Raw genomic sequence first — 56,746 nt, 5'->3', positions numbered from 1 at the left:
GGCCGCGCCCGGGGCGGTCTGCTCGCCCTCCTGCTGCTGGGCGTAGAGCAGCGAGCCGGCCTGCTGGGAGACCTGGGCCAGCTTCTCGTGGGCCGACTTGATCTTCTCGATGTCCTGGCCGCCGAGAGCGCTGCGCAGCTCGCCGAGCGCCTCGTTGAGCTGGTCCCGGTTCTCGCTGGGCAGCTTGTCGCCGCTCTCGGCGAGGAACTTCTCGGTCTGCCACTGGAGCGCCTCGGCCACGTTGCGGGTCTCGGCCTCCTCGCGGCGACGCTTGTCCTCGTCGGCGTGCTCCTCGGCGTCCCGGCGCATCCGCTCGATGTCGTCCTTCGGCAGCGAGGAGCCGCCGGTGATCGTCATCTTCTGCTCCTTGCCGGTGCCCAGGTCCTTGGCGTGCACGTTGACGATGCCGTTGGCGTCGATGTCGAACGTGACCTCGATCTGCGGCACGCCGCGCGGCGCCGGCGGGAGGCCGGTCAGCTCGAAGGTGCCGAGCTTCTTGTTGTAGGCCGCGATCTCCCGCTCGCCCTGGAACACCTGGATCAGCACCGACGGCTGGTTGTCGTCCGCCGTGGTGAAGACCTCGGAGCGCTTGGTCGGGATGGTGGTGTTGCGCTCGATGAGCTTGGTGAAGATGCCGCCCTTGGTCTCGATACCCAGGCTCAGCGGGGTCACGTCGAGCAGCAGGACGTCCTTGACCTCGCCCTTGAGCACGCCGGCCTGCAGGGCGGCGCCGACGGCGACGACCTCGTCCGGGTTGACGCCCTTGTTCGGGTCACGGCCGGTGAGCTGCTTGACCAGGTCGGTCACGGCCGGCATCCGGGTGGAGCCGCCGACCAGGATGACGTGGTCGACGTCGGAGATCTTGATCCCGGCGTCCTTGACGGCCTGCTCGAACGGGCCCTTGCAGCGGTCCAGCAGGTCCTGCGTCATGCGCTGGAACTCGGCGCGGCTCAGCGTCACGTCGAGGTGCAGCGGGCCGGCCGAACCGGCGGTGATGTAGGGCAGGTTGATGTTGCTGGTGGTGGCGGCGGACAGCTCGATCTTGGCCTTCTCGGCGGCCTCCTTGAGACGCTGCATGGCCATCTTGTCCTGCGACAGGTCGATGCCGTGCTCGCCGCGGAACGTCTTCACCAGGTGGTCGATGATGCGCTGGTCCCAGTCGTCGCCGCCCAGCTGGTTGTCACCGCTGGTGGACTTGACCTCCACCACGCCCTCGGCCAGCTCCAGCAGCGACACGTCGAAGGTGCCGCCACCGAGGTCGAAGACCAGGACGGTCTGCTCCTTGGAGCCCTTGTCCAGGCCGTACGCCAGCGCCGCCGCGGTCGGCTCGTTCACGATCCGCAGCACGTTGAAGCCGGCGATCTCGCCGGCCTCCTTGGTGGCCTGACGCTGGCCGTCGTTGAAGTAGGCCGGGACGGTGATCACGGCGTCGGTGATCTGCTCGCCCAGGTAGGCCTCGGCGTCCCGCTTGAGCTTCATCAGCGTGCGGGCCGAGATCTCCTGCGGGGTGTACTTCTTGCCGTCGATGTCGACGGTCCAGTTGGTGCCGATCTCCCGCTTGACCGAGCGGATGGTCCGGTCGGGGTTGGTCACCGCCTGGCGCTTGGCGACCTCACCGACGAGCACCTCGCCGTTGCGGGCGAACGCGACGATCGAGGGAGTCGTACGCGAGCCCTCGGCGTTGGCGATGACGGTGGGCTCACCGCCCTCGAGAACGCTGACGCAGGAGTTCGTCGTGCCGAGGTCGATGCCGACCGCACGTGCCATGTTCGCTTCCTCGCTTCGTAACGGGTGAGCAGGTCAGGTGGCCTGCCCGGCGGGTCGCCCGGAAGCGACCGCACCACAAGTTGAGTGAACTTGACTCAATAGTGCCACGCGATCGCCAATCCGCAAGTCGGGGTTGAGCCGACCCGGCGCAACCTGACCGTTATTACCGTCCGGTTGTCTTACCTTGCGTCGGTCGGGCACGCTTTAGCGGTGACGACGCATGGCGATTCCGCCACCCGTGCCGGCGCGCCCGCCGTCGCAGCCCGCACCGGACCTCCCCACGGCGAGGACCAGCCCGCCGACGCCGCCGCGGGCCTGCCCGCCGCGCTCACCGGCCTGCGGGCCGCGATCGACGCGGCTCGCTTCCCGCTCGCGCTCCCGTCGGCCGAGCCGGCCCGGCACGCCGCCCGCAGCCTCACCGACCAGCTCGACGACTACCTGCTTCCCCGGCTGGCCCGGCTCGACGCCCCGCTGCTGGTGGTCGTCGGCGGCTCGACCGGCGCCGGCAAGTCGACGCTGGTCAACAGCCTGGTCCAGGCACGGGTCAGCGCGGCCGGCGTGCTCCGCCCGACGACCCGGTCGCCGGTGCTGGTCTGCAGCCCGAGCGACGCCGCCTGGTTCCGCCAGGGCGACCTGCTGCCCGGCCTGACCCGCACCACCGAGCCGAGCGAGCAGCCCGGCACCCTCCAGCTGGTCACCGCCCCGGCGCTCCCGCCCGGCCTGGCCTTCCTCGACGCGCCCGACATCGACTCGGTGGTCGACGCCAACCGCGCGCTGGCCGGGCAACTGCTGGCCGCCGCCGACCTGTGGCTGTTCGTCACCACCGCCGCCCGCTATGCCGACGCCGTCCCCTGGGAGCTGCTGCGCAGCGCCCGGGCCCGGGGCACCGCCGTCGCCATGGTGCTCGACCGGGTCCCGCCGGAGGCCGCCGACGAGATCGCCGCCCACCTGTCGGAGATGCTCGCATCGCAGGACCTGGGCGCCGCGCCGCTGTTCGTGCTGCCGGAGACGTGGGTCGACGGGCAGGGGCTGCTGCCCGACCGGATGACCGCCCCGCTGAGCGGTTGGTTCGCCCGGCTCGCCGCCGACGCCGACGCCCGCGCGGCGGTGGTCCGGCAGACGCTCGACGGCGCACTGGCCGCCCTGCACCCGGTGGTGGAGGCGCTGGCCGACGCCGCCGACGAGCAGGCGAGCTCGGCCGACGCGCTGGACGAGCGGGTCCGGGCCGCCTACCGGGGCGCCGAGCGGACCGTCGACCAGGGGCTCAAGGACGGCCGGCTGCTCCGCGGCGAGGTGCTCGCCCGCTGGCAGGAGTTCGTCGGCACCGGAGAGTTCTTCCGCAGCCTGGAGGCGCGGATCGGCAGGCTTCGCGACCGGGTCGTCGCGGCGGTCACCGGACGGCCCGCGCCGGCGGCCGAGCTGCGCACGGCGATCGAGTCCCAACTGGTCACGCTGCTGCGCGGGGTGGCCGCGGAGGCGGCCGAGAACGCGTACACCGGGTGGAAGGCGCACCCGGCCGGCGCGGCGCTGCTGGAGCCGGACCTGGCGCACGCCTCGGCCGACCTGCCCGCCCGCGCCGAGCAACTCGTCCGCGACTGGCAGCGCGGGGTGCTCGAACTGGTCCGGGTCGAGGGCGCGGACCGGCGGTTCGTGGCCCGCACGGCCGCGTACGCGGTCAACGCCACCGGCCTGGCCGTCATGATCGGCGTCTTCGCCTCCACCGCGTTCATCCCGACCGGGCTGGAGGTGGCCGCCGGCACCGGCACGGCGGTCGCCGGGCAGACCGTGCTCCAGGCCATCTTCGGCGACCAGGCGGTGCGCAACCTGGCCCGCACGGCGCGGGTGGACCTGCTCGACCGGGTCGGCGCGCTGCTGGCCGAGGAGGCCGGCCGCTTCCTCGCCCGCACCGAGGCGGCCCGCCCGGCCGCCGACGCCGGCGGGACGCTGCGGCGGGCCGCGGCCGAGGTCGAGCGGGCCCGGCACCGCAGCGGCCTGACCCGCGCCGACCGGGCCGCGCTGCCCACCACCGAGCAGGACGGTCGCCCGTGAGCGCGAGGAGTGAGCCGGGTTTGCGAGCCCCGCAGTCGCGAGCAAGGACGGCATCGTGAGCGCGAGGAGTGAGCCGGGTTTGCGAGCCCCGCAGTCGCGAGCAAGGACGGCACAGTGACCAACATCGTGGGGCGGATGCGCGAGGCGCTCCGGGGTGACCAGCGGGTCGACCCGGACGTCCTGATCGCGCGCCTGCAGGCGGTCCAGCGTTTCCTCGGCGCGGTCGACGGTCAGGTGCCCGACGCCCAGCTCGTCGCCGCGCACACCGTGGTCGAGCGGGCCGGCGACCGGCTCGCCCTCTCCGGCCGCCACACCGTGGTCGCCCTCGCCGGCGCCACCGGCAGCGGCAAGTCCAGCCTGTTCAACGCGCTGGCCCGGATGGACCTCTCCCCGGTCGGCGTCCGCCGCCCGACCACCGGCGTGACCCACGCCTGCGTCTGGGGCCCGCTCGACGGCGCGGTCCGGCTGCTCGACTGGGTCGGGGTGCTGCCCCGACACCGGTTCGTCCGGGAGAGCCCGCTCGACGGCGACGACGAGTCGACCCTGCACGGGCTGGTCCTGCTGGACCTGCCCGACTTCGACTCGGTCCAGCACTCCCACCGGCTGGAGGTCGACCGGCTGCTCGGCCTGGTCGACCTCGTGGTCTGGGTGGTCGACCCGCAGAAGTACGCCGACCGCGTGATCCACACCAGCTACCTGCGCGAGTTCCACCGGCACAAGGACGTCACCGTCGTGGTGCTCAACCAGGCCGACCGGTTGCCCCCGACCGAGCTGCCCCGGGTCCTCGACGACCTGCGCAAGCTGCTCGACGCCGACGGGCTGGGCGGCGTGCCGCTGTTGCCCACCGTGGCGGTGGATCCGGCCGGGCTGGACGGGCTGCGGGGCGAGTTGGAGCGTACGGTCGCCGAACGGCAGGCCGCCCTGCGCCGGCTCTCCGGCGACGTGGACGCCGTGGTGGCCGATCTCGAACCGCTGGTCGGGCCGGAACCACCGGCCACCCGGCCCGGTGACGCCTCGGCCCAGGAACTCACCCGGGCGCTGGCCGGCGCGGCCGGGGTGGCGACCGTCGCGCACGCGGTCGAGGGGGCCTACCGGCACCGGGCCGTCGCCAGCACCGGCTGGCCGCTGGTGCGGGGGTGGCGGAAGCTGCGGCCGGACCCGTTGCGCCGGCTGCACCTGCCCGGGCGGGACCCGGACGCGCCGGCGGAGAGCCTGGTCGCGGCCACCTCCGTACCCGATCCGACGGCCGCGCAGCGGTCGGCGCTGAACCTGGCCATCCGGGCGGTGGCCGACCGGTCCAGCGCCGAGCTGCCGGCGCCGTGGCCGACCGCGGTGACCAGCGCGGCCCGGTCCCGCCTGGGCGAGCTGCCGGGCGCGCTCGACCACGCGGTGGCCGCCACCGACCTCGGCATGGACCGCCGCCCGGGCTGGTGGCGGGTGGTCGGCGGGCTCCAGTGGCTGGTCACCCTCGCGGCGCTGGGCGGGCTGCTCTGGCTGGTCTTCGGATACGCGCTGCGCCTGCTCGGCCTGCCGCCGCTGGAGCACCCGAAGCTCGGCGAGGTGCCCTGGCCCACCGTGCTGCTGCTCGGCGGCCTGCTGGCCGGGCTGCTGGTCGCGGCGCTGACCCGCCCGGTGGTCGGCTGGGCGGCCCGGCGGGCCCGGCGTCGGGCCGAGCAGCGCCTGCTCACCTCGGTCGGCAGCGTCGGCGAGAAGTACGTGCTGGACCCGGTCTGGGCGGTGCTGGCGCGCTACGGCACGGCGCGCGACGCGGTGCGGGACGCCGGGCGACGCTGAACCCGGCGCGCTGGCCGATGTGGCGGCCGGCAGCGCGGCGTAGGGTCGACGCATGGCCACGCCACAGACCCCCTACGACGCGGTGCTGCACGCCGCGCGCGACGTGACGAGGCTCGACTCCGCCCTGGACGCGGAGATGCTCGGCGCCGCGTTGCTGGGCAGCGTCTACGCCGTCGCGGAGCACGACCGCGAGCACGCCGTCCGCGAGTTCGTGGCCGGCTTCCTCGCCGCCACGTCCCGCCGGCGCAGCGCCGCCGCCACCACCATCCGCGCCGTCTTCGCCACCCTGGTGCCCGACGCCGAGGGCGCCGCCCGGGTCCGGCCCGGCGCGCACGCCCCGGCGTGGGCCGGCCAGCTCGGCCGGGTGCGCGTCACCGGCGCCTGGGCGTACGGCGACGTGTACGGCGACCAGACCTCCTACCTCGCCACGTTCGCGTACGACGACGAGGAGCAGGGCGGCCCGGAGCACGCCCTGGTGGCGCTCGTCGACCACAACATCGGCATCACCAAGGACGTGTTCGTCGGCGGCCCGGCGGCCCGGATCGTCGAGCAGGCCCGGGAGATCTGCACCGAGGACGAGTTCACCTGGTTCCGCACCGAGGACCCGGCCCGGATGCACGCGGAGGTGAGCCGTCACCTGGCGGTCACCGACGACCTCGCCGAGTTGCCCGCCCAGGGTTCGCTCGCCACCGACCGGGCCCTGGTGGGCGCCCGGCTGGCCGTCCTGCCCGGGCAGGCCCCGCCGGCCGGACCGGCCGTCGTGCTCCCGCCCACCGACGAGGAACGGACCCGCCTGGTACGCGCCTTCCTCGACTCGCCCGAGGCCGCCCGGTTCGGCCTGCCCCAGGTCGCCGACGGCGAGCTGGCCTCCCTGCACTTCTGCCTCGGCCTGCTGCTCGACCACGCGGTGAGCTTCCCGGACGCGGACCCGATGCGGTGGAGCCCGATGGTGGCCGAGCTGTTCCTGCTCGACTGGGTGCACCGTCGGGCCGTGCTGGACATGGACGACGCCGCGATGCTGCCGCGGGTGCTCCGCGCCTGGGCGGCGTACGCGGCCCGGCAGCGAGGGCTGTCGCAGCCGGCGGCCGACCGGACGGACGAGACGATCACCGAGATGGTGCCCGAGTTCGCCCGGCTCTACAGCACCGGTGAACGGCGCAGCCCGGCCACCGCGGCGGTGGCTCAGCTGATGGCTGACGGCGTGGACCCGGACGACCCGGAGGCGCTGAACGCCTGGATCGAGGCCAACCGGCACCGCCTCACCGACGACCCCGCCTGACCGGTCCGCGTGCCGGCGCCTGCGCGCCTCTCGCGTGACCCTGCGTGACGCGAGAGGCGAAGCCTCGGGAAGAAAGCGATATACCGGAGAGTCATAAATATGACTCCTGGTCATATCGCTCGTGACCTGTCGGTCCATCCGGCGGCGGGCCGGCCGGACAACCAGGCGCTCGCAGGCCAGGCCCGGCCGGATCGACCGAAGCCGCCCAGGCCGCAGCCGACCGAGCGCGCCAGGCAGTGCGGGTGGACGGGCTACGCGGTGGCCGGAGCCGGCACCGTCGGTGACGCGAACCACCCCGGCGCGGGCTGGCCGAGCGAGAACGGGCTCGGCGCGGACCGGCTGGGCGCGACCGTCGCGCTCGGGAGCGGCGTATCGTCCGGCTCGCCACTCGGCGCGGGGCCGCCACTCGGCGCGGGGCCGCCACTCGGCGCGGGGCCGCCACTCGGCGCGGGCTCCTCGCTCGGCTCGGACGTCGGCTCCGACGAACCGCCCGACGATCCGGGCGTCGGTTCGGCGGACGAGCCGGACGGTTCGGGGCTCGGGCTCGGACCGGGAGTCCCGGGGTCGGACGGTGACGGCGACGGCGAGGGCACCGGCGACGGGCGTGGCGGCCGGACCGGCGTGGGGCGGGTCGGGGTGGCCGGCGGCGTCGGCGCGGTGGCCGGCCGGGACCGACGCTCGCGGACGAGGTCGCTGTCGTCGGCCGGGACCGGGGCGGCCGGCAGCACCGGTCGCGGGGGCACGGTGGTGGCGCCGGCCACGGGCGTGGGTGCGGGGAGCACCGGGGCCTGGGTGGTCTGCGGCAGCGGGACGACCACCGGGCCGACCGAGGGCGTGGGGAGGAACGGGGTGCTGGTGTCCGGGAGGGCGCTGTTCCCCACGGTCGCGGAGCCGGCGCTGATCGCGGCCAGGATCGGCATCGACGCGGTGCCGGCGAGCAACGCCACGGTCAGCAGGTAGCCGCGGCTCGGTCCGCCGGCTCCGGGAGCCCGGTGCGCGCCGACCACGCGGCGGTAGCGGGCGGCGGGCAGGGCCCGGTGCCGGCCGAGGAAGGGAGCACCGGGAGGACCCTCTGGCTCGGACACCGGGCACACTCCTCGTACGCGTCGACGTGGACGGAGAGCACGCGCGAATATTCGGACAAATGCCGCGCGAAGGCTCACCGTCAGCTTGGACCAGTGACGCTCAGTTCACCAGCCACCACCGCGTGTCGACACACAATTTGTCCGTCGGCCCGACCTGACACATCGGGCAAAAACGTCTATGCGTCGCGAACCCGATCGAACGTCACCGGCGGGGGAGGCCATACTGTGGGCCCGCTCACCTCCTCTGCAATCATTCAGGCACGACGGCAACGCAGCCGCCACCTCCGCGCACCCCGCGGCTGGTGCGGTACGGCGCCGGCGCTCCCGGGCCTGGGTCCCCCGACGGACCCCGGCTCACGCCGCGCGGCAACCCTCACCGGGGCTAGGCGCGGTCGCCAGGGACCGACCCGGCAGCAGCCGGGCGGGCGCACGAGGTGCGCGGCTCGGGTCACCCCCCGGCGCCGGCGCAGACAGACAGGGAGAGACGGATGGCAAAGGGCGACCCCGGGGCCGCCACCCGCAGCAAGCGGGCCGCACCCCGAACCAGGCGCGCCGCCGCGACCGGCGAGCCGGAACTCGTACAGCTGCTCACTCCCGAGGGCGAGCGGATCGAGACCGCGCTCGGCCCGGACGGGACCGAGTACCGCGTCGACTTCACCGACGAGGAGTACCGCGGGCTCTACCGCGACCTCGTCCTGGTCCGCAAGCTCGACGCCGAGGCCACCGCGCTCCAGCGCCAGGGCGAGCTGGGCCTGTGGGCCAGCCTGCTGGGCCAGGAGGCCGCCCAGGTCGGCTCCGGCCGGGCGCTGCGCGCGCAGGACATGGCGTTCCCCACCTACCGGGAGCACGGCGTGCTCTATTGCCGCGGCATCGACCCGATCATGCCGCTGGGCCTGTTCCGCGGCGTGGACCAGGGCGGCTGGGACCCGAACGAGTTCAAGTTCAACATGTACACGATCGTGATCGGGGCGCAGACCCTGCACGCGACCGGTTACGCCATGGGTGTCGCCATGGACGGCAAGACCGGCGGCGAGGACGGCGAGGCGGTGATCGCCTACTTCGGCGACGGCGCCACCAGCCAGGGCGACGTCAACGAGTCGTTCGTCTGGGCCAGCGTCTTCAACGCCCCGCTGGTGTTCTTCTGCCAGAACAACCAGTACGCCATCTCCGAGCCGCTGGAGCGGCAGACCCGGGTCCCGCTCTACCGGCGGGCCGGCGGGTTCGGCTTCCCCGGTGTCCGGGTGGACGGCAACGACGTGCTCGCGTCGTACGCGGTGACCCGGCACGCGCTGGACAACGCGCGCAACGGCCAGGGCCCGAGCCTGATCGAGGCGTACACCTACCGGATGGGCGCGCACACCACCTCCGACGACCCGACGCGCTACCGGATCGCCAGCGAGGTCGAGGCCTGGCAGGCCAAAGACCCGATCACCCGGATGAAGGCGTTCCTGCTCAAGCAGCAGATCGCCGACGAGTCGTTCTTCACCGAGGTCGACGAGCAGGCCCGCACCGAGTCGGTGCACCTGCGCGAGCGGGTGCTCACCATGCCCGACCCGCAGCCGGTCAGCATGTTCGACCACGTCTACCCGCACGGGTCGCCCGAGCTGGACGAGCAGCGGGCCCGGTTCTCGCAGTACATGGAGTCGTTCGAGGGGAGCGCCCACTGATGGCCACGGAGACGCTCACCCTCGGCAAGGCGCTCAACACCGGCCTGCGGCGGGCCCTGGAGAACGACCCCAAGGTCGTCATCATGGGCGAGGACGTCGGCAAGCTCGGCGGCGTGTTCCGCATCACCGACGGCCTGCAGAAGGACTTCGGCGACCAGCGGGTGATCGACACCCCGCTGGCCGAGTCCGGCATCATCGGCACCGCGGTCGGCCTGGCCATCCGCGGCTTCCGGCCGGTCTGTGAGATCCAGTTCGACGGCTTCGTCTACCCCGCGTACGACCAGATCGTGTCGCAGGTGGCGAAGATGCACTACCGCTCGCAGGGCAAGGTGCGGATCCCGATGGTCATCCGGATCCCCTACGGCGGCGGCATCGGCGCGGTCGAGCACCACTCCGAGTCGCCCGAGGCCTACTTCGCGCACACCGCCGGCCTCAAGGTGGTCACCTGCGCGAACCCGCAGGACGCGTACGTGATGATCCAGCAGGCCATCGCCTCGGACGACCCGATCGTGTTCCTGGAGCCGAAGCGGCGCTACTGGGAGAAGGGTCCGGTCGACCTGGACGCGCCGGTCGCGGACGCGTACCCGCTGCACTCGGCCCGGGTCGCGCGGCCCGGCACGGACGTCACCGTGCTGGCCTACGGCCCGATGGTGCGCACCGCGCTGGACGCGGCCACCGCCGCCGCCGAGGACGGCCGGGAGCTGGAGGTCGTCGACCTGCGCACGCTGTCCCCGCTGGACCTGACCGCCGCGTACGAGTCGGTGCGCCGCACCGGCCGCTGCGTGGTCGTGCACGAGGCCCCGGGCAACCTGGGCCTCGGGTCGGAGATCGCGGCCAGGATCACCGAGGAGTGCTTCTACTCCCTGGAGTCCCCGGTGCTGCGGGTGACCGGCTTCGACACCCCCTACCCGGCCTCCCGGGTGGAGGAGGAGTACCTGCCCGACCTCGACCGGGTGCTCGACGCCGTCGACCGCACCTTCGGCTGGTGAGCGACATGTCCCGGATCAAGGAGTTCAACCTGCCCGACCTGGGCGAGGGCCTGACCGAGGGCGAGATCCTCGCCTGGCTGGTCAAGGTGGGCGACGACATCGAGCTGAACCAGCCGATCGTCGAGGTGGAGACCGCGAAGGCGGCGGTCGAGATCCCGGCGAAGTGGGCCGGCCGGGTGCAGGCGATCTTCCACCCGGAGGGCGCCACGGTCGAGGTCGGCGTGCCGATCATCGCGATCGACACCGACCCGGGCGCCGGGCCGGTGGAGGAGTCGACGACCGGCGCCCCGGCGTCGGCGCTGCCGACGCCGTCGGCCGCCTCGCTGGCCGCGGTCGAGGTCGCGCCCGCCGAGGGCATGGTCGAGCCGGGCCTGATCGGCGGCGCGGCCCCCGGCGGGCGGACCGCCGTGCTGGTCGGCTACGGGCCGCGCAACGCGCCGGCCAAGCGCCGGGCGCGCAAGGGCGACGTGCCGGCCCAGGCCGCCGCCCCGGCTCCGGTCGCCCCGGCCCCGCCCGCGCCCGCCCCGGCGGTGAACGGCAACGGCCGGGTCTCCGGTCCGGTGCTGGCCAAGCCGCCGGTCCGCAAGCTCGCCAAGGACCTCGGGGTCGACCTGGCCACGCTGACCGGCTCGGGTCCGCTGGGCTCGATCACCCGGGAGGACGTACAGCGGGCGGCGAGCGGGACCCCGGCGGCGGCCGAGCCGCTGACGGTCACCGCGCCGGCGACGTCGGTCGCGAGCTTCGGCGCGGACCGCGAGCAGCGCATCCCGGTCAAGGGGGTACGCAAGCTGACCGCGGAGAACATGGCCCGCTCGGCGTTCACCGCCCCGCACGTGACGGAGTTCCTCACCGTCGACGTGACCCGGGCGATGAAGGCGCTGGACCGGCTCCGCGACCGGCGGGAGTGGCGCGACGTGCGGGTCTCGCCGCTGCTGCTGGTGGCCAAGGCGGTGCTGCTGGCGGTCAAGCGTCACCCGATGGTCAACTCGACCTGGGCCGGCGACGAGATCGTGGTGAAGGAGTACGTCAACCTGGGCATCGCGGCGGCCACCGAGCGGGGCCTGATCGTGCCGAACATCAAGGACGCCGGCCGGCTCTCGCTGCGCGAGCTGGCGGACGCGATGACCGGCCTGGTGCAGACCGCGAAGTCGGGGAAGACCTCCCCGGCGGACATGTCCGGCGGCACGCTCACCATCACCAACGTCGGCGTCTTCGGCGTCGACACCGGTACGCCGATCCTGCCCCCGGGCGAGTCGGCGATCCTCGCCTTCGGTGCGGTCCGGGAGCAGCCCTGGGTGCACAAGGGCAAGGTGAAGCCGCGTCTGGTCACCACGCTGGGGCTCTCCTTCGACCACCGGATCATCGACGGTGAGCTGGGCTCGAAGTTCCTCCGCGACATCGGGGACTTCCTGGCCGACCCGGAGGCGGCGCTGCTCGCCTGGACCTGACCTACCACCGCTCCGGTCGACGGCCGGTGTGCCACGGGTGAACGCCCGGCACACCGGCCGTTGCCGTTGGGAGGCGAAATCATCGGCCCACGAGGGCATCTGACCTACGATCCTTAGGTGCGTGGTTCAGCTCACCTAATAATCGATGGCGTTCGGCGGCGTCATGCGCTTCAATAGAGACATCAAGGGGCTGACAACCGAATAGCCAGGAGGAGACCCAAGATGAGCATGATCGAGCGAATCCGCACCCGCCGCGACGCCAACCGCCGGGCCCGTGCCATCGAGCACGCCCTGCGTTCCGCCAACTCGCCCGCGGTCCGGAACGAGCTTCTCGCCATCGCCCAGCGTCACATGAGCTGACGCCACCGACCTTTCTCACCTCCTCCAGTTCGAAGACCCGCCCGGCACACCGGGCGGGTCTTCGGCGTAACCGGGGTCGGTCGGCACCGGGATTCCACCCCGCCGCACCGCCCGGTACGGTTGGCACGGTCGCCAACCGACTGCCTCCGGACCGACGCGGGAAGCGAAACCCATCGACGTCGCCCGGTGACTCTCGGTGGCGACTGAGGCTCCCCTGAGCGCCTTCGGGCGACCACCGGATACGGTGCGGGGAGCCCGCACGGCCGGTACCCGCCGGCGACGCCGGTGGCCATGCCGACGGTTCCCGACCGGCATCGGCGGCCGACCTGTGATGGAGGAGGCGCACCCATGACGTCCGAGGCTCCGCACCGCCCCGGCCAGGAGCCGGGCGAGGTGTCGCCGGGCACCGGCGGACCGGTGCCGTACGGCGATCAGCCGGCGCAGCAGGACAACGGGTACAACGGGTCTTCCGACCTCGGCTGGGCCCCGCCCCCGCCGGCCGGTCGGCCCACCCAGCCGGCCCCCGCCTGGGCCGCGCCCGACGACCAGCCACCCGCCTGGGGCCCGCCCTCGGGCCAGCCGGTCAGCGGCCGGGCCAGCGCCCAGGTTCCGCCGCCCGCCGACCAGGGCGGCCGGGGCCAGCAGCCCGCCTGGGGCGCCCCCGAGCAGGGCGCGCCGGCCTGGGCCGCGTCCGGCCCGGGCAACCCGACGTGGGCCACGCCCGAGCAGCCCGGCCCGGAGCGGTCCACCGAACCGGCGCCGCCGGCATGGGCCACCGCGCCACCGAGCGGTCCCGCCGAGCCGGCGCCCCCGGCCTGGGCCGCCGAGCAGAACGCTCCGACGTGGAACGCCGGCGGATCCTCCGGCGAGCAGCCGGCGTGGGCCCAGTCCGGCGATGCGGGTGCCCGCGGCACCGGCTACGTCCCGGCCCCGGCCACCGTGCCGAACGAGTCCTGGGCCACCCCGGCCGGCGCGGACGACCCGCACCGCTCCGGCGGGTTCACCCCGGGCGTCGGGCAGCAGGACGACGACCCGGGCCACTCCGGCGGCTGGGCCGTCGGCGCCGCTGCCCAGCCGGACGACCCGAACCGCTCGGGCGGCTGGACGCCGCGCGACGAGCAGCCCGCCGGCGACGACCCGCACCGCTCCGGCGGCTGGACGCCCCGCGACAGCCAGCCGGCCTGGACCCCGCCGGGCCCGCAGACCGGCGCGACCTGGCCGCCCGCCGAGCCGCCCGCCCGTGCCGCCGCCAAGGTCTCCGTGCCCGGCACCGCCCGGCCCGACGCCTGGTCCAACCAGGAGCAGTCCGACCAGGACAACCGCCCGACCGGCGCCGAGGACGACCCGCACCGCTCCGGTGGATGGCCCGCTCCGCGGGCCGAGAGCCGGTCCGGTGGCTGGGACGAGTCCACCCGCGACGACGACCCGGACCGCTCCGGCGGCTGGGCCGCCGGCGGCCGGGCCGAAGCACCGCAGCCGGGGGCCTGGGGCGGTCCGGAGCAGCAGTCCCGCTCCGCGGGCGGGTGGAGCGGCGCCTCCGCCGTGCCGCAGCAGCGTGAGCCCGAGCGGCCGACCGACGAGCCGGCGCAGCCGGCCTGGGGAGCCGCTGGCGAGTCGTCGGCCCGGGCCAGCGTGTCCGTGCCGACGCCGGACGGCCGGCGCGGCCACCAGGACGAGCGCGGCGCCGAGCGCCCGGCCGTGCCGGACGCCGAGCCGTGGTCGCCGGACGAGGCCTGGGGACGGGCCGACGAGAGTGGTCAGGCGGCGTCGCCGGGCTGGCAGCCCGAGAGCGCGCCGGTCTACCAGCCGGCGCCCGCGCCGGGCATCTCCGCCGGCAACGCGGTGCCGCTGCCCGCCCAGGAGCAGCGGCGGGTGCCGGGCGCGGCTTTGGCCGCCTCGCCGCCCGCCGACCACCCGGCCGCGCCCTACGCACCGGCCGAGCGCGAACCCCAGGCGTACGAGCCGGAGCACGGTGACGCCGGCTGGGGCGCGGCCCGCCCCGGGCACGAGGAGCCGCAGTCACCCGCCGGTCCGGCCGTTCCGGGCCCGCGTACGTCGCCCGAGTCCGGCCCGGTCTCGGCCAGCGCGTCGGTGCCGACGACCAGCCGGGTCACCCCGCCGTCCGACCAGCCCCTGCACCCGACCGGCACGCCGGCGCCCCAGCCCCGGGTGTACGGCCGGCCGGCCCGACCGGAGCCCGACGAGGCCCCCGAGGCGGACGAGGCTCCCGCCTTCGGTGGCCCGCAGTCCCGCCCGGACGACGCGCGCGGCTTCGCCGGGCCCGACGACCGTCCCGGTTTCCCGGGGCAGGACGACCGTCCCGGGTTCGCCGGGCAGGACGACCGCTCCGGGTTCGCCGGACACGACGACCGCTCCGGGTTCCCCGGGCAGGACGACCGTCCCGGGTTCCCCGGACACGACGACCGTCCCGGGTTCCCGCGGCAGGACGACCGGTCCGGCTACCCCGGGCCGGACGGCCCGCGGCAGGACGGTCCGTCCGGGTTCGCCGGGCCGCAGTCGCGGCCGGACGACGACGGGCCACACGGATACGCCGACGCGCCGCAATCGTCACCGGCCGCCCCGCCGCCCTTCCCGATGGGCGTACCGTCCTTCGTCGACCCACCCGGCAACGACCGTCCCGCCAACGGCGTCCACCCGCACGGCGAGCAGCCCGGCGGCCCGCGCGACCCGTTCGGCGGCACCGGCGGTCCGCAGAACCCGTACGGCAACCAGGACCTGTACGGCGGTCCCGGAGGCCAGCAGGATCCGTTCGGCGGCCCCGGTGGGCGTCCCGACCCGTTCGGCGGGCCGCAGGACGGCTACGGCCCGCCGGCCGGTGGACGCGCCTCGGTCGCGGTGCCCGGTCAGGGCGGCGAGCCGGGCGGCTTCCCGCCCGCGTTCCCGCCGCCGCCGCAGCAGGCCCCGCCGGCCTGGTCCCCCGACGGTCCGTCCGGAGATCAGGACCAGGGCCGGTTCGACGCGTTCAAGCCGGAGGCCGAGCCGAAGACCGAGGCGCCCACGCCGAAGGTGCGCAACGGCCGGGTGCTGGCCGCCGTGCTGGTCGCGGCCGTGCTCATCCTCGCCGTGCCGCTCGGCCTGCTCACCCTGCTCGGCAAGGTCGGTGACGACAAGCCGGCGGGCTTCGACCCGGCGGTCGGCTCCTGCATCAAGCAGTCGGGGCAGAGCGCGGTGGCCGCGGACTGCGGCGAGCAGGGCGCGTTCACCGTCGTGTCGAAGGTGGACAACAAGGACAAGTGCGCCGACCTGTCCCAGCCCACTGTCGACCTCCAGGGCGGCGGCACCAACCGGGTGCTCTGCCTGAAGCCGGCCGGTCAGTAACCCACGTTTCCGAGGCGCCCGTCCCCACCCGGGGGCGGGCGCCTCGCGTTGTCCGCCCGGGCGCGGTGTGCGTCTTCACTCGGCCGTCCCCGGGGAGTCGGCCGGGGCGGTGCGGCACGATGGGGGCATGAGCGCACGAGTACGGGCACCCGAACTGCGCGGTCGCGGCTGGCTGAACACCGGCGGCAGGGCCGTCACGCTGGCCGACCTGCGGGGCAAGATCGTTTTGCTGGACTTCTGGACCTTCTGCTGCATCAACTGCCTGCACGTGCTCGACGAGCTGCGCCCGCTCGAGGAGAAGTACGGCGACGTGCTGGTCGTGATCGGGGTGCACTCGCCGAAGTTCGAGCACGAGAAGGACCCGGACGCGCTGGCCGCCGCCGTCGAGCGCTACGGCGTGCACCACCCCGTCCTCGACGACCCTGAGATGGACATGTGGCAGCAGTACGCCGCCAAGGCGTGGCCGACGCTCTCGGTGGTCGACCCCGAGGGCTACGTGGTCGCCACGATGGCCGGCGAGGGGCACGCCGAGGGCCTGGCCCGGCTGGTCGACGACCTGATCGCCACGCACGAGGCGAAGGGCACGCTGCACCGGGGCGAGGGCCCGTACGTGCCGCCGGCCGAGCCGGAGACGGCGTTGCGCTTCCCCGGCAAGGCCGTGCCGCTCGACGGCGGCAACCTGCTGGTCTCGGACTCCGCCCGACACTCAGTGGTCGAGCTGGCCCCGGACGCGGAGACCGTGGTCCGCCGGATCGGCACCGGCACCCGTGGCCGCACCGACGGCCCCGCCGCCGGCGCGACGTTCGCCGAGCCGCAGGGCCTCTGCCTGCTGCCGCCGCACGTGGCCGAGGTCGCCGGCTATGACCTGGTCGTCGCGGACACGGTCAACCACCTGCTGCGCGGCGTACGGCTGGAGACCGGCGAAGTGGTCACGGTGGCCGGCACCGGGCGGCAGTGGCGCTCGACGGTCGACGACCACGCGCACGACGCGCGCTCGGTCGACCTCTCCTCCCCCTGGGACGTGGCCTGGTACGACGACCGGGTGGTCGTGGCGATGGCCGGCATCCACCAGCTCTGGTGGTTCGACCCGATCAAGCGGACCGCCGGCATGTACGCCGGCACCACGGTCGAGGCGCTGCGGGACGGGCCGCTGCCGGACGTCTGGATGGCGCAGCCGTCCGGACTCGCCGTCTCGGCCGACGGCGCCCGGCTCTGGATCGCCGACAGCGAGACCAGCGCGATCCGCTGGGTCGAGGCGGGTGAGATGCACACCGCCGCGGGCCAGGGTCTGTTCGACTTCGGGCACGTCGACGGCCCGGCCGACCAGGCGCTGCTCCAGCACCCGCTGGGGGTGTGCGCGCTGCCCGACGGTTCGGTGCTGATCGCGGACACCTACAACGGCGCGGTGCGCCGCTTCGACCCGGAGACCGGGCAGGTGGGCACCGTGGCCGACGGGCTGGCCGAGCCGAGCGACCTCGTGCTCACCGCCGACGGCGAGGTGCTGGTGGTCGAGTCGGCCGCGCACCGGCTGACCCGGCTGGCGCCGGGCGCGTTGACCGCCGCGGGCGCGAACACGGTGCAGGGTCCACGGCACCGGCTGGAGCGCAAGCCCACCGACGTGACCGCCGGGGAGCTGACGCTCGACGTGATCTTCACGCCGGCGCCGGGGCAGAAGCTGGACGAGACGTACGGGCCGTCGACCCGCCTGGTGGTGTCGGCGTCCCCGCCGGAACTGCTGGTGGAGGGCGCGGGCACGACCACCGACCTGTCCCGTCGACTGGTGGTCAGCGGGGACGTGGCGCAGGGCGTGTTGCAGGTGACCGCCCAGGCGGCGACGTGCGACGCCGACGTCGAGCACGCCGCCTGCCACCTGACCCGGCAGGACTGGGGCGTACCGGTGCGGGTGGTGGCCGGTGGCGCCGCCCGTCTCCCGCTGGTGCTGCGCGGCCTCGACGAGTCCTGACCTGACGGGTGTTAGGAGGGGCCCCTTCTTATGCAGAATGCGTTAACAGGGGGCCCCTCCTTTCACGCGAACGGAGTGAGTGTGACCCCCGCGTCGATGAGCGCGGCGCGCACCAGCTCCGCGCACCGCACCGCCCCCGGCGTGTCCCCGTGCAGGCAGATCGACTCGACCGGGCAGGGGACCACGCTGCCGTCGACGGCGACCACGGTCCGCTCGACCGCCATCCGCACCGCCCGGACGGCGACCTGTTCCGGGTCGCTCACCAGCGCGTTCGGGGCGCTGCGGGGCACCAGCGTCCCGTTCGGCAGATAGTTGCGGTCGGCGAAGCCCTCGGCCACCACCCGCAGGCCGGCGCCGGCCGCGAGCTGGGCGAGCACCGTGCCGGGTTGGCAGAGCACCGGCAGTTCGTGGTCGTACCCGCTGATCGCCGCCACCAGCGCGGCGGCCTGCGCCTCGTCGCACGCCGCCGCGTGGTAGAGCGCGCCGTGCGGTTTCAGGTAGCGCACCCGGGTTCGGTACAGCCGGCAGAACGCGTCGAGCGCGCCGAGTTGGTAGATCGTCTCGTCGCGCAGTTCGGCGAAGTCGTAGGCGATGTGCCGCCGGCCGAAGCCGGCGAGGTCCCGGTAGCCGACCTGCGCGCCGACCGCGACACCACGTTCGGCGGCGGCGGCGCAGACCCGGTGCATGGTGGCCGCGTCGCCGGCATGGAAGCCGCAGGCCACGTTGGCGGAGCTGATCAGGCCGAGCAGCGCCTCGTCGTCGCCGAGCCGCCAGCTGCCGAATCCCTCACCCAGGTCAGCGTTGAGGTCCATGGAACCTCACCGTAGTCCCTGGGCGGGCCTGGGCGAGCGGGGTCACGTCGTCCACCACCCCGATGACCGGGTAGCCGCCGGTGGTGGGGTGGTCGGCGAGGAAGACCAGCGGCTGGCCGTCCGGCGGCACCTGCACCGCGCCGAGCACCAGGCCCTCGCTGGGCAGTTCGCCGGCCACCGCGCGGGGCAGGGCCGCGCCGGCCAGCCGCGCGCCGACCCGGTTGCTGTCCGGACCCACCGTGTACGCGTCGCGGCACAGCAGGTCGAACGCGGCCGGGGTGAACCAGTCCTGCCGGGGGCCGGGGCGCACGGCCAGCCGCACCTCGACCGACGCCGGCCGGGTGACGACGAGGTCGACCGGGGCCGGCGGTCCGGCCGGCGTGCCCAGCGGCAGCCGGTCGCCGTCGCGCAGCGGCGGCGGGCCGAGCCCGGAGAGCGTGTCGGTGGCCCGGCTGCCGAGCACGGGCTCCACCGCGATCCCACCGGACACGGCCAGCCAGGTACGCACCCCGGCGCGGGCCGGACCGACCCGCAGCACCGCCCCGGCCGGCAGCGCCAGCGGCCGACCCACGTCACCGGGCCGCCGCGCACCCGTCGCCACCTTAGAGGGCCGCCGCGCACCCGCCGCCACGTCACCGGACCGCCGCGTACCCGCCGTCACCTGGGCGCCGGCCTCGACGGTCCCGCGGCCGGTGCGGCGATCGGCCGCCACCGGCGCGGACACGGTGGCCGGGCCGGTCGACGGCCACTCGACCAGAACGTCGGCGGGAGCGCCGGTGAGCGCGACGGTGACCGCCCGGCTGACGCGCAGCACGCAGCCGGTCAGGGTGATCTCCAGGCCTGCGGCGTGCTCGGGGTTGCCGACGAGCCGGTTGGCCAGGCGCAGCGCGTCCGGGTCGAGCGCGCCGGACCGGGGTACGCCGAGGTGTGCCCAGCCGGGTCGGCCCTGGTCCTGCACGGTGGTGAGCGGGCCGGCCCGCAGCACCTCGATCATCGGGTCTCGACCAGCCGGACCCGGGTGCCGGGGGTGAGCCGGGCCGGCGGGTCGGCGTGCACGTCGAACAGCGGCAGGTCGGTCCGCCCGACCAGCAGCCAGCCGCCGGGCGACGCGGTGGGATAGATCCCCGCGTACGGGCCGGCGAGCGCGACCGAGCCGGCCGGCACCCGGGTACGCGGGGTGGCGAGCCGGGGCACGGCCAGCTCGGGTGGCAGCCCGGTGAGGTAGGCGAACCCCGGCGCGAAACCGCAGAACGCGACCCGGAACTCGGTACGCCGCAACCGCGCCACCACGGCGGGCACGTCGACGCCCCAGTGGTCGGCGACGGCGGTCAGGTCCGCCCCGTCGTACACGGTGGGCACCCGGACTTCGACGGAGTCGGCGCCGCCGACGGTGTCCCGTGGCCGCCACCCGGCGATCCGCGCGGCCGTGGCCGCCGGGTCCGGCACGCCGTCGAGCAGGACGGTGACGGCCGCCGGGACGATCTCCCGGGCGGTCAGCTCGCCGGCGTCCCGCCGGTGCCACAGCTCGGCCCGCCAGGCCTCGACCTGGTCGGCGTCGTCGCAGTCGAGCAGCAGGGCGTGCGCCCCGACGGGCCGGATCCGCATCTGGCCATCCTCGCGTCAGCCGACGTGACGGTCCACACTACTTGCAAGTAACCTACGGTGTCGTAACCTGATGAGGTGACCACCTCCGCACCGCTCCGGCTCCGGCCGGCCGACATCGGAAAGCCGCGCATGCGCGGCTGGCTGCACGCCTACGCGTTCTTCGCCGCGCTCGTCTGCGGCATCGTGCTCTGTTCGATCGCGGCCACCCGCCCCGGCTGGGCGCCGCTGGTCAGCTGCCTGATCTACAGCCTCACCGTCTGTGGGCTCTTCGGCACCAGCGCGCTCTACCACCGGCGGGTCTGGTCCGAGCGCGGCTACCAGATCATGCGCCGGATGGACCATTCGATGATCTTCGTGTTCATCGCCGGCACGTACACGCCGTTCTGCGCCCTGCTGCTGGACACCCGGCACGCCACGATCATGCTGGCCCTGGTCTGGGGCGGCGCGCTGGCCGGCGTCGCGGTCAAGCTGATCTGGCCGCACGCGCCGCGCTGGGTCTCCGCCCCGCTCTACCTGGCGCTGGGTTGGGTGGCCGTGACCATGCTGCCGCAGATCCTGCACGGCGGCGGGGTGACCGCGCTGGTGCTGCTGTGCGTGGGCGGCGCGATCTACAGCGCGGGCGCGGTGTTCTACGCGCTGCGCCGGCCGAACCCCTGGCCCACCGTCTTCGGCCACCACGAGTTCTTCCACGCCTGCACGCTGGTCGCGGCGATCTGCCACCACATCGCGATCTACTTCGCGCTGTTCGCCTGAGCCGGTCCGGCAACCGCGCCCGGACACGCACGAGGGCCCCGCGCCGTTGCGGGGCCCTCGGGTCTGGGGGGTCAGGCCGGGTAGCCCGAGCCCGGGCGGCGCACCTCGCGGTACTCCTCGCGCACGACCCGGTCGCCCTGCACCGGCACGACCGGCTCGGCGACGACCTGCTCGCGCACCGGCGCGGCCACCACCCGGCGGCGGCTGTTCCAGAAGTAGAGCGTGGTCAGCAGCCCGGCCAGACCGGCGAGCATGAGCACCCAGCCCACCACGTTGAGGTTCAGCCATCCCAGGTTGGCGTCGATGGCGAACGCGAAGATCGCGCCGAGCGCGATGAGGAAGATGCTGGCACCGATGCCCATGACGTCGCCTCCTTGGCGTCCTGCTGGCGTTTCCTGCCCGCCGCGGCCATGGATGAGGTAGCGGCACACATCGACATACCCAGGCGCTCTGATCGCCAATCAGGCAAGCTGGGCGCATGACGGACGGCAGGAACGGAGAGCGGACGCTGGTGCTGCTGCGGCACGCCAAGGCCGAGCAGGAGCGGGACGCCCCGGACGCGGAGCGGTCGCTCACCGCGCGCGGTCACGCCGACGCGGCGGCCGCCGGCGCCTGGCTGGCCCGGCACGAACTGCTTCCCGACGTGGTCCTCTGCTCCCCGGCCCGGCGCACCCGGCAGACCTGGCACGGCGTGGCCATGGGCATGACGGGTTCCCCGCCCGAGGGCGGGCCGGCGGGGTCCACACCCGCGGTGCGCTACGAGCCGACGGCGTACGAGGCGCACCCGGACGAACTGCTGGGCCTGGTGCGGGCGGTCGACCCGGCGGCGGGCACGGTGCTCCTGGTCGCGCACAATCCGGGCATCTCGCTGCTCTCCGCGCTGCTCGACCCGGAACGGGCGGATCCGGACGGCCTGCGTACCACCGACCTGGTCGTGCACCGCCCCACCACCCGCTGGGCCGACCTGACCCGCGCGCCCCTCACCGCCCGCCACACCGCTCGCGGCTGAGAGGCGCGGCTCCGGTCCGCCCACCGCAGCCAGCGACGCCGGCCCCGGTCGCCGCTGCCGCTACCTGCCCGTCGCAGGGCGGCCTCGCCGACTCGGCCGCGGATCCCCAGCCCGCGCACCGCGGCACCGCGGAACAGACCGCACTCGCTGCCGACCTCGCGCTTGGCTGACCTCGCACGCGGCTACGCCCGCCAAGCGCCGGTCCGCACGCCGCACGCCCGCAGGTCCGGCCGCCCGCAGGTCGGCAGGTCGGCAGGTCGGCAGGTCGGCAGGTCGGCAGGTCGGCAGGTCGGCAGGTCGGCAGGTCGGCAGGTCGGCAGGTCGGCAGGTCGGCAGGTGAATTTAGACCGTTATACCGCTGAGTCATATTTATGACTCAGCGGTATAACGCTTTTCAGCGGCGCATCCTCCGTGCGGGCTACGGACAGTCACCGGGCCCCGGTTCGAGGAAGCAAGCCGAACCAGCGCGAGCACGTCGCGGCCCAGCACGGACGGCGCAGCCTGGAGCACCAAGCCGGCGTCGACAGCGCGGCCCGGCACGACAGGACGGCCCGACGCGGTCCGGCGCGAGGAAGCGCAGCCCAGCAACCCGACGCACCCAGCGCGATGCAGCGCAGCCCGGCGCGATGCGGCGCAGCCCGTCAGGACGGCGGGGCCGTCGGCGGGGGCGGGTCGGGCGGCGGCGGCATCATCGCGGTCGGGTGGGAGAGGCGGTTCTCCTCCACGATGAGCGTGCGGGCGCGCTTGCGTCGGTCCTGCCAGAACCACAGCGTGGTCAGCAGGACGCCCAGCCCGGCGAGGATGAAGACCCAGCCGACCGCGCGCAGGTCAATCCACCAGACGTTGGCCCGGATGGCGAAGGTCATGATCGCGCCGAGCGCGATGAGAAAGATGGCGCTACCAATGCCCATGTGCGCTGCACTCCCCCGTGCGATGGCCCTTGGGCGTGCTCCGGTCGTGGTCCGCGACGGTTACCCGCCCTCCGGCCGCCTATCCACCCTGGCCCGGCAACACCGACGGCCGGCGGGCTGTCGCCCGCCGGCCGTCGGTGAGGGGGAGAATGACGCTTCAGGGATAAGGACCCCAGAAGGGCTTAGAACGCCTCCTCCGGGAGGTCCATGATCTCCAGGTCGACGCCCTCGATGATCCGCCGGTCGGCGCCGATACGGGGGAGCACCTCGCGGGCGAAGAACCGGGCGGCAGCCACCTTGCCGGTGTAGAACGCCTTGTCCGAGGCGGAGACCTCGCTGGCGAGCGCCTTCAGCGCGACGTCCGCCTGCTTCTGCAGCAGCCAGCCGACCACCAGGTCGCCGATCGCCAGCAGGAACCGGCGGCTGCTCAGGCCGACCTTGTAGAGCGCGCGGGTGTCGCCACCCTGCGCCTCACCCAGCCAGCCGGTCATCACGCCGAGGATGTTCTGGATCTCGGCGAGCGCCTTGCCCAGCGCCTGCCGCTCCTCCTTGAGCTGGCCGTTGCCGGCCTCGGAGGTGATGTGCTCCTGGATCTCGCCGGCGACCGCCATCAGGGCCTTGCCGTTGTCCCGGACGATCTTCCGGAAGATCAGGTCGAGGCTCTGGATGGCCGTGGTGCCCTCGTACAGGGTGTCGATCTTGGCGTCGCGGACGTACTGCTCCAGGGGGTAGTCCTGGAGGAAGCCGGAGCCGCCGAACGTCTGCAGCGACTCGTGGCCGAGCAGCTCGTACGCCCGCTCCGAGCCGACGCCCTTGACCAGCGGCAGCAGCAGGTCGTTGACCCGCTTGGCCAGCTTGGTGGCCTTCTCGTCACCGGCCGCCTCGGCGAGCGCGACCTTGTCCTGCCAGCTGGCGGTGTAGCAGACCAGCGCGCGCAGGCCCTCGGCGTACGACTTCTGCATCAGCAGCGAGCGACGCACGTCCGGGTGGTGGGTGATGGTGACCCGGGGGGCGGTCTTGTCGGCCTGCTGGATCAGGTCGGCGCCCTGCACCCGGTTCTTCGCGTACTCCAGGGCGTTCAGGTAGCCGGTGGAGAGCGTGGCGATCGCCTTGGTGCCGACCATCATCCGGGCGTACTCGATGATCATGAACATCTGCCGGATGCCGTCGTGCTTCTCGCCCAGCAGCCAGCCCTTGGCCGGTACGCCGTGCTCGCCGAAGGTCACCTCGCAGGTGTTGGAGACCTTCAGGCCCATCTTGTGCTCGACGTTGGTGGCGAAGACGCCGTTGCGCTCGCCCAGCTCACCGGTCTCGGCGTCGAAGTGGAACTTCGGCACCACGAACAGGGACAGACCCTTGGTGCCCGGCCCGCCGACGCCCTCGACGCCGACCGGGCGGGCCAGCACGTAGTGGACGATGTTGTCGCTCAGGTCGTGCTCACCGGAGGTGATGAAGCGCTTGACGCCCTCGATGTGCCACGAGCCGTCCGGCTGCTGGACCGCGCGGGTGCGGCCGGCGCCCACGTCCGAGCCGGCGTCCGGCTCGGTCAGCACCATGGTCGAGCCCCACTGCTTCTCGATGAAGAGGCGGGCCCAGGTCTTCTGCTCCTCGGTGCCCTCGACGTGCAGCACGTGCGCGAAGGACGGGCCGGAGGCGTACATCCAGACCGGGGCGTTGGCACCGAGCACCAGCTCGGCCAGGGACCACCAGAGGGCGCGCGGGGCGTTCGTGCCGCCGAGGGCCTCCGGCAGGTCGAGGCGCCAGAACTCCGAGTCCATGAACGCCTGGTACGACTTCTTGAACGACTCCGGCAGCGGCGCGGTGTGCGTGGCCGGGTCGAAGACCGGCGGGTTGCGGTCACTGTCCGCGTAGCTGGCGGCCAGGTCCTCGCGGGCCAGGCGGTCGACCTCCGAGAGGAAACTGCGAGCGGTGTCGACGTCCAGGTCCGTGTACGGCGCCTGGCCGAACGTCCGGTCCGCCCCGAACACCTCGAACAGGTTGAACTCGAGGTCCCGAAGGTTGCTCTTGTAGTGGGTCATGCTCGCTGGCCCCGCTTCCGGACAGGTGTTACCGATCAGTAACTCCAGACTGTATTACTCACCGGTAGCCATCGACAAGCCGATCTCGGAAGTGACAGCGATTACACACCTCCGGTTCACCCGTCGGCGGCGCCGACCTCCCAGCTCGGCACCGGGGCGGCGGTGGCGCTGCGCGGGCCCGCGTACTCCATCAGGACCAGCGCGATGTCGTCGTCGAGCCGGCCGTGCACCCACTCGACCAGGGCGGTCTCCAGCGAGGCGAGCCCGTCGCCGACCGTGCCGTGGCCGAGCAGCCGCCACGCCCGGTCGGCGGTGGGGAAGAACTCCCCGTCGCGCCGCGCCTCGCCCAGCCCGTCGGTGAACAGCAGCAGCCGGTCACCCGGTTCCAGCCGCTCGACCCGGGGCCGGACCACCGGCATGAAGCCGAGCGGCGGCGCGGGCGCCGGCGGCTCCAGCGGAATCACCGCGCCCCGGCGCAGCAGCAGCGGTGGCGGGTGACCGCAGTTGACGATGGTGAGGGTGCCGCCACGCTCCTCGACCAGCGCGGCGGTGACGAAGTCCTCGTCACCGACGTTGCGGGCCACCGCCCGGTCCAGGTCGGCCACCACCGCGCGCAGGTCGGCCCGCTCGTACGCCACGTGGCGGTAGGAGCCGAGCACGATGCTGGCGAGCCGGACCGCGTCCAACCCCTTCCCGCGCACGTCGCCGATGATCATGCGGACGCCGTACGGGGTGTCCATCACCTCGTACAGGTCGCCGCCGATCTCGGCGGTCGCGGTGGAGGAGATGTAGCGCGCCGCCACCGCCAGCGTCCCGACCTGCGGGCCGAGCGGGCGCAGCACCGCCTGCTGGGCGACCGAGGCGAGCCGGGACAGTTCATTGATCCGTTCCGCCTGGCGCTGGCGGACCGCGGCCGTCGCGGCCGCGATCACGGTGACCAGCGCGACGGTGGCCACGTTGACCGCGGTCACCAGCGAGGCGCCACGTTCGGCCACCGCGAAGGCGACACCCGCGGCGGTGGCCAGCGCGCCCACGGCGAGCACCACCCGCCAGGACGTCAGCGCTCCGGCGAGGACGGGTGCGGCGGCCATCAGGGCGAGATAGTGCGCCGGGCGGCCGTCGGCCAGCTCCGCGGCCGAGACGATCGCGAGCAGCGCGAGGGCCGCGCCGAGGCCGGCGCGGGATCCGGGGCTCAGCGGGCCGTGGCCCGGCTGGAAGGGTTGCGTGCGTACATCGGACAGCATGCCTGATGGACGTGAAGCGGTGAATGAACCTGGCCCGTCCGTCGCGGAAGTTCTGTCTGACAGGTCGGTCAGCCCAGCACCTCGTAGCGGACGTCCACCTCACCGAGGTCGGTCGAGGCGATGGCCGCGAACGCGGCGCGGGACAGGTCGATGCACCGACCGTCGATGTACGGGCCACGGTCGTTGATCCGGACCACGACCGACTTGCCGTTGGCCGGGTTGGTGACCCGGACCCTCGTGTCGAACGGCAGGGTCTTGTGTGCCGCGGTCAGCGCGTTCGGGTTGAACGTCTCGCCGTTCGCGGTCATCTGCCCCTCGTCGTAGAACGAGGCGCCGCAGGATCCGCTGTCCACCACCTTGGGGGCGGTGGTCTTCTTCGTCGCCGTGGGCTTCGGCGCGGTCCGGGTCTTGCCCCGCGACGCCGCCTGCGTACGACTCGACGTCGGGCTCGGGGTGGCCTTCGGCGACGGGCTGAGGCTCGGCGCGGCCGACGCGCTCGGCGACGGGCTGGCCGAGGTGGGAGCGGGCGTGCTCGGCGCGGCCCTGACCGCGACCGGCTCGGCCGGGGGCTCGGCGGAGGTGAGCTGCACGGCGCCGACGGTGCCGCCGACCGCGAGCACCACGCCGACCGCCGCGGTGGCGGCGATGCCGGCGGGCGAGGAGAACTTGCGGGTACGAAGGTGCCTAGCAGCCACCGGCCCGGTCCTTTCGTCAACTGAACAAACCGGCCCGGACCGTAACGAGAGAAGCACTTCCGAAGTCAACGTGATCATGGTGCTATGCCCGCATTTACCCGGGTACGTGTAGCCGATCAAGCCATCCGCACTCGGCCGAACGGCGGAAGGTGCGCTGGTCGGCCTCCATGCCGCAGGATGGTGCCGTGCTGAGCCGTCGCCTGGTCGAGCTGTTCCGGTGGATCGACCCCGGGCCGGACAGCACCCACCTCGTCAGCGACCTCTCCGGCTGGTGGCGCGACCCGGCCGTGCTCGCCGAGGTCGGACCGGCCCTGGCCGCCCTCGTCCCCGACGCGCGGCCGACCGTGGTGGTCGCCCCCGAGGTGACCGGGCTGCTGCTCGGCCCGCTGGTGGCGGTCGCCGCCGGCGCCGGGTTCGTGCCCGCGTACAAGGACGGTGGGGAGCGGCACCGGGTCGGGGCGATGCGGTGGGCCGAGACGCCACCGGACCACCGCGGCCGGCGGCTGCGCGTCGGCGTGGACGACCGGCGGCTGGAGCCGGGTGACCGGGTGCTGCTGGTCGACGACTGGGTCGACACCGGGGCGCAGTTGGACGCGCTGCACCGGGTGGTCCGCGACGCCGGCGCCGTGGTCGTCGGCACCGCCGCGCTGGTGTCGACGTGCCCGCCCGAGGTCGCCGCTCGGTTGCGGCTGCGCGCCCTGCTCGGCGGGGACCGGTTGCCCGAGGGTTGACCTCAAGCGAGGTTCAACCCGGACGATCGCCGGATGGACGACGGCATCCTCGACGAGGCGTACCACCGACTGCACCGCACCGGCCCCGAGTTCGAGGGCTGGCTCTCCAACCACGGACCGATGGCCGCCGAGGCGCTGGTCCGGCACGGGCAGGGCGCACGCGTGCACCGCTGGCTCGACGGCTACCTGCGCCGGCTGGACGAACTGCCACGCGGGCTGCGGCCGATCGACGACTGGCGGGCCGCGCTCGGCGACCCCAAGCGGGCCGGTGACTGGCTCATCCACTTCGACCGCGAACTGCGGGAACGGCAGTGGACGGAGGTGCTCGGCGAGTGGTGGCCCCGGCTGCTGCCCGGGATCGCGGCCGGCGCCACCCACGGCGTGATCCGGGTCGGGCACGCCGTGCGGGTGCTGCGTACCGACGGGGAGACGCCGGAGCGCCGGGCCGAACTGGGGCAGGCGCTCGGCTACTGGGCGGCCCGATGGCAGCCGGTGCCCGGGGCCGGGCCGCTCACCGGTCGCTCCGACGCCGCCTCCGCCCTGGCCGCCGTACCCCGGATCCCGGACCAGACGGGCGGGATCCGGGAGCGGCTGGGGCGGTTGGCCGACGTACCCGGGTGGTCCGGCGCGGTGACCGGGCTGCGCCCGCCGGCCGACCCGGGCGGGGCCGCCCGCACGCTCGTCCAGGTGGTGCACCGGGCCGCGCTGGACTACCTGCGGTTCGGGCACGGCGCGCCGGTGATGCTGGTGCACGCGGTCACCGCGCCCACCGCGGTGCTGCGTACCCTGCCGGCTCTCGACCCGGCACTGCGGGCGCCGAGCGTCGCCGCGGCCTGGGCCGCGACGGCGGCCGTGACCTCGGTGTACGCCTCACCCACGCCGGCCGCCGCGCCGCCGGCCGGCGGATCCGCCGACCCGGCGGAGGTGTTCGCCCGGGCGGCCCGGCACGGCGACGAGCACGTGGTGAAGCTGGCCGACGCGGTGTTGGAGGCGCACCAGGCGACCGGCGACGAGCGGGTGCTGGTCGCACCCGGCTACGCCGGCCACCTGATCTGAGACGGACGCGGGCGGGCGTGCCGTAGCCTCGGCAGGATGTGGCCCCGCATCGGTGGACTGCGCGCGCTCGCCCTCGGCACCCCCGGCGAGCTGCGGGCCGACCTCAACACCCTCGTGCTCTCCGGCGTGAAGACCGCCACCGCCGGCCGGCTCGGCGAGTACGCCGAGGAGAACGAGGAGCTGGAGCACGTCGGCGAACGGCTCGCCCTGGTCGACGACCACGACGCGCTGGTCGGCGTCGTGGAGGTGACCGGCGTCGAGGTGGTGCGCTTCGCCGACGTGCCGTGGGACTTCGCCCGCGCCGAGGGCGAGGGCGACCGGTCGATCGAGGAGTGGCGGGCCGGCCACGGCGCCTACTGGGCCCGGCTGGGCACGCCGGTCACCGACGACAGCCAGATCGTCTGCCTGCGGTTCCGCCTGGTCTCCACCGAGGGCAGCGTCGGCACCTGAGGTCCCTAGGCGCGGCGCAGCTCCGGCAGCATCGCCGCCGCCTCGACCAGCACGGCCTCGTCGCCGGCATACCAACTGCTCTCGCGCGGCCAGTGCGTCACCACGTCGGTGAAGCCCAGCCGGGCCGCCCGGGCGACCTGCTCGGCGAGGAAGTCGGCGCTGCTCAGCGAGAAGACCGGGGCCGAGTCGAGGGAGAGGTAGCGGTCCAGCGTCGCCGGGTCACGGCCGGCCTGTTCCAGCGTCCGCGTCATCCGGTCGGACAGCTCCGTCACCGTGCCCCACCAGGCCTCCAGGTCGTCACCGTCGAGCCCGGTGGTGACCCAGCCCTGCCCGAACCGGGCGACCAGCCGCATCGAGCGGGGCCCGTTGGCGGCGACCACGAACGGCACCCGGGGCCGCTGGACGCAGCCGGGGTTGTTGCGGGCGTCGACCGCGGTGAACCACTCGCCGCGCCAGGTGGTGCCGTCCTCCCGCAGGACCAGGTCGAGCAGCTCGGTGAACTCGGCGAACCGGTCGACCCGTTGCCGGGGTGGCAGCGTCTCGCCGCCGAGCACCGCCGAGTCGAAGCCGATGCCGCCGGCGCCCAGCCCGAGCAGCACCCGGCCGCCGGAGACGTCGTCCAGCGCGGTCACCTGGCGGGCGAACGCCGCCGGGTGGCGGAAGTTCGGCGAGGCGACCAGCGTGCCCAGCCGGACCCGGGAGGTCACCGTGGCCGCCGCGGTCAGCGTCGTCCACGAGTCGAACCAGGGCCCGTCGACCAGGTCACGCCAGCCCAGGTGGTCGTAGGTCCAGGCGTGGTCGAAGCCCCACTCGTCGGCCTGCGCCCACCGCCGGCGCGCCTCGGACCAGCGCTGGTCCGGCAGGATCACGATGCCAATTCGCATGAGCGCCAGGGTACGACCCGGGTCGGACACCCCGACCCGGGTCGGACCGGCTACGCGGCCACCAGGTCGGCCACCACGCAGGCGATGTTGTCCGGCGCGCCCGCCGCGTACGCCAGGTCGACCAGGCGCCCGACGGCGCTCTCCGGGTCGTCCGCCCCGGCCAGCGCGGCGTGCACCGCCCCGGGGTCGACCACCGCCGACAGGCCGTCCGAGCAGAGCAGGTAGCGGTCGCCGGGCAGCGCGGTGCGCACCGCCAGGTCCGCCTCGACCTCGCCGCCCGCGCCGAGCGCCCGGGCCAGCAGTGCCCGCCGCGGGTGCGCGCCGGCCTCGGCCGGCGTGAGCCGACCCTGGTCGACGAGCGTCTGCACGTACGTGTGGTCCTGGGTGAGCCGGGACAGCTCACCGCCGCGCAACAGGTAGGCCCGGCTGTCCCCGACGTGCGCCAGCACGAGCCGGGTGCCGCGCCGCACGAGCGCGGTGAGCGTGCTGGCCGGCCGGTCGTCGCCGGAGGCGTGGCCGCGTACCGCCCGGTCGGCGTGGGTCACCGCCCCGGCCAGGGCGGCGAGCAGGTCGGCCGCCGACGCGTCGGCCGGCTCCAGCGACCGCAGCGCGTCCACCGCGGCGGCGCTCGCGGCGGCCCCGGCCGGACCGCGTACGCCGTCGGCGACCGCGAGCAGCGTGTCGTCGGCGTACGCGGTGTCCTCGTTGGAGTCCCGGACCGTGCCGGTCTCGCACCGCACGGCGTACCGGAATCGGGTGTCGGACATGGTGGTGCCCCTCTCGGTGAGCTGGTCGACGAGGAGCGCGACCGCCCGGCCGCGGGTCGCGGTGTCCGCGCTGACCCGCCGCCACCAGGCGTCCAACGCCTCGGCGGCGGCACCCGACGGCAGGTCGCAGACGGTCGCGATCTCGGCCAACGGCATGCCGGCCCGCCGCAGCGCGGCGATCATCCGCGCCCGGCCGAGCTGCTCCGGCGCGTAGTAGCGGTAGCCCGAGTGCGGGTCCACCGCCGCCGGCGGCAGCAGGCCGGAGTCTTCGTAGAGCCGCAGCGCCTTGGACGTCAGACGGGCCGCGCGGGCGAACGCCCCGATGGTCATCAGCCGCACGGCGCCCTCCTCCTCGCGCCGGCCCCGGTGGCCGGCACGGACCACGCTGGGCCCTGCCGCAGGGGACGGGTCAAGCCGCGACGGCCGCCAGCTTGGCCAGCATCCGGCCGAGGTGCGGCTCGACCGTGCCGGTCGGCGCGTCGGTCACCTCGACCGGAGTCCACCAGCGGACGCCCCGGAACTCGACCGGGTCGGGGGTGAACCGCTGGTCGCGGTGGGCGGTCAGCACATACCAGAGGCTGACGTCGGTGTGCCGCTGCTCCGGCGGGCCGACGGTCTCGGTGACCGTGAGGAACGCCGGCCGCTCGCCGAACGGCGGCGCGAAGACGGCCGGCACGCCCAACTCCTCGCGCAGCTCGCGGCGCACCGTCTCGGCCGGGTGCTCGCCCGGCTCGACATGACCTCCGCTGGGCAGCCACATGCCGGCGAGGCGGTGGTCGACCAGCAGCACCGCGCCGTCGGACGGGTCGCGGAGCAGGAAGTAGGCGACCAGGTGCGGCGACGGGGTGCGCGGCTTGGCGCGGCGGAAGATGTCCTCCGTGCCGGCCAGCCAGGCCAACGCCACCTCCCGGTGCCGCGCCTCCAGCTCGTCGCCCGGCGGCAGTTCCTCGACCACAGCCCTGATCTCGTCCCGCATCCCGCCGATGGTGCCAGCCGGGTACGACGCTGTCAGGCCGCCGGGAGCGGGTTGGCGTCAACCGCGGCGCGGACGAACTCGCGTACCCGGGTGGTGGTGTTGCTGGCCAGCCAGACCGGCCCCCGGCGGATCGGCGGCGCGTCGTGGATCGGCACGTACGCCAGGTCGGGCCGGGCGTGGTAGTGCCGGGTCTGCTCGCCGACCGGCAGGACCCCGCGGCCCAGCGCCACCAGCGCGAGCATCTCGGAGAACGTGCCGCCGGCCGGGCCCTTCGGCACCGGCCGGCCCGCCGGGGTCCGGTCCGGCGTGCGGTCCTGCTTGAACGCGGCCGACGTGACCGCCGGGTACTGCACCACCGGATGGTCGCCGAGCACCTCCAGCGACACCGACTCCGCGCGGGCCAGCGGGTGGTCCGCGGCCACCGCGAGCATCCGGCGCTCGTGCAGCAGCGCCGGGCCGTTCGCCATCCCGTCGAACGGGTACGCGGCGATCAGCACGTCGATCGTGCCGTCCACCAGGCTCGACCGGGTGGTGGCCAGCGGGGCCTCGTGCACGCGCACCGCGCAGTCCGGGTGCCGTTCGGTGAACCGGGCCACGGCGCGGAGCAGCACCGGGGCGGCGGACTCGCCCACGTACGCCACGCGCAGCTCGCCGGTGAGCCCGCGACCGGCGTCGACGGCCCGCTGGACGGCCTCCTCGATGCCGACCACCAGCGGGCGCATCTCCTCGGCCAGGCGGGCGCCGATCGGGGTGAGCCGGACGACGCGGCTGGTGCGCTCGAACAGCGGCGCGCCGATCCGCCGTTCCAGCCGGCGCACCACGTGACTGATCCGCCCGGTGGTCACGCCCAGCCGCTCGGCGGTGCGCCCGAAGTGCAGCTCCGAGGCCAGGGTCAGGAACGCCTCGATCTCGTACCGCTCCAGCACCCGGCGCTCCCGTCGTTGACTGCCGGTCAACGATGGTAGTGCGATCGGGGCTTGGTCCCGCGCCCGCCTCCGACCAGGCTCGACGGTGTTCGCACACACGATGCAGGAGGATCTGATGACGATGCGGGTGACCGGGTTCGACCACCTGGTGCTCACGGTGAGCGACGTCGAACGCTCCCTCGACTTCTACTGCGGCACACTCGGGCTGGCCCCGGTGCGGGTCGACCGGTGGCGCGCCGGGGAGGTGCCCTTCCCGTCGGTACGCGTCGACGCCGGCACCGTCATCGACCTGGTCCGGGGCGATCCGGGCGGCTCCACCATGGACCACTTCTGCCTGGTGGTGGAGCCGATCGAGTGGCAGCCGGTGGTCGAGTCGGGCGTGTTCACCGTGCTGACCGGGCCGGTGCCGCGCTTCGGGGCCCGGGGCACCGGCACCTCGATCTACGTCCGCGACCCCGACGGCAACACCGTCGAACTGCGCACCTACCCGCCGGGCGAGGTTGGCTAGCCTGGCGCGGTGCCGCAGCTCGAACGCCTCGCCGCCCGCCACGCGTATCTCGTCTACCGGTTCGAGTGGCAGAACCGGGCCTACTTCGCCCGGTACGTGCCCGATCGGGGTGACGACTACTTCGACGAGTTCGCCGATCGGCAGCTGGCGTTGCTCCTGGAGCAGGACCGGGGCACCTGCCACTTCCACGTGCTGGTGGACGACGACGGCTGGGTGATCGGACGGTTCAACCTGGTGGGCGTGGCCGACGGAAGCGCCGAGCTGGGCTACCGGGTGGCCGAGCGCGCCGCCGGGCGCGGCGTCGCCCAGGAGGGCGTCCGGCGCGTCTGCGAGCTGGCCCGCGACGAGTACGGCCTGCGCCGCCTGGTCGCCTCGGCGGCGCTGGCGAACCCGGCCTCGCTGGCCGTGCTCCGGCGTACCGGATTCGTGCCGGTCGGCGAGGTGGACCTGGCCGGTGAGCCGGGGTTACGCCACGTCCGCGAGCTGACCCGGGAATCTCCGGTCTGACCGGGGCGGCCGTGCGCCGCTCCGGTCACGCTTCGAGCAGGGCGCCGAGGTCGCGGGCGAAACGGGTGGTCTCCTCGCCCGCCTCCAGCAGGAAGACGCACCGGGCCGACCAGCCCGTGTCGTCGGCGTCGTGACCGGGCCGGCGCAGGGTCACGCCCAGCGTGACGTGCCCGCGTCCGTCGTGCCGCGCGTCGAGGGCGAGCTGCCCACCCAGCGAGCGCCACGTCCTGACCCCCGGCCACCCGGCCCAGCCGGCCGCCAGCTCGTCGAGGAAGACCGGCAGCGTCGTCACCTGCGGGCCCGCCGAGGTGGCGGTATCCAACGGGCCGCGACCCCGCCACCTCCCCGAGCTGGAGTCGATGCCCGGTGGCACGGGACCCGGTCGAGTTCTACGGAAGCGGATTCCGTCAGGCGGGGCGCCGGGTCAGGACCCGGGGTCCGGCCTCGGTGATGGCGACCGTGTGCTCGGAGTGGGCGGTGCGGGAGCCGTCGGCCGAGCGGATCGTCCAGCCGTCCTCGTCAAACTTGATCTTGTCGGTGGTGCGGCAGAACCAGGGCTCGATGGCGATGGTGAGGCCGGGGTCGAGCCGCAGGCCGCGGCGGGGGCGGCCGCTGTTGGCCACGTGCGGGGCCTCGTGCATGGTGCGACCGATCCCGTGGCCGCCGAACTCGCCGTTGACGCCGTAGCCGTAGGAGCCGGCGACCTCGCCGATGGCGGCGGAGACGTCACCGAGGCGGCCGCCGGGGCGGGCGGCGGCGATGGCGGCCTCCAGCGCGACCTCGGTGGCCTCGATCAGCGTGAGGTCGGCCGGGTCGGGGGTGCCGACGACGACGGAGAGCGCGGAGTCGGCGACCCAGCCGTCGATGCCGACGGCCATGTCGATGCTGAGCAGGTCGCCGTCGCGCAGGACGTAGTCGTGCGGGAGGCCGTGCAGCACCGCGTCGTTGACCGACAGGCACAGCACGTTGCGGAACGGCCCACGGCCGAACGACGGGGCGTAGTCCCAGTAGCAGGATTCGGCGCCGCGCTCCTTGATCCGCCGCCGGGCGTGGTGTTCGAGGTCCATCAGGTTCACGCCGACGTCGGCGACGGCACCCAGCTCGGCGAGCAGCTCGCCGACGAACTGGCCGGTCACCGCCATCCGGTCGATCTCCTCGACGGACTTCAGCTCGATCACGACAGCCTCCCTCTCCGATGCGGTATTTTTATACCACGCCGGTCCGGCGCCGCCTCCCGGAGGGATATCCTGCTCGCATGGTTCGCCAACCGCTCACCGCCGAACAGATCGCCGCGGGCCAACGCCTCGGGGTCGCGCTCCGGGCCGCGCGCGCCGGGCGCAGCCTGGGCGAGGTGGCGCTGGCGGCCGGCATCTCCCCCGAGACACTGCGCAAGATCGAGGCGGGCCGTCTCCCCGCGCCGGCGTTCGGCACCGTGGTCGGCCTCAGCCAGGCCCTCGGCGTCCCGCTCGCCGAGCTGGCCGACGTCTGGCTGGCCGACATGCCCGTCCGCCAGGCGTCCTGACGGCCGGCGAAATCACGTTGTCGGTCCCGGCACGGGCTGCCACGCTCTGCCCGTGATCGACAAGCCGGACGTCGACGAGCGGTCACTGGCCGCCGAGGTGGGTGCCGCCTGGGCGGTGGACGTCACCGACCTCGTGTTCCTGCCGGTCGGGCTGGACGGGCGCGCCTGGGCGTACCGGGTCGACACCGCCCACGGCCAGCGCCACTTCCTGAAACTGCGGCACGGCGCGTTCACCCGGGCGGCCGTCCTACTGCCGGGCTTCCTCCGCGCGCACGGCCTCCGGCAGGTCGTCGCGCCGATCGACCCGCCCGACGGTGGGGGCGGACGCGAGTTCGGGGACTACCGGCTGCTGCTCTACCCGTTCCACGACGGCGGCAGCCTCTGGAGTCGAGGGCTCACCGACCGGCAGTGGACCGAGTACGGGGAGTTCCTGGGCCGGCTGCACGCGGTCACGCCTAGCGCCGAGGTCGCCGCGGTGCTGCCCGCGGAGACGTACCGGTCGAGCGCGGGTGAGCGGCTGCGGGCCCTCGGCGGGCAGGCCGCGGCGAGCCCCGACCTGGGCGCGTTCTGGGACCGGTACGGCGACGCGCTGCACCGGCTGTCGGCACTGGTCGACGACCTCGCCGCCCGGGTCCACCGGGGTCGACACGTCATCTGTCACGCCGACATCCACCCCGGCAACCTGATCGCCGACGGCGACGGTCCCCTGCATGTCGTGGACTGGGACGGGCCGATCCTCGCGCCCCGCGAACGGGACCTGATGTTCGTCCTCAGCCAGGACTTCGGCGACCACCCGATCGACGCGCGCCGCGCCGACCTCTTCCGCCGCGGCTACGGCCCCTGGGAACCCGACCCGACGACGCTGAGCTACTACCGCGCCGAGCGGCACCTGGACGACGTCGCGGCGTTCCTCGACAGCATCCTCAACTCCGGCGCCGGCCCGGAATCCCGCGCCAACGACCTGCACTGGCTGACCCGCATCGCGGAGACCGTCGCCCACCCCGACTACGCGCCCTGACCCGCGCGGAAAACCGTTGGCGGCCCTCGGCGGCCACTGCTACCGTGCCGGAGGCCGTGCAGCTGACGAGGAGGTGGTACCCGTGAACGTATCGACGTGGGTGCTCCCCTCCGGGGTCACGGTCGGGCGATAGATCGTCCGGGAGCGCCGTTCAGCGCACTCCCGAAAGGCACGACCGTGCGATTCATCTCCGAACGACGCCTCGACGACGGCGTACGCGAGCGCGAGTTCACCCTCGACGAGATCCCCGGCATCCTGTGGACGCCACCGTCGGCATCCGGGCCGACGCCGCTGATCCTGCAGGGCCACCCCGGCGACCTGCGCCGGATGTACCCGCGCCTGGCGGCCCGGGCTCGGCACGCCGCGGCGGCGGGCTACGCCTCGGCCACCCTCGAACTGCCCGGCGCCGGCGACCGGCCCCGTTCCGCCGCCGCCGACCAGGCCCGCGCCGACCTGCGCCGCGCGATCCAGGCCGGCGAGCCGGTCGCCGACGAGATCGTCGAACGGCTCGTCCTCCCCCTGGTTGACCAGGCGGTCCCCGAGTGGCGCGCCGCCCTCGACACGCTCCTCGCGCTGCCCGAGATCGACGGCCCGGTCGGGTACGCGGGCGGCGTGATCGCCATCGGCGTCCGGCTGGCGGTGGTCGAGCCGCGCATCTCGGCCGCCGCGCTGTTCGCCGGGAGTTACGTGCCCCGGATCATGTTCGAGGAGGCGCGGCAGGTCAGCATCCCGCTGCTGGTGCTGCTGCAGTGGGACGACGAGGGGAACCACAGGCAGTTGGCGCTGGACCTGTTCGACGCGTTCGGCTCCGCGGAGAAGACGCTGCACGCCAACATGGGCGGGCACACCGGCGTCCCGCGACACGAGGGGGACGACGGGAACCGGTTCTTCGCCCGACACCTGAGGGCCGCCGGGTGAGGTGAGCGGACCATCGAAGGCTCCGGCCGGGACGCGCGTCCCGGCCGGGGCCCCACCCTGGAGCAGGTACGGCGGCCGTCCCTACCTGTCCTCGCCCAGGTCGTCACTCACCCGGTACGCCAGCTGCTTCGTCTCCCGTCGGTGCTCACGAGCACGCCGTTCGAGGTAGTCGGCGACGTCGTCCGCTCGGGTCCGACGTCCGAGCCAGCGGCTCAGGTTCGACTTCTGCGGCGCGGGAGCCATCACCCAGCTGCCGTCGGTGCAGGTGATGGCGATTCCGAAATAGCCCGGATCACACCGAACCACGGCTGACCATGGAACACGCGTCGTACGCCACGGGCCGCGCAGGACCAGTCCTTCGGCATCCATGCACAGCCGAGGATGGAATATCTGCCGCCACACAAGAAATCCCAGCAAGCCGTACGGCACCGCGATGGCGAGCGCCGACCGCAGGTCGCCGTCGGGCGTGGAAGCCTGGTAGGCGAAGACCGCTACCGCCACAATGGTCATGACGCCCAACAGCAGGCCGGCGAAGACCCTCGTTATGAGACCCAGTCGCCACACGCGCACCTCGTTCATGTCGATCGGCACCTCCGACCTCCATTCATGTGACGCGACAACGCCGAGCGCCGTAGACCCCATGAGCACCCGCAACGACATCATCGACGATCCGCGCGCCAGGCCCAGCCCCGGCCGGGAGGCGTCGTCGTCGCCCGAAACGCGATCTCCGGTCAACGTTCGTGGTCACGGCACTGGCTGACCGGTGGCTCGGACCACGGCACGCATTCCGATCGGCCGGTAAGCCAGAGCACGGTCGACAACCTCGGTGGCCGTCAACTCTGGGGTGATCGTGAAGATCAGCTCGGAGACGGCGGGATAGACGAGGTCCCGATCGAGTCTGTCCAGCCAGTTGTTCAGTTCGGTTTCGTCGGCATAGTCGAGCCGCATGATCCGCTCAACATGAGTCCGCATCGATGGGTTCAGCATCGAGCTGCAGGTCTCCGGACACTCGCCCATTCCGATCGCTGCCCTGACGCCGGCAGTGGGCGGTCACAACCGGGTGCGTCCGGGCTGCCTCGGCAGGGGCATCACCCCGTACCCGGGCGGGGTGGAGCTGAGCCGCTTGGATACGCCGATGATCCGCGAGTGGTGGGCGAGGCTGCTCGGCAACGGCGTCTCGGAGACGATGGCCGCGAAGGCGTACTGACTGCTGCGGGCCGTGCTGATGACGGCGGTGGCCAGTGGCCCGTGGCGGCCGGACGGGCGCTGATGGCCGGTGGAACGTCGAAGACCCTGGCTCGGACTCGCGTCCTGGCCAGGGCCTTCACGTTGGAGCGGGTGACGGGAATCGAACCCGCACTGTCAGCTTGGGAAGCTGATGTTCTGCCATTGAACTACACCCGCAGGCGGCACCACTGTACCTGAGGCCACCACCCCCGTGCACCCAGGCACCCCCGCCCTGCCGCCGCGCCGGAGTGGATCAAGGATGTTGCGTGCCGGCAACATATGGGCGTTCTCAAATCCGTCGATGGGATGTAACGTCTGCTCCACGTTTCCGACCCGGCGTGACACACCCCCTGCCACGCCGTCAGAAAGAGGTGGGCCCATGGGACACCGTCCCAACCTGCTGACCCGGCGTACCGCCGGTGTCGCGACGTCGACCCTGGCGCTGCTGCTCAGCACCGCCGCCGTCGGCGTCGTCCCCGCTGCCTCGGCCTTCTCGGCCGCCCCGGCCGGCGTCTGCGCCGAGCCGGCCGACGCCCACGCCGACGCCCGCGTCGCCAAGGGCGGCCACGCCAAGCTCGACCCGAACCACCTGACCGCCAAGCAGGTGCGCGAGCGCGAGGCCGACCTCGCCGCCGCGCAGCGTGAGCGGGCCAACTTCCGGACCGGCCCGACCGTCGCCCCGCTGGCCTCCGTGACCATCCCGGTCGTGGTGCACGTGATCCAGGAGAACAGCACCCGGGCCGGCGGCAACATCCCGGACTCGCTGATCACCCAGCAGATCAGCGTGCTCAACCAGTCGTACGCGGGCTCGACCGGCGGCGCGGCCACCGCGTTCGCGTTCCAGCTCACGAAGATCAACCGGGTGACGAACCCGTCGTGGTACCCGATCGTGCAGGGCTCCTCGGCCGAGCGCTCGATGAAGACCTCGCTGCGCACGGGCGGCAAGAACACGCTCAACATCTACCTGGGCGAGCTGAGCGACGGCCTGCTCGGCTGGGCGACCTTCCCGAAGCGGAAGCTGGACAGCATGGACGGCGTGGTCGTGCTCAGCGAGTCGCTGCCCGGCGGCACGGCGACCAACTACAACCAGGGTGACACCGGCACCCACGAGGTCGGCCACTGGCTGAACCTCTACCACACCTTCCAGGGCGGCTGCTCCGGCTCGGGTGACAGCGTCTCGGACACCCCGGCCGAGGCGTCGCCGGCGTACGAGTGCCCGACCGGCCGGGACACCTGCTCCACCGCCGGCAAGGACCCGATCACCAACTTCATGGACTACACCTACGACTCCTGCATGTACCAGTTCACCGCCGGCCAGGCGAGCCGCATGCTCACCGCGTGGAACGCCTACCGCGCGGCCTGACCTCACCCGCACCACACGACAGGTGCCGGTCCCGTTCTCGAACGGGGCCGGCACCTGTCGTTCCGGAGGGCGGCTCAGGCGGCCGGGCGGCGGGTGTCGAAGCCGTGCCGGCCGCGCCGGCCGTCCGCGGCGAGCGGGTCACGGCGTGCCGGCGTGGCGCCCCGCGGATCGAGCCAGACCCGCATCTGCGGCCGGCCGGCGCCCGGCTGGGCGACCGGGTCGCGCCGGGTCAGCATCGCCACGTCGACGGTGAACTCGAACAGCCGCCAGTCACCCTGCGGCGCCGCCCGGGCGAACCGGGCCAGTCGGGCCACCGTGGCCGGATCGGTCACCGGACGGGCCCGGCCCGCCACGTAGGCCTCGTCGTCGCTCTCCTCCGGCGGGAAGGAGTGCAGCGCGTAGCGGCCGTCCCGCTCGAGGTCGCGGCGCTTCGGGGAGTCGATGACGAAGCACCAGAGCCCGTCGGCGGTGATCACCGGGGAGACCGGGTGCACCCGGGGGCCGCCGTCGGCGCGGACCGTGGCGAGGTAGCCGAAGCCCGGCCCGTACTGCTGCATCAGGAGGCGGATCTCGTCGGCGAGGCGGGGCTCGTCGGCGGCGAATTCGGACCAGGAAGCCATGCGGACATTCTATCGAACACGTGTACGAAGAAGTAGTGCGACACGCAGGTCACCCGTACCGGTCGCTATGGTGTTCCGATGCTGCTCTCCGACCGCGACCTGGTCTCCGAGATCAAGTCGGGCACGCTCGCGCTGGAGCCCTTCGAGCCCACGCTGGTGCAGCCGTCCAGCATCGACGTACGCCTGGACCGGTTGTTCCGGGTCTTCAACAACCATCTCTACACCCACATCGACCCGTCGGTGCAGCAGGACGACCTGACCTCGATGGTGGAGGTGCCGGAGGGCCAGCCGTTCGTGCTGCACCCGGGCGAGTTCGTGCTCGCCTCCACGCTGGAGGTCATCTCGCTCGGCGACCAGCTCGCCGGGAGACTGGAGGGCAAGTCCAGCCTGGGGCGGCTCGGCCTGCTGACCCACTCCACCGCCGGCTTCATCGACCCGGGCTTCTCCGGCCACGTCACGCTGGAGCTGTCCAACGTGGCGAACCTGCCGATCACGCTCTGGCCGGGGATGAAGATCGGCCAGCTCTGCATCTTCCGGCTCTCCTCGCCGGCCGAGCACCCGTACGGCTCGGCCGTCTACGGATCGCGTTACCAGGGCCAGCGCGGCCCGACGCCGAGCCGGTCCTGGCAGAGCTGGCGCACCTGGCCGACCCGCTGACGCCGAGCGCCGCTTGTTAGAGGTCCTAACTAAATGATGTTGGGCGTAACCGACTGGACGTGAGGGTCGTTTCGTCTGAACGTGAGGAGGGGTGAGCAGCCGCCGTGGATGGTCTCGGATGAGTTGTGGGCCGAGATCGCACCGCTGCTGCCACCCCGCCCTCCGCGGCGGAGTCGGTACCCAGGGCGTAAGCCGCTGGATGACCGCAAGGTGCTGTGCGGGATCTTGTTCGTGCTCTACACCGCGATTCCGTGGGAGTACCTGCCCCAGGAACTCGGGTTCGGGTCGGGGATGACCTGCTGGCGCAGGTTGCGGGACTGGAATGACGCCGGGGTGTGGCAGCGGCTGCATGAGGTGCTGCTGGCCAGACTGCGCGGCGCGGGCCAGTTGGACATGTCCAGGGCGGTGATCGACGGCTCCCACATCCGGGCGCTCAAGGGCGGCCCAAAACCGGTCCGAGCCCGGTCGACCGCCGCAAGCCTGGCTCGAAGCACCACGTCATCACCGACGCCGGCGGAATCCCCCTCGCGGTCACGCTGACCGGCGGCAACCGACACGACTCCACCCAGACCACCGCCCTGCTCGATGCCATCCCCGCGATCGGCGGCAAGCCTGGCCCACCACGGCGGCGCCCCGACCGGCTCTACGCCGATCGGGGCTACGACTACGACAGCCACCGCCAACAAGTGCGCGCCCGCGGCGTCACCCCCGTCATCGCCCGGCGCGGCACACCTCACGGCTCCGGCCTGGGAACCCAACGGTGGGTCGTCGAACGCACCATCGCCTGGCTGCACTGGTTCCGCCGCCTACGCATCCGCTGGGAAATCCGCGACGACATCCACCAGGCATTCCTCAGCCTCGCCTGCTCCCTCATCTGCTGGCGCCAACTCCAACGCACCCAGAGTTAGGAGTTCTTAAGAGGGGCCCCCTCCTATGCAGAATGCGTTAAGAGGGGGCCCTTCCTTACACCTCAGGCGGGGCGGCCGTAGCTGTTGATGTCGCCGTCGTCGACGCGCTTCATGGTGATCGGCTTGCCGGACTGGGAGGCGTGCACCACCCAGCCGTCGCCCACGTACATGCCCACGTGGTGCAGGTCGCCGTAGTAGAAGACCAGGTCACCGGCGCGCAGCTCGGCCCGGCTGACCCGCTTCGTCACGTCGTGCTGCTGGCGGGCGTTGTGCGGCAGCGAGACCCCGGCCTTCGCCCACGCGGCCATGGTCAGGCCGGAGCAGTCGAAGTGGTCCGGGCCGGCCGCCCCCCAGACGTAGATCTTGCCGATCTGGGCGCAGGCGAACTTGACCGCGACCCCGGCGGCGCCGCCGGGGTAGCCGGACGGGCAGGGCGCCGGGCGCAGCGGGCCGCCGCCGCCGTTGCCGTAGACCTTCAGACGTAGCTTCTGCAGCCGGGCGATCTCGCCGTCGATCTGCTTCTTCTTCGCGGCGAGCTGCGCCTCGGTCCGACTCAGGTCGGCGACCATCTGGTCCAGCGGCCGCTTCTTGGCGGCCAGCTCGTCGCGCAGCGCGGCGACGGTACGCACCTGCTCCTGCTGGTGGTGCGCGAAGCGGTCGAGCAGTTCCAGGCCGCTGACCAGGTCGCCCGGCGAGCGACTGCCCAGCAGGGCGTTGACGGTGGAGAGGTTGTCGCCCTTGTACGCGTCGGCGGCGAGCCCGCCGACCTGGCCCAACGCCGCGTCCACCCGCGCCTGGAGCGGGGCGATCTGCCGGCCGAGCGCGTCGGCCTGCTTGCGCCGCACCGCGAGCTGCTCGCGTACGGCGTTGACCTGTTCGATGACCGGTTCGAGCTTGTTCCAGTCGCGGTCGATCTGGGCCTCGATCTCGGCGACCGAGGGTTCGGCGTGGGCCGCCGTGGCGCCGCCGGTCAGGACGACGGCGGTGCCGACCAGGGCGGCGAGGGCGGTGGTGAAGCGGGACCAGCGGGAACGCGGCGCGACGACGTGCCGGTCGACCGACCGGCTCGACGACGGCCGCGGGGCATGGAGTGCCACCGGGCGTCCGTACTCCTTCTTCCTGACCGCCTACCGGGTTAGCTGACGGATTCGGGCGGGAAGGGAGCCGCCCTACCGCAGCGGAGCTGCGGATTCACCCCAGGTACCTGGTTCCCCGGCTCGCCCGTGGGCGACTCGGCGGTGTCGGACCGTCACCGACCGGGTTGGACGGTGAGACTGGCGGCCGACGATTGACCAGAGTAGGAGCCGTCGTTATCGATCCGCAACTCGGGACGCCGTGACACTCCGTACCGAAGCCGGGGATGAAGTTTTCTTTCATCAAGGATTACCTGCTGGAAAGGTATTGACCCTCGCGGGTGTGCGGAGTGAGGGTGGGAACGCAGTGACCCCCATCCCTGTCCAGGAGGTTCGATGCACCTCTCCACCCCACCGTCGGGCGGACGGATACTGCTGGCCGCCGCCGTGGCGACCGCCACCGCGCTGGCCGTCACCGGCCCGGTGACCGCCGCGCCGGAGACGGCCGGACCCGCCACCGACAGGCAGCGGCAGTACGCCGCCGCGGCCACCGAGTACGGCGTGCCGCCGAACGTGCTGCTCGGCGTCTCCTATCTCGAGTCCCGCTGGGACACCCACCCCGGCCAACCCAGCACCAGCGGCGGCTACGGCCCGATGCACCTGACCGACGCCGCGCACGTCCTCGCCACCCCGGGCAGCGCCCACGTCGACGAGGACGAGGACCCGCGCGGCGACGACTCCCGCCCGCTCACCCTCGACCCGGCCACCGCCGCCGCGCCGGCCCGGGAGACCCCGCTGCCCCCCGCCTCGCTGCAGACGATCGACGCCGCCGCGACGCTCACCGGGCTCGACGCGCAGACGCTGCGCACCGACCCGGCGGCGAACATCCGCGGCGGCGCGGCGCTGCTCGCGTCGTACCAGAAGGCCCTGGGCGGGCCGGTCGGCGCCGGCACCGACGCGGCGGCCTGGTACGGCGCGGTCGCCCGCTACTCCGGCGCGGACACCGCCGACGCGGCGGCGGCCTTCGCCGACGAGGTCTACGACCAACTCGGCCAGGGCGCGACCCGGACCACCGACGACGGGCAGCGGGTCACGCTGGCCGCCACCACCGCGCGCCCGGACCGGTCCCGGCTGGCCCGGCTCGGCCTGCGCCACGCGCAGCGGCCGGACGGCGTGGAGTGCCCGGTCCGGCTGGCCTGCGAGTGGATCCCCGCCCCGTACGAGCAGCTCAGCGCCGACCCGGGTGACTACGGCAACCACGACCTGGGCAACCGGCCGAAGCAGCAGAAGATCGAATACATCGTCATCCACGACACCGAGGGCTACTTCGCCCCCAGCGTCGACCTGGTCAAGCGGGCCGACTACCTGGGCTGGCACTACACGCTGCGCTCGGTGGACGGCTACGTCGCCCAGCACATCAAGGCCAAGGACGTGGGCTGGCACGCCGGCAACTGGTACGTCAACGCCAAGTCCATCGGCCTGGAGCACGAGGGCTTCGCCGGCCAGGGCACCTGGTACACCGAGGCGATGTACCGGGCCTCGGCCAAGCTGGTCCGCCACCTCGCGCTGAAGTTCGGCATCCCGCTGGACCGGCAGCACATCATCGGGCACGACAACGTGCCCGGCACCGTCGCCGGCACGGTCAAGGGCATGCACTGGGACCCGGGCCCCTACTGGGACTGGTCGCACTACTTCGACCTGATGAAGGCGCCGTTCCGGAGCACCGGCACGGCCCGCACCGGGCTGGTCACCATCGACCCGGACTTCGCCACCAACCGGCCGGCGTTCGTCGGCTGCAACCAGCAGCCGCCGGGCGTCCCGACGCCCACCCCGCCGGCCGAGACCTGCCCGTCGCGCGGCTCCTCCGCGGTAGTCCTGCGGACCGCGCCGAGCGCGGACGCCCCGCTGGTCAACGACCTCGGGCTGCGCCCGGACGGCACGCCGGACACGATGTACATCTCCGACCACGGCGCCCGGGCCTCCGCCGGCCAGACGTACGCGGTGGCCGGCCGGCAGGGTGACTGGACGGCGATCTGGTACCTCGGCCAGAAGGCGTGGTTCCTCAACCCGGCGTCGGCGCCGACCGCGAAGTGGGCGACCGGCTTCGTGGTGACGCCGCGTCCCGGCCGGGCCACGATCCCGGTGTACGGCCGCGCCTACCCGGAGCAGGCCGCCTACCCGGACACCATCCCGTACCAGACCATCTCGCCGTTGCAGTACACGCTCGCGGCGGGCCAGCGGTACGCGGTCGGCGGCGTGCTGCCCGGCGAGTACTACCGCGCGGTCTCGTTCGACGGCTCGGCCCCGGGTGACCGGACCGTGGTGCGCGGGAAGAACCGCTACGTGCAGGTCCAGTTCGGTCACCGGATCATGTACGTGAACCTCGACGACGTGCTGGTCCTGCCGTCGCCGATCGGCGCGCCGCGGTAACGTCCCACCGACACGAGAAGGCCCCCGGTCCAGCTGGACCGGGGGCCTTTCGGTGGCGCGGACGGGTCAGCTGACCCGGACGAAGCCGGCGAGCGGTTGGGTGCTGATGCTCGACACCTGGACCGGTTTGCCGGTCCGGGGCGCGTGGACCATCACCCCGTTGCCGAGATAGAGCCCGACGTGGTGCAGGTCGCTGCCGAAGAAGACCAGGTCACCGGGTCTGGCCTCGGACCGGGAGACCCGACGGCCCTCGTTCCACTGGGCGCCGGTGAAGTGGGTCAGCGAGATGCCCGCCGCCTTGTAGGCGTACTGGGTCAGGCCGGAGCAGTCGAACGAGTTCGGGCCGGTCGCGCCCCACACGTACGGGTCGCCCACCTGGGCGCACGCCGTCTTGATCGCGGTACGCGCGGCGCTGCTCACCACGCCGTCGATGGCCGGGCAGCCCGCCGGCCGGATCGAGGTCACCGGCAGCATCGCGGTCAGCCGCTTGATTTCCGCGTCGATCTGCTTCTTCTGCGTGGCCAGCTGGGCTTCCTGCTTCAGCTCGGTCTCGATCAGCTGGTCGAGCTTGCGCTTCTCCCGGTTGAACTTGTCGCGGGCCGCGAGCACACCGGCGATCTGCCTGCGCTGGTCGTCGGCGATCCGGTCGAGCATGACGAGCTGCTCGGCGAGCGTGCCCGGCTTGGTGCTCACCAGCAGCGCGCCCATCTCCTGCGACGGGCCCCGCATGTAGTAGCGGGCGGCGATGTCGCCGACCTTGTTCATGGCCAGCGTCGAGGCCAGCTCCAGCGGCACCATCTTGTTCCGCAGGTCGTCGGACTTCTTCTTGTTGACCTTGAGCAGGGAGCGGACCTTGTTGTACTGCTCGATCGTGGGCTCGAGCTTCTCCCACTGCTTGTCGATCTGGGCGTCGATCTCGTCCACCGAGGGCGCCGCGTGCGCCGGGGCCGCCAGCATCCCGGCGCCGACCGCGGCGGCCGCGACCAGTGTGAGGAGACGGCGTACCACCCGGTGGAACCCGGCGGGGCGGCCGGGTGGAGCGCTCGGGGCGTGACGTTCAGGGGGCATGGTTGCCACCGGCACGGACTCCTTTGCAACCGACCGCCGGGCGCCTCGCGAGAGGGAAGGTCGAGGCAGACGACCCACAGCGGTCGGTGCCCCACATTAGGGAAAGCACCGGGGTGGAATCAAGGCGACCTTTCGTTCAATCACGTATCCGCAATCGGTTGCACACCAAGGGTGTTCATTCACTTGCCGACGATCGCCGTCAATACGTCGTCGAGCGTCACCACGCCGAGGGGCCGACGACCGTCGCTGACCAGCACCATGTGCCGGCGCTCGCGGCGCATCGCGAGCAGCAGATCGGCGAGCGTACGGTCCGGCGGCACCACGGCCAGCGGTCGGTAGACGTCGGCCGGCACCGGCGCGCGACGGCTCGCCCCGGCGTACCCGAGCACGTCCTTGACGTGCACGAAACCCAGCACCCGCCGGGTGGCCCGCTGCACCACCGGGAAACGCGACCGGCCGGTGCGGGTCGCCAGCACCTCCAGCGAGGCCGGGGAGACGTCCTCGGCCACCGTGGTCACCGTCGACCAGGGTTGCAGGGCGTCGGCCGCGGTACGGCTGTGCAGGGCGAGCGCGCCGGTGATCCGGGCGTGCTCCTCGGCGTCCAGCAACCCCTCGGTCCGCGCCTGGGAGACCAGCCCGGCCAGTTCCTCGGCGGTGAACACGGTCTTGACCGCGTCCGTCGCCTCCACCCGCCACCACCGCAGCACCTGCCGCGCCGACCACTTCATCGCCAGCAGCAGCGGCTTGGTGGCCAGGCAGAACGCGAGCATGGCCGGGCCGAGCCAGAGCGCCGAGGGCTCCGGCCCGGCCAGCGTGATGTTCTTCGGCACCATCTCGCCGACCACGGTGTGCAGGAACACCACCACGGCCAGCGCGATCACGAACGCCACCGGGTGCACCGCCGACGCCGGCAGTCCGAGCGCCTCGAACGGCACCTCCAGCAGGTGGGCCAGCGCCGGCTCGGCGATCGCGCCCAGGCCCAGCGAGCAGACCGTGATGCCGAGCTGCGCGCCGGCGATCATCAGCGGGATCTGGTTCATCGCGGCCAGCGCCCAGCGCGCCCGCTTCGACGTCGCCGCCAGCGGTTCGATCACGGTGCGCCGGGACGCGATCAACGCGAACTCGCTGCCCACGAAGAACGCGTTGCCGAGCAGCAGCACCAGGGCGACCAGCAGTTCAGGCACCGTCGTCGGGCTCCTCGGGGCGGACCACCCGGACCTGCTCGATCCGGTGCCGGTCGACCTCCACCACGGTGAACTCGTAGCCGGACTCGTCAACCGTCTCACCGGCGACCGGGATGTGGCCGAGCCGGGCCATCAGGAACCCGCCCAACGTCTCGTACGGCCCTTCGGGCAGCCGGAAGCCGGTCTGCTCGACCAGCTCGTCGGCCCGCAGCACGCCGTCGACCAGGACGGTCCGTTCGCCACCGGGGACGGTCAGTTCCGCCGGCCCGAAGCCGCCCACCGCGTCCGGGTCGAACTCGTCGGCGATCTCCCCGACCAGCTCCTCGACCAGGTCCTCCACGGTCACCACGCCGTCCGTGCCGCCGTACTCGTCGACCACGATGGCCAGGTCCGCGCCGGCGTCCTTCAGCGCGGCCAGCACCCCGTCGAGGTCCAGGCTCTCCGGCACGTACACCGGCTCCCGGGCGACCGAGGCGACGGTGGTGCCGGCCCGACGGGCCAGCGGCACGCCGAGCGCGTCCGGCACCCCGGCGACACCGGTGACCAGGTCGAGCGTCTCCTCGTACACCGGGAACCGGGTCCGGCCGGTCCGCCGGGACGCCTCCAGCAGCTCGGCGACGGAGGCGGTGGCCCGCAACGCGATCACGTCCACCCGGGGGGTCATCGCCTCGGCGGCCCGCTTGTCGCCGAAGCGGATGGTGCGGCGCAACAGCATCGCGGTGTCCGGCGGCAGCGCGCCGGCCCGCGCCGAGATGGCGGCCAGCAGTCCCAGCTCCTCCGGGGAACGGGCGCTGGCGAGTTCCTCCTGCGGCTCCACGCCGAGGCGGCGCACCAGCCGGTTGGCCGAGTTGTTGAGCAGCCGGATCAGCCATCCGAAGGCGCGGGAGAACCCCCGCATCGGCGCGGCCGTGGCCAGGGCCGCCGGCATCGGGCGGGCCAGCGCCAGGTTCTTCGGCACCAACTCGCCGAAGAGCATCGAGAGGAGCGTGGCCAGCGCCAGGGCGAGCAGCCCGGAGAAGCGGTCCGCCGCGCCGAAGGGGTGCAGGGCCGGCGCGACGAGCCGGGCCAGGGCGGGCTCGGCCAGATAGCCGGTGAGCAGCGCGGTGATGGTGATGCCGAGCTGCGCGCCGGAGAGCTGGAAGGACAGGTCCCGCAGCGCCCGACGTACCGTGGCGGCCCGTCCGTCGCCCTCGTCGGCCCGCCGGTCGATCTCCGCGCGGTCGACCGTGACCAGGGCGAACTCGGCCGCGACGAAGAAGGCGTTGCCCGCGGTCAGCAGCACGAAGCCGACCAGGGGCAACAGCGTCAGAACCAACAGGCCGTCGATGGGCGTGATTGTGGCACGTGGGCGCCGGTGGTGCGTCACCCGTAGCGTGGCGGGTATGGACGGCCTGCTGCTCACCGACGAACTGGTCCTGCTCGCCTACGACGACGCCGGCACGAATCGGCTCGGCAGTCCGCACCTCGGCTACGGCCTAGCCGGGGCGGTGCTGCTGGAACTGGCCCTGGCCGGCCGGGTGGAGGTGGCGGACAAGCGGCTCGTGGTGAGCGACCCCGCCCCCACCGGCGTGCCCCTGCTCGACGAGGCGCTGGCCACCGTCGGGGCCGGGCGGCCCCGCAAGCCGAAGGACTGGATCGGCAAGCTCGCCAAGGGACTGCCGGACCGGGTGCTCGACGGTCTGGTCGGCTCCGGGGTGCTGCGCCGCGACTCCGACCGGGTGCTGCTGGTCTTCCCGCGTACCCGCTATCCCTCGCCGACCGGCGCGGAGCCGGCGGTGGAGACGGCGGCCCGGCGGCGGATGGTGGACGCCCTGGTCGGCGACGGCCCGGTCGACGCCCGGACCGCCGCGCTGCTCACCCTGACCCGCGCGGTCGGCCTGGACCGCAAGCTCTTCCGCGAGCTGCCGAAGGACCGGGTCAAGGCCCGGATGACCGAGATCGCCGCCGGTGACTGGGCCTCCGCCGCGGTGAAGAAGGCGATCGAGGAGATGCAGGCCGCGGTGATCGTCGCGACCACCGCCACCGCCGCCATCAGCGTCACCACGACCAGCTGAGACGACGGCGGCGGCACCCGCGTGGGTGCCGCCGCCGTCGTGGTCCGGCTTCCCGCCGGGGTACGCCTCAGCCGGCCGCCGGGGCGGTCTCCTTCTCGCCGGCCGGCGCGTCCGGCTTGACCGAGCGCAGCAGCACGCTGGCCACGTCGACCACCTCGACGTCCTCGCCGGCGCCCTTGCCGTTAACCCCGTCGTTGAGCATCGTCGAGCAGAACGGGCAGCCGACCGCGATGGTCTTCGCGCCGGTGGACATGGCCTCCTCGACCCGGTCCACGTTGATCCGCTTGCCGATCTTCTCCTCCATCCACATCCGGGCGCCGCCGGCGCCGCAGCAGAAGGAGCGCTCGCTGTTGCGCGGCATCTCGGTCAGCTCGCCCTGGATGGAGTCGCCGAGCACCTCACGCGGAGCGGCGAAGACCCGGTTGTGCCGGCCCAGGTAGCAGGGGTCGTGGTAGGTCACGCCACCGTCGACCGGCTGCACCGGGGTGAGCTTGCCGGCGCTGACCAGGTGGGCCAGCAGCTGGGTGTGGTGCACCACCTCGAACTCGCCGCCGAGCTGGCCGTACTCGTTGCCCAGCGTGTTGAAGCAGTGCGGGCAGGTCGCGACGATCTTCCGCTTGCTCTTCTCGCGGCCCTCGAACGCCTCGTTCAGCGTCTCGACGTTCTGCTGGGCGAGCATCTGGAAGACGAACTCGTTGCCGATGCGCCGGGCCGGGTCACCGGAGCAGGTCTCGCCCTCGCCCAGGATGGCGAAGGAGACGCCCGCCTCGTTGAGCAGCGTGGCGACCGCGCGGGTGGTCTTCTTGGCCCGGTCCTCGAACGCGCCGGCGCAGCCGACCCAGAACAGGTACTCGAAGTCGTCGACCTCGCCGACCCGCGGCACCTCGAAGCCGAGGCCCTTGGTCCAGTCCTCGCGGGTGTTCTGCGGGGCGCCCCACGGGTTGCCCTTGTTCTCCAGGTTGCGCAGCATGACGCCGGCCTCGGAGGGGAAGCTCGACTCGATCAGCACCTGGTAGCGGCGCATGTCGACGATGTGGTCCACGTGCTCGATGTCCACCGGGCACTGCTCGACGCAGGCGCCGCAGGTGGTGCAGGACCAGAGCACGTCCGGGTCGATGACGCCGCCCTCCTCGGCGGTGCCGATCAGCGGTCGGTCGGCCTCGGCCAGGGCCAGCACGTCCATGTGGGCGAGCTGCGCCTCGGTGGCCTTCTCCTCGCCGGTGAGGTCCTTGCCGCCGCCGGCCAGCAGGTAGGGCGCCTTCGCGTACGCGTGGTCGCGCAGGCTGAGCACGAGCAGCTTCGGCGACAGCGGCTTGCCGGTGTTCCAGGCCGGGCACTGCGACTGGCACCGGCCGCACTCGGTGCAGGTGCTGAAGTCGAGCAGGCCCTTCCAGCTGAACTGCTCGACCTGGGCGACACCGAACTGGTCCTTCTCCGGGTCGGCCTCCTCGAAGTCGAGCGGCTTGCCCTCGCTCGTCATCGGGCGCAACGGGCCCAGGCCGGAACCGGCGGGCTTCTCCGGGTCGCGCTTGAAGAAGATGTTCGGGAAGGCCAGGAACCGGTGCCAGGCGACACCCATCGTGACGTTCAGCGAGATCACGATGAGCCAGGTCATCGAGATGACGATCTTGATGAGCGCGGCGACGCTCGCGCCGTTCTCCCAGCCCGGCAGCACGGCACCGACGGCGTGGCTGAGCGGGGTGGCCCACACGGGGTACTCGAAGTGGTCGGTGGCGACCTTGAAGCCCCGGATGACGAAGCCGAAGATCAGGACCAGCAGCACGATCCACTCGACGAAGTAGCCCTGCCACATGGTCGAGCCGGTGAAGCGGGAGCGGTTCTCGGCGCGACCGGGCCGGTTGCGCAGCCGGATCGCCATCAGCACCACGATGCCGATCAGGCCGAGGATGCCGATCCACTCGGTGACCAGACCGAAGATCGTCCAGGACCCGATGATCGGCAGCCCACCGGTCGGGGTGACGACCTCGAAGTAGGCCTCCAACACCAGCAGCGACAGCACGACGAAGCCGACCATGACGGTCCAGTGCGCGGCGCCGACCACGCTCCACTTCAGCATGCGGGTGTGACCGACGGTCTCCACCAGCATCTTCTTCGTGCGGGCGCCCTTGTCGGCGAACCGCTCCGGCGCGGGTTGCCCCAGCCGGATGACGGCCGTCATCTTCATGACCGCGCGCACCGCAAGCCACACCGCAACGGCGGTGATGGCGGCCGCGAGGATCGTGGTGACGATCTGGACGCTGCCCATCGAGTTGGCCTCCCGGTCTGCTGCTTGTCAGTGCAGCCTACGCGGAAGGTTACCCAGCAGTAACGTGAGTCTTCTCGCACCGGCCACGCCGCCCTGCGGACACCTTAGGTGCAGCGGAGTCCGGGTGCCGGGCAGGGGCGGCGTGGCGTGACGTGCGACCGGGCGACTCAGCGCCAGCGGGAGAGCAGGATCAGCGAGGAGACCATCGCGCCGAAGCCCACCGCGAGGTTCCAGTAACCCCACGAGGCGACCGGGTAGGCCTGCTCGGAGAGGTAGTAGATCACCAGCCAGCCGATGCCCACCGCGATCAGCGCGACGGCGGTGATCGGCAGCCAGACCGGGCTAGGCTTGCGCGTCGCCGCCGTCGCCGTCGGGCGGACGTCCGTCGGCGGGGTGTACACCTTCTTCTTGCGGACCTGAGACTTGGGCACGACGCTCTCCAGAGGGGGGTACGACCTCGTCCGGCCTGACAACCGGGCGCGGGGGCGACGGTCCATGGCCAATAATGTTCGACAGCTAGCGTAGTCCCGACGGACCGTCCAGGCCACGAATGGGGTCGGGCCGGTGCACGGAGTGACCGAAAAGAGCGGGACTTTTCGGGTCGAGCAGGTCGGTTCGCATCGGCGCGGGCCGGAACGAGACGACGGGAAAGGGAACGCCCGGTGGAGTACACGTCCGGCGCCGCCTCCTGGCAGAAGGTCCTCCGCCGCGCGGTCGCCGGTCTGCTGCCCCGACGAGCGCGTCAGCGCCGCCCGGGTTGGTCGATCGGCGTGCCCCTGATCGCCGCCGCCGCGGGGCTGCTCTTCACCACCACCGCGACCACCGCCGGCGGCACCTCGCTGCGCGAGGACCGGCGGCCACAGCTCACCCAGCTCATCGAGGACCGGCGCGAGCAGGTCGCGGCCAGCGAGGCCAAGGCGGCGCGGCTGCGCGACGAGGTCGAGCAGCAGACCGAGGCGCTGGCCGGCACCGACGGGCCGGTCAAGCTCCAGCGGGACCGGGCCGCCGCCAGCCGGCAGGCCGCCGGGTTCACCGCGCTCACCGGCACCGGGATCACCATCGAGTTGAACGACGCCGACTGGGGCCCCGGCCAGCCGTTGCCCAAGGGCGCCAGCAACGACGACCTGGTCGTGCACCAGGGCGACGTGCAGGCGGTCGTGAACGCGCTCTGGGCCGGCGGCGCGGAGGCCATGTCAATCATGAACGTCCGCGTCCTCAGCACCAGCGCGGTACGCTGCGTCGGTAACACCCTGCTGCTGCACGGCCGGGTTTACTCCCCTCCTTTCAAGATCGTGGCCATCGGCGATCCCGCGGAGTTCCAGCGGGCGCTCGCCGCCTCTGAGGGAGTCCGGGTGTTCAAGGAAGTGGCCGACCACTACCAGCTCGGCTACGTCGAGCGGGTCTCCACCGTCACCGTGCCGGCGTTCGAGGACTCCACCGCGCTGCAATCGGCGACGGTGCCCAGGTGACCGGCGACCGCCCCGCGGAACGCCACGGTCGCCCCGACGACCCGCACGAGGAGCCGACCGCGTTCCTCCCCACCGTCGACCGTCCGGCGCCCGCCCCGGCGCGGCCCCCGCTCGACCTGCCCTGGCCGGACGCCGGCCCGACCCACTCGTCCCCGGCCCGTCGCGGCATCGGCGGCCGTGACCCGGGTGCCCGTGGCCCGGGCCGTGGCCCTGACGCCGGCGACCTGGGCCGTGACCCGGGCGCCCGTGGGCTGGGCCGTGACCCGGGCGCCCGTGGGCCGGGTCGTGACCCGGGCACCGGTGACCCGAGCCGTGGGGTACCCGACCGGCGGGATCCCCGTGGCCACGGGCCGGACCGAGGCGACCCCGCCGGCCGGGATGTCGGACGCCGTGCACCCGACGGCCGTGGCGTCGACGACCGCGCACCCACCCGCCGCGAACCCGCCCGCCCGGAGACCGGCGGCCGGGAGCCGGGACGTCGCAACCACGGCCACGGCGACGCGGGCGGCCGGCCCAGCGCCCCGCCCCCGCCCGCCTGGCCGGGCAACCAGGCCCGTCCGCCGAGCAACGCGGCCCGGGCCGAGCCGCACGGGCCGGCGCGCGCCGCGGGCCACCCACCGACGCCCCACACCGAGACCCGCCCCCCGTCGCCCGCTGAGGCGTACCGGTCGTCGCCCCGCCCCGAGACCCGTCAGCCGGCAGGCGCCGAGGGGTATCCGCCGTCGTCCCACGCCGGGACCCGGTCCGCGCCGCGCGTCGAGGCGTACCCGCCTCCGCCCCACGAGGACGCCCCGCGGTCGGCGCGCGGCCTCGGCCGCCCGCCCACCGGTCCGGACGGCCAGCACCCCGACGGCCCCGGGACGGCGGGGAGGCGAGCTGTCGAGAACCGGCCGTCCGGGCCCGCGGATGCCCGGCCCGCAGCGGCACCGGCCAGGCCCGCCGACCCGTACCGCTCCGACAGCCGCAGCGGAGGCGGCGGCCCGGCCACCCCCGAGGACCGGCGTTTCTCGGGGCCTTCCGGCCACCGGTTCGATCCGACGGCCCGCACCGACCAATCCCCGCCGGGCCCCGTCGGCCCCTCCGAGCAGCGCGCCGACCCGGATCGCGCGCCGGCGACTCCGTCCGGCGCTCGCGGTGGTGCTCCCGGCCCGATCCGACCGGCCGCCCCCGCCGACGGGCCGACCGACTTCCTGCCGCCGGTGGGAGAGCGGGCCGGCGCGTCCGAGCCGCGTGCCCGCGCGTCGCAACGGCACGGCGCCGGCCCCGAGCAGCCCGGCGACCCGGGTGCGACGGCGGTGCTGCGCCCGGTCAGCCGCCCGCCCGCCGATCCGCGGTTGGACTCCACAGCGCTGATGGGCGCCGTACCCCCGGTGCAGGACACCAGCGACGGTGGCGACGAGCCACCGGCGGAGCCGCCGCGCCCACGGCGCGGCGAGCGGGTGGTGCAGCTCCGGCCGGAACAGACCGGCGAGGGCTACCGCAGCGTCTACTCCGAACTGACCCGCCCGACCACGGGCTCCCGGCTGCGCTCGGTGATTCGCGGCACCGGCGAGGTACTGATCACCTTCGGCCTGGTGGTGCTGCTCTTCGCCGGCTATGAGATCTGGGGCAAGTCGGTCATCGTCGACGCCCACCAGAGCGACCTGAGCGGTCAGCTCGCCCGGGAGTGGGAGACGGACCCGACCGTCGGCCCGACCACCGGGCCGAGCGTCAAGCCGAAGCCGCCGGCCGAGGGGAAGCCCGTCGCCGGCCTCTACATCCCCAAGTTCGACAAGCACTGGGTGGTGGTGGAGGGCGTCAGCCCGGACGACATCCGGTACGCCCCGGGCCACTACCCGGACAGCGCCATGCCGGGCGAGGTGGGCAACTTCTCCGTCGCCGGTCACCGCATCCGCTCCACCTTCTGGCGGCTGGACGAGTTGAAGGCCGACGACGTCATCGTGGTCGAGACCAAGACCGACTGGCTCGTCTACCGGGTCTACCAGCAGCGGATCGTCAAGCCCTCCCAGGTGGAGGTGGTCGCGCCGGTGCCGGGCAAACAGGACCGGAAGGCGACCGAGAAGCTGCTCACGCTGACCACCTGCAACCCCAAGTTCGACAACTACCAGCGGCTCATCGTCCACGCCCGGCTGGACCACGCCCAGGCGAAGTCGGCGGGCCGCCCGGCCGAACTGGAGGCCTGACCCGTGTACTCGTGGATCTGGCGGAAGCTGCCGTTCGGCCTGCCCGGGAAGCTGATCGGCTCGGTGCTGCTGGCCACCGCCACGGTCGTCCTGCTCTGGCTCGTGGTCTTCCCCTGGGCCGAGCCGCTGCTGCCCTTCGACGACGTGCAGGTCACGCAGGACTCCGGCGTACCGGGCGACGCTCCCGGGGGAGGGCTCACCGACCCGACCGGGCTGCCGGGCGAGGAGGAGGAACTCCCCTACAGCACCGAGACCAACAACGCCCCGCCCTCCACCCCGAACAGGTGACCCCGATGCGCGTCCTGGTGATCGACAACTACGACTCGTTCGTCTTCAACCTCGTGCAGTACCTCGGCCAGCTCGGCGTGGACTGCGAGGTACGGCGCAACGACGAGATCGATGTCGCCGAGGTGGGCCGCGTCGGCGCGGACGGCGTGCTGCTCTCGCCCGGACCGGGCAGCCCCGACCGGGCCGGCATCTGCCTGGACGTCATCCGCGAGTACGCGGGCACGCTCCCCCTCTTCGGCGTCTGCCTCGGCCACCAGGCCATCGGTGAGGCGTTCGGGGCCACCGTGACCCGGGCCCCGGAGCTGCTGCACGGCAAGACCTCCGAGGTGCACCACCACGGCGTCGGCGTGCTCGCCGGCCTGCCCGACCCGTTCACCGCCACCCGCTACCACTCGCTCGCGGTGCTGCCCGAGACGCTCCCGGACGAGCTGGAGGTCACCGGCCGTACCGCCTCCGGGGTGGTGATGGCGATGCGGCACCGCACGCTGCCGATCGAGGGCGTGCAGTTCCACCCCGAGTCGGTGCTGACCGAGGGCGGTCACGTCATGCTGGCGAACTGGCTGGCCACGTGCGGCTTCCCGGAGGCGCTGGAGCGCGCCCCGGAGCTGGCCGCCGAGGTCGACGCCCGCCGCCGCGCCGCCTTCGCCGCAGCCTGACGCACCCCGCACCCCGCACCCCGCCGATCATGAAGTTGGCGGCAGGTCTCGCCCGATTTGTCGCCGCCAACTTCATGGTCAACAGGGGACGGGCTCAGGAGGGGACGACACGTAGTCGAGATCTTGGTACGGGGCCGCCCTCAGGGGGGCGGGGCCGTACCAAGATCTCGACGGGGGACGGAACGGGTGGAACGTGGTGGGTGTTTCCTGCGCCGGGATGTGCCTGTGG

Annotated in this window: 53 protein-coding genes, 1 tRNA gene and 1 riboswitch (1 of these 55 running past the window's edge); of the genes, 29 read left to right on the top strand and 25 right to left on the bottom strand. The window is 73.4% G+C overall.

All coding sequences use genetic code 11. The annotated features are described in order from the left end of the window. Positions 1-1,767, bottom strand: partial view of a molecular chaperone DnaK gene (gene dnaK, locus O7600_RS19235; protein WP_174527303.1) — the 5' portion only. 96 nt of this gene lie to the left of the window's left edge; 1,767 of the gene's 1,863 nt are visible here — the first part of the coding sequence; it begins with the start codon at positions 1,765-1,767; the stop codon falls past the left edge of the window. 210 nt (positions 1,768-1,977) lie between these two features. Here dnaK and O7600_RS19230 point away from each other — a divergent pair, with 210 nt between their 5' ends. The 10 genes from O7600_RS19230 to O7600_RS19185 all read left to right on the top strand — a co-directional run bounded on the left by O7600_RS19230 (position 1,978) and on the right by O7600_RS19185 (position 17,740). Continuing rightward, positions 1,978-3,816 (top strand): ABC transporter, encoded by a 1,839-nt coding sequence (locus O7600_RS19230; RefSeq protein WP_281589267.1) that lies wholly within the window; start codon positions 1,978-1,980, stop codon positions 3,814-3,816. 135 nt (positions 3,817-3,951) lie between these two features. Then, positions 3,952-5,610 (top strand): GTPase, encoded by a 1,659-nt coding sequence (locus O7600_RS19225; RefSeq protein WP_281594202.1) that lies wholly within the window; start codon positions 3,952-3,954, stop codon positions 5,608-5,610. 52 nt (positions 5,611-5,662) lie between these two features. Next, positions 5,663-6,889, top strand: coding sequence for a hypothetical protein (locus O7600_RS19220; protein WP_281589265.1), 1,227 nt, complete (start codon positions 5,663-5,665; stop codon positions 6,887-6,889). A 258-nt stretch (positions 6,890-7,147) separates the two neighbouring features. Continuing rightward, on the top strand, positions 7,148-7,849 hold the full coding sequence (locus tag O7600_RS19215) for a hypothetical protein (RefSeq protein ID WP_281589263.1): 702 nt from the start codon (positions 7,148-7,150) through the stop codon (positions 7,847-7,849). 613 nt (positions 7,850-8,462) lie between these two features. Further along, positions 8,463-9,641 carry a pyruvate dehydrogenase (acetyl-transferring) E1 component subunit alpha gene (gene pdhA / locus O7600_RS19210; protein ID WP_281589261.1) on the top strand — a complete coding sequence of 393 codons (1,179 nt, stop codon included), beginning with the start codon at positions 8,463-8,465 and terminating at the stop codon, positions 9,639-9,641. Further along, on the top strand, positions 9,641-10,630 hold the full coding sequence (locus tag O7600_RS19205) for an alpha-ketoacid dehydrogenase subunit beta (RefSeq protein WP_281589259.1): 990 nt from the start codon (positions 9,641-9,643) through the stop codon (positions 10,628-10,630). The genes pdhA and O7600_RS19205 overlap by 1 nt, the downstream gene beginning before the upstream one ends. 5 nt (positions 10,631-10,635) lie before the next feature. After that, the gene (locus O7600_RS19200; RefSeq protein WP_281594201.1) at positions 10,636-12,078 is read left to right on the top strand and encodes a dihydrolipoamide acetyltransferase family protein; all 1,443 of its coding nucleotides are present in this window, start codon (positions 10,636-10,638) and stop codon (positions 12,076-12,078) included. A 222-nt stretch (positions 12,079-12,300) separates the two neighbouring features. Further along, complete coding sequence (locus tag O7600_RS19195) at positions 12,301-12,438, top strand: hypothetical protein (protein ID WP_172967877.1); 138 nt, start codon at positions 12,301-12,303, stop codon at positions 12,436-12,438. Positions 12,439-12,786: 348 nt separating this feature from the next. Continuing rightward, on the top strand, positions 12,787-15,777 hold the full coding sequence (locus O7600_RS19190) for a hypothetical protein (RefSeq protein ID WP_281589256.1): 2,991 nt from the start codon (positions 12,787-12,789) through the stop codon (positions 15,775-15,777). A gap of 127 nt (positions 15,778-15,904) precedes the next feature. Further along, the gene (locus tag O7600_RS19185; RefSeq protein ID WP_281589254.1) at positions 15,905-17,740 is read left to right on the top strand and encodes an NHL domain-containing thioredoxin family protein; all 1,836 of its coding nucleotides are present in this window, start codon (positions 15,905-15,907) and stop codon (positions 17,738-17,740) included. A gap of 62 nt (positions 17,741-17,802) precedes the next feature. Here the strand turns inward: O7600_RS19185 and O7600_RS19180 are convergent, their stop codons facing one another. The 3 genes from O7600_RS19180 to O7600_RS19170 are packed head-to-tail and all read right to left on the bottom strand — an operon-like array spanning position 17,803 to position 20,157. Next, positions 17,803-18,552 (bottom strand): 5-oxoprolinase subunit PxpA, encoded by a 750-nt coding sequence (locus O7600_RS19180; protein WP_281589252.1) that lies wholly within the window; start codon positions 18,550-18,552, stop codon positions 17,803-17,805. Then, a complete protein-coding gene (locus tag O7600_RS19175; RefSeq protein ID WP_281589250.1) occupies positions 18,536-19,546 on the bottom strand; it encodes a biotin-dependent carboxyltransferase family protein in 1,011 nt (336 codons plus the stop codon). The genes O7600_RS19180 and O7600_RS19175 overlap by 17 nt, the downstream gene beginning before the upstream one ends. Beyond that, positions 19,543-20,157 carry an allophanate hydrolase subunit 1 gene (locus tag O7600_RS19170; protein WP_281589248.1) on the bottom strand — a complete coding sequence of 205 codons (615 nt, stop codon included), beginning with the start codon at positions 20,155-20,157 and terminating at the stop codon, positions 19,543-19,545. The genes O7600_RS19175 and O7600_RS19170 overlap by 4 nt, the downstream gene beginning before the upstream one ends. A gap of 75 nt (positions 20,158-20,232) precedes the next feature. On the opposite strand from O7600_RS19170, the gene O7600_RS19165 reads away from it, so the two are divergent. Beyond that, positions 20,233-20,910 carry a hemolysin III family protein gene (locus O7600_RS19165; protein WP_281589246.1) on the top strand — a complete coding sequence of 226 codons (678 nt, stop codon included), beginning with the start codon at positions 20,233-20,235 and terminating at the stop codon, positions 20,908-20,910. A gap of 71 nt (positions 20,911-20,981) precedes the next feature. On the opposite strand, the gene O7600_RS19160 is transcribed toward O7600_RS19165, so the two are convergent. After that, positions 20,982-21,272: a DUF6458 family protein gene (locus tag O7600_RS19160; protein WP_091565981.1), complete on the bottom strand. Its 291-nt coding sequence runs from the start codon at positions 21,270-21,272 to the stop codon at positions 20,982-20,984. A gap of 116 nt (positions 21,273-21,388) precedes the next feature. Here O7600_RS19160 and O7600_RS19155 point away from each other — a divergent pair, with 116 nt between their 5' ends. Then, the gene (locus tag O7600_RS19155; protein ID WP_281589243.1) at positions 21,389-21,919 is read left to right on the top strand and encodes a histidine phosphatase family protein; all 531 of its coding nucleotides are present in this window, start codon (positions 21,389-21,391) and stop codon (positions 21,917-21,919) included. A 641-nt stretch (positions 21,920-22,560) separates the two neighbouring features. Here the strand turns inward: O7600_RS19155 and O7600_RS19150 are convergent. The 4 genes from O7600_RS19150 to O7600_RS19135 all read right to left on the bottom strand — a co-directional run bounded on the left by O7600_RS19150 (position 22,561) and on the right by O7600_RS19135 (position 26,808). Next, positions 22,561-22,830, bottom strand: coding sequence for a DUF6458 family protein (locus O7600_RS19150; protein WP_013283345.1), 270 nt, complete (start codon positions 22,828-22,830; stop codon positions 22,561-22,563). A 182-nt stretch (positions 22,831-23,012) separates the two neighbouring features. Further along, positions 23,013-24,869 (bottom strand): acyl-CoA dehydrogenase, encoded by a 1,857-nt coding sequence (locus O7600_RS19145; protein ID WP_281589241.1) that lies wholly within the window; start codon positions 24,867-24,869, stop codon positions 23,013-23,015. A gap of 116 nt (positions 24,870-24,985) precedes the next feature. Further along, positions 24,986-26,113: a PP2C family protein-serine/threonine phosphatase gene (locus O7600_RS19140; protein WP_281589239.1), complete on the bottom strand. Its 1,128-nt coding sequence runs from the start codon at positions 26,111-26,113 to the stop codon at positions 24,986-24,988. 68 nt (positions 26,114-26,181) lie between these two features. Further along, positions 26,182-26,808 (bottom strand): septal ring lytic transglycosylase RlpA family protein, encoded by a 627-nt coding sequence (locus O7600_RS19135; protein WP_281589237.1) that lies wholly within the window; start codon positions 26,806-26,808, stop codon positions 26,182-26,184. 167 nt (positions 26,809-26,975) lie between these two features. On the opposite strand from O7600_RS19135, the gene O7600_RS19130 reads away from it, so the two are divergent. Genes O7600_RS19130 through O7600_RS19120 form a run of 3 tightly spaced genes read left to right on the top strand, consistent with a single transcriptional unit; the run spans position 26,976 to position 29,045 of the window. Beyond that, positions 26,976-27,539, top strand: coding sequence for a phosphoribosyltransferase family protein (locus O7600_RS19130; protein WP_281589235.1), 564 nt, complete (start codon positions 26,976-26,978; stop codon positions 27,537-27,539). 33 nt (positions 27,540-27,572) lie between these two features. Next, complete coding sequence (locus O7600_RS19125; protein WP_281589233.1) at positions 27,573-28,595, top strand: questin oxidase family protein; 1,023 nt, start codon at positions 27,573-27,575, stop codon at positions 28,593-28,595. A 36-nt stretch (positions 28,596-28,631) separates the two neighbouring features. Next, the gene (locus O7600_RS19120; protein ID WP_281589231.1) at positions 28,632-29,045 is read left to right on the top strand and encodes an ASCH domain-containing protein; all 414 of its coding nucleotides are present in this window, start codon (positions 28,632-28,634) and stop codon (positions 29,043-29,045) included. Between the two features lie 5 nt (positions 29,046-29,050). On the opposite strand, the gene O7600_RS19115 is transcribed toward O7600_RS19120, so the two are convergent. The 4 genes from O7600_RS19115 to O7600_RS19100 all read right to left on the bottom strand — a co-directional run bounded on the left by O7600_RS19115 (position 29,051) and on the right by O7600_RS19100 (position 32,598). After that, positions 29,051-29,929 carry an LLM class flavin-dependent oxidoreductase gene (locus O7600_RS19115; RefSeq protein ID WP_281589229.1) on the bottom strand — a complete coding sequence of 293 codons (879 nt, stop codon included), beginning with the start codon at positions 29,927-29,929 and terminating at the stop codon, positions 29,051-29,053. 50 nt (positions 29,930-29,979) lie between these two features. Beyond that, a complete protein-coding gene (locus tag O7600_RS19110) occupies positions 29,980-31,035 on the bottom strand; it encodes a MerR family transcriptional regulator (protein WP_281589227.1) in 1,056 nt (351 codons plus the stop codon). Between the two features lie 70 nt (positions 31,036-31,105). Then, the gene (locus O7600_RS19105) at positions 31,106-31,672 is read right to left on the bottom strand and encodes an NUDIX domain-containing protein (RefSeq protein ID WP_091566007.1); all 567 of its coding nucleotides are present in this window, start codon (positions 31,670-31,672) and stop codon (positions 31,106-31,108) included. 32 nt (positions 31,673-31,704) lie between these two features. Next, positions 31,705-32,598 carry a LysR substrate-binding domain-containing protein gene (locus O7600_RS19100; protein ID WP_281594200.1) on the bottom strand — a complete coding sequence of 298 codons (894 nt, stop codon included), beginning with the start codon at positions 32,596-32,598 and terminating at the stop codon, positions 31,705-31,707. Positions 32,599-32,713: 115 nt separating this feature from the next. Here O7600_RS19100 and O7600_RS19095 point away from each other — a divergent pair, with 115 nt between their 5' ends. Next, on the top strand, positions 32,714-33,106 hold the full coding sequence (locus O7600_RS19095) for a VOC family protein (protein ID WP_281589223.1): 393 nt from the start codon (positions 32,714-32,716) through the stop codon (positions 33,104-33,106). 9 nt (positions 33,107-33,115) lie between these two features. Beyond that, complete coding sequence (locus O7600_RS19090) at positions 33,116-33,613, top strand: GNAT family N-acetyltransferase (protein ID WP_281589221.1); 498 nt, start codon at positions 33,116-33,118, stop codon at positions 33,611-33,613. 25 nt (positions 33,614-33,638) lie between these two features. Here the strand turns inward: O7600_RS19090 and O7600_RS19085 are convergent, their stop codons facing one another. After that, entirely contained in the window at positions 33,639-33,935 is a 297-nt protein-coding gene (locus O7600_RS19085; RefSeq protein ID WP_281589219.1) for a DUF6228 family protein, read from the bottom strand. 85 nt (positions 33,936-34,020) lie between these two features. Further along, the gene (map, locus tag O7600_RS19080) at positions 34,021-34,791 is read right to left on the bottom strand and encodes a type I methionyl aminopeptidase (protein WP_281589217.1); all 771 of its coding nucleotides are present in this window, start codon (positions 34,789-34,791) and stop codon (positions 34,021-34,023) included. A gap of 77 nt (positions 34,792-34,868) precedes the next feature. Between map and O7600_RS19075 the strand changes: the two genes are divergently transcribed. The 3 genes from O7600_RS19075 (at position 34,869) to O7600_RS19065 (ending at position 37,071) form a co-directional block, all read left to right on the top strand. After that, entirely contained in the window at positions 34,869-35,135 is a 267-nt protein-coding gene (locus tag O7600_RS19075) for a helix-turn-helix transcriptional regulator (protein WP_281589215.1), read from the top strand. A 52-nt stretch (positions 35,136-35,187) separates the two neighbouring features. Further along, positions 35,188-36,153: an aminoglycoside phosphotransferase family protein gene (locus tag O7600_RS19070; protein ID WP_281589213.1), complete on the top strand. Its 966-nt coding sequence runs from the start codon at positions 35,188-35,190 to the stop codon at positions 36,151-36,153. A gap of 177 nt (positions 36,154-36,330) precedes the next feature. Further along, positions 36,331-37,071: an alpha/beta hydrolase gene (locus tag O7600_RS19065; RefSeq protein WP_281589211.1), complete on the top strand. Its 741-nt coding sequence runs from the start codon at positions 36,331-36,333 to the stop codon at positions 37,069-37,071. Positions 37,072-37,152: 81 nt separating this feature from the next. On the opposite strand, the gene O7600_RS19060 is transcribed toward O7600_RS19065, so the two are convergent. The 3 genes from O7600_RS19060 to O7600_RS19050 form a co-directional block, all read right to left on the bottom strand. Further along, complete coding sequence (locus O7600_RS19060) at positions 37,153-37,662, bottom strand: PH domain-containing protein (protein ID WP_281589209.1); 510 nt, start codon at positions 37,660-37,662, stop codon at positions 37,153-37,155. A gap of 153 nt (positions 37,663-37,815) precedes the next feature. After that, positions 37,816-38,019 carry an e9imm peptide gene (locus O7600_RS19055; RefSeq protein WP_281589207.1) on the bottom strand — a complete coding sequence of 68 codons (204 nt, stop codon included), beginning with the start codon at positions 38,017-38,019 and terminating at the stop codon, positions 37,816-37,818. A gap of 382 nt (positions 38,020-38,401) precedes the next feature. Beyond that, positions 38,402-38,475: transfer RNA gene (locus O7600_RS19050), tRNA-Gly, on the bottom strand. A gap of 202 nt (positions 38,476-38,677) precedes the next feature. On the opposite strand from O7600_RS19050, the gene O7600_RS19045 reads away from it, so the two are divergent. Next, positions 38,678-39,661 carry a zinc metalloprotease gene (locus O7600_RS19045; protein ID WP_281589205.1) on the top strand — a complete coding sequence of 328 codons (984 nt, stop codon included), beginning with the start codon at positions 38,678-38,680 and terminating at the stop codon, positions 39,659-39,661. A 74-nt stretch (positions 39,662-39,735) separates the two neighbouring features. Here O7600_RS19045 and O7600_RS19040 read toward each other — a convergent pair whose 3' ends face one another. Next, positions 39,736-40,281: a pyridoxamine 5'-phosphate oxidase family protein gene (locus O7600_RS19040; RefSeq protein ID WP_281589203.1), complete on the bottom strand. Its 546-nt coding sequence runs from the start codon at positions 40,279-40,281 to the stop codon at positions 39,736-39,738. 78 nt (positions 40,282-40,359) lie between these two features. Between O7600_RS19040 and dcd the strand changes: the two genes are divergently transcribed. Both dcd and O7600_RS19030 read left to right on the top strand, forming a co-directional pair. Then, a complete protein-coding gene (gene dcd / locus O7600_RS19035; protein WP_091566035.1) occupies positions 40,360-40,938 on the top strand; it encodes a dCTP deaminase in 579 nt (192 codons plus the stop codon). Between the two features lie 108 nt (positions 40,939-41,046). Then, a protein-coding gene (locus O7600_RS19030) for an IS5 family transposase (RefSeq protein ID WP_281589200.1) occupies positions 41,047-41,846 on the top strand; the annotation gives its coding sequence in 2 pieces (ribosomal slippage) (positions 41,047-41,383 and positions 41,383-41,846; 801 coding nt in all). Between the two features lie 62 nt (positions 41,847-41,908). Here O7600_RS19030 and O7600_RS19025 read toward each other — a convergent pair. Further along, positions 41,909-42,943 carry an NlpC/P60 family protein gene (locus O7600_RS19025; protein WP_281589198.1) on the bottom strand — a complete coding sequence of 345 codons (1,035 nt, stop codon included), beginning with the start codon at positions 42,941-42,943 and terminating at the stop codon, positions 41,909-41,911. Between the two features lie 13 nt (positions 42,944-42,956). Next, a riboswitch (cyclic di-AMP (ydaO/yuaA leader) is annotated at positions 42,957-43,094 on the bottom strand. 221 nt (positions 43,095-43,315) lie between these two features. Here O7600_RS19025 and O7600_RS19020 point away from each other — a divergent pair. Further along, positions 43,316-45,349 (top strand): N-acetylmuramoyl-L-alanine amidase, encoded by a 2,034-nt coding sequence (locus O7600_RS19020; protein ID WP_281589196.1) that lies wholly within the window; start codon positions 43,316-43,318, stop codon positions 45,347-45,349. Positions 45,350-45,415: 66 nt separating this feature from the next. On the opposite strand, the gene O7600_RS19015 is transcribed toward O7600_RS19020, so the two are convergent. The 3 genes from O7600_RS19015 to O7600_RS19005 form a co-directional block, all read right to left on the bottom strand. Then, positions 45,416-46,432 carry a C40 family peptidase gene (locus O7600_RS19015; protein WP_281589194.1) on the bottom strand — a complete coding sequence of 339 codons (1,017 nt, stop codon included), beginning with the start codon at positions 46,430-46,432 and terminating at the stop codon, positions 45,416-45,418. 164 nt (positions 46,433-46,596) lie between these two features. Beyond that, positions 46,597-47,601: a hemolysin family protein gene (locus O7600_RS19010; RefSeq protein ID WP_098744196.1), complete on the bottom strand. Its 1,005-nt coding sequence runs from the start codon at positions 47,599-47,601 to the stop codon at positions 46,597-46,599. Further along, positions 47,594-48,901, bottom strand: coding sequence for a hemolysin family protein (locus tag O7600_RS19005; protein WP_281594199.1), 1,308 nt, complete (start codon positions 48,899-48,901; stop codon positions 47,594-47,596). Before O7600_RS19005 ends, O7600_RS19010 begins: the two co-directional genes overlap by 8 nt. A gap of 82 nt (positions 48,902-48,983) precedes the next feature. Here O7600_RS19005 and O7600_RS19000 point away from each other — a divergent pair, with 82 nt between their 5' ends. Further along, positions 48,984-49,655, top strand: coding sequence for a GPP34 family phosphoprotein (locus O7600_RS19000; protein ID WP_281589190.1), 672 nt, complete (start codon positions 48,984-48,986; stop codon positions 49,653-49,655). A 67-nt stretch (positions 49,656-49,722) separates the two neighbouring features. Here O7600_RS19000 and O7600_RS18995 read toward each other — a convergent pair whose 3' ends face one another. Together O7600_RS18995 and O7600_RS18990 are read right to left on the bottom strand one after the other, a co-directional pair. After that, positions 49,723-51,921: a (Fe-S)-binding protein gene (locus tag O7600_RS18995; RefSeq protein ID WP_281589188.1), complete on the bottom strand. Its 2,199-nt coding sequence runs from the start codon at positions 51,919-51,921 to the stop codon at positions 49,723-49,725. A gap of 167 nt (positions 51,922-52,088) precedes the next feature. Continuing rightward, the gene (locus O7600_RS18990; RefSeq protein ID WP_091566056.1) at positions 52,089-52,352 is read right to left on the bottom strand and encodes a cell division protein CrgA; all 264 of its coding nucleotides are present in this window, start codon (positions 52,350-52,352) and stop codon (positions 52,089-52,091) included. A 231-nt stretch (positions 52,353-52,583) separates the two neighbouring features. Between O7600_RS18990 and O7600_RS18985 the strand changes: the two genes are divergently transcribed. The 4 genes from O7600_RS18985 (at position 52,584) to O7600_RS18970 (ending at position 56,517) form a co-directional block, all read left to right on the top strand. After that, positions 52,584-53,390: a DUF881 domain-containing protein gene (locus O7600_RS18985; RefSeq protein ID WP_091566060.1), complete on the top strand. Its 807-nt coding sequence runs from the start codon at positions 52,584-52,586 to the stop codon at positions 53,388-53,390. A gap of 1,199 nt (positions 53,391-54,589) precedes the next feature. Beyond that, the gene (locus O7600_RS18980; protein ID WP_281589183.1) at positions 54,590-55,573 is read left to right on the top strand and encodes a class E sortase; all 984 of its coding nucleotides are present in this window, start codon (positions 54,590-54,592) and stop codon (positions 55,571-55,573) included. Positions 55,574-55,576: 3 nt separating this feature from the next. Beyond that, the gene (locus tag O7600_RS18975; protein WP_281589181.1) at positions 55,577-55,861 is read left to right on the top strand and encodes a hypothetical protein; all 285 of its coding nucleotides are present in this window, start codon (positions 55,577-55,579) and stop codon (positions 55,859-55,861) included. A 5-nt stretch (positions 55,862-55,866) separates the two neighbouring features. Then, complete coding sequence (locus O7600_RS18970) at positions 55,867-56,517, top strand: aminodeoxychorismate/anthranilate synthase component II (RefSeq protein ID WP_281589179.1); 651 nt, start codon at positions 55,867-55,869, stop codon at positions 56,515-56,517. Positions 56,518-56,746 lie beyond the last annotated feature (229 nt).

This window comes from Micromonospora sp. WMMA1998 (assembly GCF_027497375.1).
Taxonomy (GTDB): Bacteria; Actinomycetota; Actinomycetes; order Mycobacteriales; family Micromonosporaceae; genus Micromonospora; species Micromonospora sediminicola.
Note: the sequence above shows the minus strand (reverse complement) of the source record. Positions and strands in the feature narration are given on the sequence as shown.

Coding starts and splice junctions, on each gene's coding strand:
- O7600_RS19225 (WP_281594202.1), top strand. CDS start 3,952: ATGCGCGAGGCGCTCCGGGGTGACCAGCGGGTCGACCCGGACGTCCTG.
- O7600_RS19220 (WP_281589265.1), top strand. CDS start 5,663: ATGGCCACGCCACAGACCCCCTACGACGCGGTGCTGCACGCCGCGCGC.
- pdhA (WP_281589261.1), top strand. CDS start 8,463: ATGGCAAAGGGCGACCCCGGGGCCGCCACCCGCAGCAAGCGGGCCGCA.
- O7600_RS19205 (WP_281589259.1), top strand. CDS start 9,641: ATGGCCACGGAGACGCTCACCCTCGGCAAGGCGCTCAACACCGGCCTG.
- O7600_RS19200 (WP_281594201.1), top strand. CDS start 10,636: ATGTCCCGGATCAAGGAGTTCAACCTGCCCGACCTGGGCGAGGGCCTG.
- O7600_RS19195 (WP_172967877.1), top strand. CDS start 12,301: ATGAGCATGATCGAGCGAATCCGCACCCGCCGCGACGCCAACCGCCGG.
- O7600_RS19190 (WP_281589256.1), top strand. CDS start 12,787: ATGACGTCCGAGGCTCCGCACCGCCCCGGCCAGGAGCCGGGCGAGGTG.
- O7600_RS19185 (WP_281589254.1), top strand. CDS start 15,905: ATGAGCGCACGAGTACGGGCACCCGAACTGCGCGGTCGCGGCTGGCTG.
- O7600_RS19180 (WP_281589252.1), bottom strand. CDS start 18,552: ATGGACCTCAACGCTGACCTGGGTGAGGGATTCGGCAGCTGGCGGCTC.
- O7600_RS19175 (WP_281589250.1), bottom strand. CDS start 19,546: ATGATCGAGGTGCTGCGGGCCGGCCCGCTCACCACCGTGCAGGACCAG.
- O7600_RS19170 (WP_281589248.1), bottom strand. CDS start 20,157: ATGCGGATCCGGCCCGTCGGGGCGCACGCCCTGCTGCTCGACTGCGAC.
- O7600_RS19160 (WP_091565981.1), bottom strand. CDS start 21,272: ATGGGCATCGGTGCCAGCATCTTCCTCATCGCGCTCGGCGCGATCTTC.
- O7600_RS19155 (WP_281589243.1), top strand. CDS start 21,389: ATGACGGACGGCAGGAACGGAGAGCGGACGCTGGTGCTGCTGCGGCAC.
- O7600_RS19150 (WP_013283345.1), bottom strand. CDS start 22,830: ATGGGCATTGGTAGCGCCATCTTTCTCATCGCGCTCGGCGCGATCATG.
- O7600_RS19145 (WP_281589241.1), bottom strand. CDS start 24,869: ATGACCCACTACAAGAGCAACCTTCGGGACCTCGAGTTCAACCTGTTC.
- O7600_RS19140 (WP_281589239.1), bottom strand. CDS start 26,113: ATGCTGTCCGATGTACGCACGCAACCCTTCCAGCCGGGCCACGGCCCG.
- O7600_RS19130 (WP_281589235.1), top strand. CDS start 26,976: ATGCCGCAGGATGGTGCCGTGCTGAGCCGTCGCCTGGTCGAGCTGTTC.
- O7600_RS19125 (WP_281589233.1), top strand. CDS start 27,573: ATGGACGACGGCATCCTCGACGAGGCGTACCACCGACTGCACCGCACC.
- O7600_RS19120 (WP_281589231.1), top strand. CDS start 28,632: ATGTGGCCCCGCATCGGTGGACTGCGCGCGCTCGCCCTCGGCACCCCC.
- O7600_RS19115 (WP_281589229.1), bottom strand. CDS start 29,929: ATGCGAATTGGCATCGTGATCCTGCCGGACCAGCGCTGGTCCGAGGCG.
- O7600_RS19105 (WP_091566007.1), bottom strand. CDS start 31,672: ATGCGGGACGAGATCAGGGCTGTGGTCGAGGAACTGCCGCCGGGCGAC.
- O7600_RS19095 (WP_281589223.1), top strand. CDS start 32,714: ATGACGATGCGGGTGACCGGGTTCGACCACCTGGTGCTCACGGTGAGC.
- O7600_RS19075 (WP_281589215.1), top strand. CDS start 34,869: ATGGTTCGCCAACCGCTCACCGCCGAACAGATCGCCGCGGGCCAACGC.
- O7600_RS19055 (WP_281589207.1), bottom strand. CDS start 38,019: ATGCGGCTCGACTATGCCGACGAAACCGAACTGAACAACTGGCTGGAC.
- O7600_RS19045 (WP_281589205.1), top strand. CDS start 38,678: ATGGGACACCGTCCCAACCTGCTGACCCGGCGTACCGCCGGTGTCGCG.
- O7600_RS19040 (WP_281589203.1), bottom strand. CDS start 40,281: ATGGCTTCCTGGTCCGAATTCGCCGCCGACGAGCCCCGCCTCGCCGAC.
- dcd (WP_091566035.1), top strand. CDS start 40,360: ATGCTGCTCTCCGACCGCGACCTGGTCTCCGAGATCAAGTCGGGCACG.
- O7600_RS19020 (WP_281589196.1), top strand. CDS start 43,316: ATGCACCTCTCCACCCCACCGTCGGGCGGACGGATACTGCTGGCCGCC.
- O7600_RS19000 (WP_281589190.1), top strand. CDS start 48,984: ATGGACGGCCTGCTGCTCACCGACGAACTGGTCCTGCTCGCCTACGAC.
- O7600_RS18995 (WP_281589188.1), bottom strand. CDS start 51,921: ATGGGCAGCGTCCAGATCGTCACCACGATCCTCGCGGCCGCCATCACC.
- O7600_RS18970 (WP_281589179.1), top strand. CDS start 55,867: ATGCGCGTCCTGGTGATCGACAACTACGACTCGTTCGTCTTCAACCTC.